The following is a 57,671-nucleotide window of genomic DNA, read 5'->3' as shown; positions in this document are numbered from 1 at the left end:
TGATGACATTATGTTGGGGCGCGGCGCGTTGGCGATGCCAAACCTAGCTAATGTGATCAAACTGGGTCACCAGCCGATGCCTTGGTCCGAAGTGGTAAACTTATTACTGCAGTACTCAGGATTAGAATGCAGTGGTGATAAGCATTTATATTTTGGTAACCGTATTAAGCAGTGGCTAAAGTACGTTGTTTGTAGTTATTCTCAGGCGCAGGCCTTGTTTGATGAAATTCGTCCGTGTCGCAAAACCGATGAAATTTTGTCGATTTTGCAACGCCATCACGCCCTAGCGCAGCCGCCTGTTTAATCGGGGTTGCTGGAGGTTAAGTCAGTTATGCTGAAACGGCCCTTTTATTTCACCTGCGGTTGCCTTGCATTTTTATTGGGCCTCATTGGCATTCCATTGCCGGTGTTACCGACAACGCCGTTTATATTATTGGCTGCGTTTTGTTTTGCGAAAAGCTCTACTCGGTTTCATCAAGCGCTGCTGCGACACCCTTGGTTTGGCCCTATGATCCACGATTGGCAAGCCAAGCGGGCCATTGCTAAGAAAACCAAAATCAGGGCGTTGGTATTAATGAGCCTAACCTTTGCCATTTCTATTTATTGGGTGCCACTGATTTGGATAAAGCTATTACTATTGGTGTGTTTTTTGTGCTTATTTACCTGGATGTATCAGTTAAAGGAAACATAAACCTCAATTTACTTGGCTATCCCTTGAAAGCAACAGGTCAAGTGAATAAGCTTACCCCTTTAATCTCGACGACACTTCAAAATAGGACCCTCTGATGGATTCGGCCACGCAAAAATTACTAACAGACAGTATTAAATCGATTGTAGATTACCCAAAAGCAGGGATTGTTTTTCGTGATATCACCAGCTTGATCGAAAATGCCGAGGCGTTTGCCAAGTCGATTGAGTTACTTGCCGCCCATTATCGCGACAAAGGCATCACTAAGGTGGTCGGCACTGAAGCGCGCGGTTTTATTTTTGGCGCCCCTGTGGCCGCTGCTATTGGCGCGGGGTTTGTGCCTGCGCGTAAGCCGGGTAAATTACCCCGTGCGACGGTGGTGCAAGTTTATGATCTAGAATACGGCACTGATATGCTGCAAATTCATAAAGATGCCATTGAACCCGGTGATAAAGTGGTGGTGATCGATGATCTACTGGCCACAGGCGGTACCTTAGAAGCCACCATTAAATTGATCAAAGAGTTACAAGGCGATGTGGTCGGTGCAGGTGTGGTGATTGAGTTACCTGACTTAAAAGGGAAAGCAAAGTTAGATGCTCAGGAAGTTGAACTGTTCAGCTTGATCCAATTTGAAGGTGAGTAAAAACCAATGAGTTATCAGGTGTTAGCGCGTAAATGGCGTCCGCATAATTTTAGTCAAGTCGTTGGGCAACAGCACGTGCTGACGGCCTTGATCAACGCCCTTGATCAAAACCGCTTACACCATGCTTACTTATTCAGTGGCACGCGAGGCGTAGGTAAAACCAGTATTGCGCGTATATTGGCTAAAAGTTTGAATTGTGAGCAAGGAGTGACGTCAACGCCATGTGGCGTTTGTCATCATTGCCAAGCTATCGATGAAGGCCGTTTTGTCGATTTGCTTGAAATCGATGCTGCTTCGCGTACTAAGGTAGAAGATACCCGCGAGCTATTGGATAATGTGCAATACAAACCAGCACAAGGCCGTTATAAGGTATATCTGATTGACGAAGTGCACATGCTGTCGAAAAGCAGCTTTAATGCGCTACTGAAAACCTTGGAAGAGCCTCCCGAGTACGTTAAGTTTTTGCTGGCGACAACGGATCCGCAAAAACTGCCGATCACCATTTTATCGCGTTGTTTGCAATTTCATTTAAAAAGTTTGGGCAGTGACGCTATCCAGCAGCAGCTCGCTTATATTCTTGACCAAGAGCAGCACAGCTATGAGCAAGGTGCGCTGCAAGCCCTGGCGAAAGCGGCTCAGGGGAGTATGCGTGACGCGTTAAGTTTAACGGATCAAGCCATTGCTTTTGGTAATGGTGTGGTGAACTATCAGCCTGTGCTGGCCATGTTGGGGACGCTCGATCATCATCAAGTGATCCAACTGCTGCATTTTGTAGCGGCAGGTGATGCGGCTAACTGTTTGCAAAAAGTGGCGGAATTGGTCAGTTTAGGGCCCGATTTTGCCCTTGTTCACAATGAGTTAGCGGCGACCTTGCATCAAGTCGCCCTTGCGCACATGTTGCCATCCACCTTAAATGGCTTAGAAGACAGCGAGTCTATTCGGTTACTGAGTGAACAGTTATCGCCTGAACAAGTTCAGTTGTTTTACCAGATCGCACTCAAAGGCAAACAAGACTTGCCCCTTGCTCCTGAGCCTCGCATTGGTTTGGAAATGACCTTGTTGCGCATGCTCGCGTTTCATCCAGTAACGGCGTCGGCTCATGCTGCCCAGTTAGCGACGACGCAACATAACCTGCAACCCGCAGCAGCGCGCGCTGCAAAGCTTGACGCGACAGCACCGGTCGCGCCAGTGAACCCTAAGGTGCAAGATAAGGTATTGACAGCTGCGCTAGCGGATAATGCTGCGCGTAATGAAACAGCAAACCTAGCCCATTCCGAAACAAATGGGCCACTCACTCCCCCTGATGTGGGGCAACCAGAAAAGGCGCAGTCGGCCACAGAACAACCAATCACAAATCAACCAGCTACAAAACCAGCCACAGTGCAGCCAGCCACAGCGCACAGTGGCTCAGTTAGCCATCAAGATGTGTCTCATGCTTTGAATTCAGATCAAGATGTGTCTCATGCTTTGAATTCAGATCAAGATGCTCAGGTTGTGCCTGAAAAGACTGAGACAGCACCGCTCATTCAGCCTGAGGCCATTGCTGCGCAAGATCCGATGCCGAGTGCAGGGGCTAACGACCCCATCAGGCAAACGTCAACTCAAACTCAAGTCGCGCCAACGCCCGTTGCGTCATCTCAAGTAACAGGTTTAACTGGCGTACTCGAAAAGCGCAATATGCTAAGAAGCCGCAAACTGGCTTTGGAGTCGGGTAAGGCTAAAGCGAAACCCATCACCTCGGCGCCAATAGCCGAAAACAGTCAGGCTCAAGCGCCAGCACCGCAAGGCGCACCAACAGATGCGGTTCAAGCCCCGCAGGCAAAAGGGCCTGAAGTGGCGCCAATGTCGTTGCAGCCAAGCGCAATGTCTGGTTCAAGCCATCACAGTCAACCAAGCTCAGAGGTTGATTTACCCTGGGCGACGGACGCGAATGAATCGCAACAAGCTGGCTCGCCAATGCAAGTAGTGCCTAATGAGGTTGCACCTTCGACTCCTGTGGAGCAGGGGCCACCTGATTATGGCGATTTGCCGCCCATTGAGGCGTACGGTAACGATTACGGTCAGTATTTTGAAACGCCCGATTACAGCTTTAATCATGATGTAGGGTCGTATGTTGATGGTGACCCAAATGGGACCAACGTCCATACGCCTGCGGCAGATCTTGAGCAAGCGGCACATGCCCCAAGTCGTGATGGCGAGCAAAAGCCAGTGGTTGAGACAGACGCCGGAGCAAATCCGCAGGTTAATGCCGGACATCAAGAAGTGGCGTCTTCGGTTACCATCAATCCGCCTGATGCTACGCCTGAGCACGCGTTGAGCGTTGCGCCAGACGCTACTCGCTCATCAACGTCGGCTTTGCCAGCGATAACAGAGTTTGAAATTCCAAGCGGCTTTTCACCGCAAAACACAGATCCTTGGTGTCAGCTGATTGATGCCATGGCGCTGGGCGGTATTTTGCGTCAGCTGGCGTTAAACAGTGTGTTGCTAGACTCAAATTTGGCGAAGGCTAATCAGCTAAAATTACTGTTGCAGCCGTCAAGCGCACATTTAGATAACGAAAAGAATCATCAGCAATTGTTGCAAGCGGTACAACAGGTATTGCCGCAAATCCAAGAGGTTGACATCCAAATTGGCCAAGATGCTAATTTGGCAACCCCAGTAGAGATTGAGCAGCAAATTTATTTAGCTAGGCTAGCTCAAGCTAAAATAGATATACAGCAAGACGAAGCGGTTAACTTTTTTATTGCGCGTTTTGGTGCCACGGTTGATGAGGCATCAATCAAGCCAAAATAGGCAAGTAACGCTCAGCCAATGCCATTGACTGGGCACAACACCCTTGAAATATGTTGGTCTATCCCCAACATTACAATTAATAAACCTAAGTGAGAGAATAATATGTTTGGTAAAGGCGGAATGTCTGGCTTGATGAAGCAAGCCCAACAAATGCAAGATCGCATGCAGAAGGCACAAGATGATATTGCAAAAATGGAAGTGGTGGGTGAAGCCGGTGCAGGCATGGTTAAAGTGACCATGCTAGGTAACCACAATGTGCGCCGCATTGAAATTGATCCTAGCCTAATGGAAGACGACAAAGAAATGCTAGAGGATCTGATGGCTGCTGCAGTGAATGATGCTGTTCGCCGTGTTGAAGAAACCAGCAAAGAGAAAATGGCTGAAGTGACTGGCGGTATGCAGTTACCACCAGGCATGAAAATGCCATTTTAATCTTCTGATTATTCGAAATGTAAAAGCCAAGCTTAGCTTGGCTTTTTTTATGTCTGGTAAAACTCACCTAAGGTGAAGGCTAGGGAGCTAGTTAATAAATTTAGGGGCCATCAATTTAAATTCGCCAGGATCCCAAATAAAGTTACCCAGATTAAGCTTATCTTTGCCGCCATGGGCTGCACCATAACTGCACATAATAATGCGATCTGAAATACGGGATTTTAATTGAGTGATAAAGCGGATCAGATCCGCACGGGTCATTTGCTCAAGGGCCAGCGCAACCTGCTCGCGTTGATTGAAGTGCCAATCCTTATTGCCTATGCTGGCCCAAAAACGTTGACTGCGACTTTTCAAGTTGGCATCGGGCTGACGTATCTGACTGATTAAACCTTGTTTACTGACTTGCCATTGCGCTTGGCTTAATTCCATCAGTACTAAGGCAAAGCTATCAATAAACTCATCGATGCAAGTCAGTAAATATTGTGGCCCAGCCACGGGGCTTTGAATATAAAAGATGATGCCGGGATGGCGATTTAGCGGTAAGTTGCCGCTGCCGACCACATAACCTAGCTGCTTACGGGTTCGCAGCTCATGGAAGAAGGTGGTGGACATGATGTGATTGGCTAAGGTGTAGCGCGCTACATGGGTTGGCGTGGTATGCATGGATTGATAATAGACGATCATTGCCGAGTCATTGTGCTGACAATTGACTTCCCGTACCAAGGTACCCTTATTGGATATATCGACCAAGCGTCGTTTGGTTTCGGCGCTTGGGGTACTGTTGGGGGCAAGCTCTCGCAGTAAGTAGTCTGCGATGGTCTCAATTTCTTCTTTCAGCCAATCACCGTGAGCCAGTACCTCAATATGAACTTGTTTATAAAGCTGCTCAATAAAGCCGGGCATTTCATCGGCACAGACATCGTCTAACGCCTTAGCCATCAAGGCGGCCGGCGGGTTGGCGGGTTGCAATAATGACGTTAAGTGGCTAAACAGCTGCGAAATAGGCTTACCTTGCTTTTGGTTTTTCCAACTGCGGATCATGTTTTGTTTGATATGCTCAAAGCGCTCAGGATCAACATGACCAAATTTACGCGTCCCTAAAATAAGTTGCAGGAGTAAGTATTGTTTTGCGGTAAAACCGCTTAAGTTCACGGTGAAACCGCCTTGATGGGCATAGATACGATAGCCTAATCCGGCAATTTCGGCCGGGTAAGTGATTTCCGTAAGAATGTCGAGAAAAAGCTCCACGGCCAGCCGGGTCATGGCGATGTGACGAATGCTTTTTACTGCATGCTCAGAATCGACGGCTATGTATAAGCTACCTTTAGGAACATTGAATTCGCTGTCTTTTTTGTACCAAACCCGAAAGCCCGGTTGGTCGCGAATGATACAAGGATAAGGTGTCCCTGAGCCAGGCTGTGGTTTCATTTTCCCCATCACAATAAAAGGGTTGGGAGGGGGGAGTTTGAGCGCAGGGTTAATGTCTTGGTGGCGCCAATGGGCTAGCTGCTCTGGTGCGATAGGGTTGACTGCATAAGGGGTGTGATACCAGTCGGCTGTTTTGTTGGTGGGCAACCCTTTAGCACTGACCAAAATACGCATGTTTTCAGGGGTAAAAAAATTGAGAAAATAGCGTATTTCGTCACTATCAAAGCCGGCCATCATGTAGTCGCCATAGATAATATGCTCAGGCTGATAGTGATGCATATTGATGCTGAGGTGCGACACGATATCAAGGGCGCGACTGGTTTCTTGAAACTGATACGCTTGCTCGGTGATGGCTTGTTTTTCTTGGTAGCGCCATGGATTGAGCCCGGTTTGCTTGATTTGCCTTAGATAGGCAAACAATTCACTGATAATGGTATCACGCTGTGCTAAGCCTTTATCCGTTAAACCAAACGAGATATTAAAGTCTTTAAAATTGGAGCCGCTGACACCGCCACCCGCACTGAGGCTGTTGATCAAACCTTGGCTTTTCAAGTGAGAGAACAAACTGGCGGGGTATTCATTGCCTAAAATGTGGCTGATGTAGGTCAATGGTTTCGTTTGATAGTGGCTATCGACACAAGGGAGCGCAAAGGCAACAAACAGCTTTTTATGATCTTTGACAGGTTCAACAACAATTTCCAAGGCCATTTCATTCGGGGTATACAGAGGGGTATCAATCTGCCAAGGCGGCAACGCTTTATATAGAATGGCCCCGAAGTAATGCTCAGCCCATTGTGCTTGCTGCGATAATGGAGCTGCGCTTAACAGTACTAAGGTCATTTTTGATGCGCAATAATGCTGTTGATAAAACTGCAGTAAATCCTCACGGGCAAAACCGTGTTCGTTATCGGCTAAGGTTTGGCAATTGCCCACTGAAAACTTGGCAAACGGGTGGGCAGGGTTCACGGTTTCTTTGTGTACTTGGTATTGTCGCCTGATATCGTCATTGAGTTTTAACTGATACTCAGACTCGATGGCTTGGCGCTCCTTATCCACCAGCTCTGGGGTAAATAAAGGCGCGATAAAAAACTGGCTAAATCGGTCCAGCGCGGGCTCAAAAAATGGCCCTTCAATATCGAAAAAGAAGTTGGTGAACTCGGTGCCAGTCCAAGCGTTATTACTGCCCCCGTGTTGGTTAATGTAATGCTGGTATTCACCACTTTTGGGGAATTTTTCGGTGCCCAAAAACAGCATGTGCTCTAAAAAATGCGCCATGCCCTGACGTTCGACTGGGTCGTGAAAGTGCCCCACATTGACTGCCAACGACGCCGCGCTGCTACTGGCCTTGGCATCATGGATCAGCAATACCCGCAATTGGTTTGGCAAGGTAAGGTATTGATATTCTTTGCTGTCATTAGGGCTTTTTAGCAAGATAGGCTCCACGCAAGTGCCACTGAATTACCAAGGAGCCACTTTGGCCCAATCGATTTCGGTGTGTAAAAAGATAAAAAACAAGTTATTTCATTATTATGGTTCAACTTTCTAGTTGCAAACAAATCACACTTATTTTGCGTTAAAACCTTTTACCGAATTTGATTGCAACGTAAACTAGCCGACCAAATTCATTGAGCTCACATTAGGATTTAACATGTTGGTTTATATCATGCGTCACGGCCAAGCTGAAATGATGGCGGCGACAGATGCGCTGCGCCCATTGACCCAACAAGGTTGCACCGAGTCTGTTATGATGGCTCGCTGGTTAGCACCGCAAATCAGCAAGCTGGACTGTATTCTTTGTAGCCCTTATCTGCGAGCTCAACAAACACTGAAAGCCATTGAGCCCTACTTGCCTCAGGCTGAATATTTTGAAGAGCTTCCTTTGTTAACCCCTTCTGGAAATGTAACGGCCGTGGTGAATCACTTATTTCAGCTGGCGCAACAAGGCACTCGCCACGTGTTAATCGTGTCTCACTTGCCTCTAGTGGGTTATTTAGTGGGGGAACTTTGTCCCAGCGAAGGCGCACCGATTTTTGCCACCAGTGGCATCGCTTGCGTTGAAATTGACGATGAATACCAAGGACAACTTCATTATTTACATGCCCCTCACAGTTTGAATGCGCAATGATCCACTTAGCGTTTCATGGTTTTGACCACTAGTTGATATAAAACTGTCACAAATCGCCACTATTCTGCTCGTGTTTCTTAATAGTCACATCGAGCAGACAATGAAAGAGTTTAAAGTTTATAACCCAGTCAAAGTTGCAAAGTACGTTAAGAGTTATTTTACCGGCCAACTATTTATCCAAGGCATTGGCCGATTTGAATTTTGTCAGGGCAAGATGGCTTTTTCTGAGCATGCCCCTTTGCATTACAAACGCGTGGCTTCGGAAGTGAATAAACAAATTAAAGCCATGCGGCTGGCCGCGGTGGCTTAGGGCGAGACTTATCTTCGTAAATACTGCGCTTCAATTTCAATCAATACCAACAAGGCGCCATTGCCACCGTATTCAAGTGGCGCTTGATGAAACGCCACTACATCGGGGTGCTGCGCTAACCATAGCGGGGTTTTACGTTTAAGGATATGGGCGCCGATCCCGTGCATCACACAGCAAGTTTGATAATGGCGCTTTTTACATTCGTGGATCAGCGCAGCTAATTCTTGTTTGGCTTGCTGTTGTGTCAGGCCATGCAGGTCAAGAAATATCTCCGGCGCATAGTCGCCGCGGCGCAATTTTTTCAACTCAAACTTATCGGCATCTTGGCGAATATAGCGCGTCGGGCCTTGTTCATCGAGGTGCGGTTCGTATAAATCCGAAAAGTAATCTTTTTCTAGGGCTTCTTGTTTTATTTCATTGCGCTGAATTTTTTCCTTGATCCTAGGTTTATCCGGTTTTATGGTATCCTGCTTTATTTTACGGGTGCCCGAGATGGCTTGTTTAAACAAGGCGAAGTCATCACCTTCATCTAACATGGGATCTATCGACTGATTTTGCGATACTTCTTTGTTGCTCATATCGGCCCCTACAAACTGAATCAAAAACAAAGTCAGCAATACTAACCGAGTTGGAGTTAAATTTGGACAAGAATTTGCGAGCCGAAGCCGTTGCCGAGCTGCACACCATCGGCGATATGATCCGCTGGAGTGCCTCACAATTTAGTGCTAATGGCCTATTTTACGGTCATGGCAGTGATAATGCGTGGGATGAAGCGGTGCAATTAATTTTGCCAAGTTTACACTTGCCCCTTAACATGGGAGACGCTGTGTATCAGGCTAAGCTTTTAACCAGCGAGCGTGATGCCTTAGTGAGTTTGGTGGCTCGCCGCATTATCGAGCGGGTGCCTACGGCCTATTTAACCAATCGTGCTTGGTTTGCTGGGTTAGAGTTTTACGTTGATGAGCGGGTATTAGTACCGCGCTCCCCCTTTGCCGAGCTCATTGGTCAAGGGTTTGCTCCTTGGTTAACGAGTGAGCCACAGCGCGTACTCGATTTATGTACCGGAAGTGCCTGTATCGCCATCGCTTGTGCTTATGCGTTTCCAGCAGCGGAAGTGGACGCGGTTGACATTTCCATTGATGCATTAGATGTTGCGCAAATCAACATTTGTGATCATGGCCTTGAGCAGCAAGTCTTTCCAATTCAATCTGACTTATTTGATGAATTAAAAGGCCATAAGTACGATTTGATCGTATCTAATCCACCTTATGTGGATGCAGAAGACATGGCCAGCTTGCCAGATGAGTTTACTCACGAGCCAGAGCTTGGCTTAGCGGCAGGCTTTGATGGCTTAGATTTAGTGCGTCGTATGCTGGCGCAAGCAGCGGATATGCTAACTGACGATGGCATATTATTAGTAGAAGTGGGGAATTCGCAAATTCACCTAGAGCAGGCATACCCGCAAGTGCCGTTCACTTGGCTCGAGTTTGAGCACGGTGGACACGGGGTATTTATGTTGACACAAGCACAATTAAAGCAATATCAACAGGTGTTTTCCTCTTAATTATTTTGGGATGTAGAAGGTATGGCAGGGAACAGTTTCGGACAACTTTTTAAAATTTCAACCTTTGGTGAAAGCCACGGGGTGGCACTGGGCTGTGTGGTGGATGGCGTGCCACCGGGCTTGAGTATCACAGAAGAAGACTTACAAGCGGATTTAGATCGCCGTAAGCCGGGTACGTCGCGCTATACCACGCAGCGCCGTGAGCCGGATCAAGTGCGCATTTTATCGGGCGTGTTTGAAGGTAAAACCACAGGTTGTAGCATCGGCTTGTTGATTGAAAATACCGATCAACGCTCTAAGGACTATTCAGCCATTTCTGGTCTGTTTCGCCCGGGCCATGCCGATTACACCTACCATCAAAAATTTGGTCACAGAGATTACCGTGGCGGCGGTCGCTCCAGTGCCCGTGAAACCGCGATGCGTGTTGCTGCGGGTGCCATCGCGAAAAAGTACCTGTTTGAAAAACACGGCATTACCGTGCGTGCGTACATGAGCCAGTTGGCTGATATCAAGGCCGAGACCATAGATTGGGATCAGGTTGAACAAAACCCGTTCTTTTTCCCCGATGCCAGTAAATTAGATCAACTCGATCAATACATGCGCGACCTGAAAAAACAAGGCGACTCGATTGGCGCTAAGATCACTGTGGTCGCACAGCATGTGCCAGTTGGCTTAGGTGAGCCTGTATTTGACCGTCTTGATGCTGATATTGCCCATGCACTGATGAGCATCAATGCGGTTAAAGGCGTTGAAATCGGCGATGGTTTTGATGTGGTGAATCAAAAGGGCACCGAGCACCGTGATGAACTCACCCCAGAAGGCTTTACCTCTAATCACGCGGGTGGCGTATTGGGTGGTATCTCAACGGGCCAAGATATTGTTGCGCATATCGCACTTAAGCCGACGTCCAGTATTACCATTCCGGGTAAAACTATCACGGTTGACGGCGAGCCGACGGAAATGATCACTAAAGGGCGACACGACCCTTGTGTGGGCATTCGCGCCGTGCCGATTGCCGAGGCCATGATGGCCATCACCTTGATGGATCATTACTTGCGCAACCGTGCACAAAATAACGATGTAGTCACCCAAACGCCTAAAATATAAGGCGCAACAGGCACCCATCGCTATGAAATGCTGCTTTTGCAAAAAAGCAGCATTTTTTGTTTTTAAACAAGTTAAAACTGTGAGTTAAGCAGGATTTTTAAGGCTTTTTTGGTATAATCGGCCCACTATTTTTATGTGTGTATTACAGGGACAGTGAGCAGATGATCCCCATTCTTAGCCACCAAGAAAACATTGATTCAACCGCTTTATCATTTTTAGACGCATTAGCCCAAGCAGGCTTTGCCGGTGATATCGAAAAATCCTATGCCAGTCGCCTTGCTGTTGCGACCGATAACTCGGTTTATCAAAGCTTGCCGCAGGCTGTTGTGCTGCCAAAACATCAGCAAGACATAGTGATCATGACTCAGTTGGCCAGTCAGCCAGCCTATGCACAGGTGCGTTTTTCTCCGCGTGGCGGGGGGACCGGCACCAATGGCCAGTCCCTAACCCAAGATATCGTGGTGGATTTGTCGCGTTACATGAACCAAGTGCTTGAAGTCAATGCCGAAGAAGGCTGGGTTCGGGTACAAACTGGCGTGATCAAAGACCAACTTAATGATGCTTTGCGCCCACATGGCTTTTTCTTTTCCCCTGATCTATCAACCAGTAACCGTGCCACCGTGGGCGGGATGATCAATACCGATGCGTCGGGCCAAGGCTCGCTAAAATACGGTAAAACCAGCGATCATGTGCTTGAGTTAACCACGGTTCTCGTTGATGGCACTGTGCTTGAGTCAACGCCGCAAAGCAACCAAGCGGCTAAGCAACTGGCTGAGCAATCTGGCACCATCGGCAATATTTACCGCCAAGTGCTGGAAACCTGTGAAAACATGCAGCAAGAAATTGAGCAACGTTTTCCCAAGTTGAACCGCTTTTTAACCGGCTACGATTTAAAGCATGTTTATGATGTGGAAAGCGGGGCGGTTGATTTAAGCCGTATTTTATGTGGCTCTGAAGGATCCTTAGGCTTTATCACCGAAGCCAAACTTAACATCACCCCGATCCCTAAATATCGCGCCCTGATCAACGTAAAATACGACAGCTTTGAGTCTGCGCTACGCAATGCCCCATTTTTGGTCAAAGCCAATGCTTTAAGCGTAGAAACCGTTGACTCCAAAGTGCTTAATTTGGCCAAACAAGACATCGTTTGGCACAGCGTATCGGATTTAATTCAAGACGTGCCTAACAAAGAAATGGACGGCTTGAACATGGTGGAATACGCCGAACAAGATGAAGCGAAGCAACAGCAGAAGATTGCGAGCTTGTGTCAGCTCTTAGATGACAAAATCGCCAAGGGCGAAGATGGCATCATAGGTTATCAAGTGTGTGATGATCTAGCAGGCCTGAATCGCATCTACGCCATGCGCAAAAAAGCGGTTGGCCTTTTAGGCGCAGCCAAGGGCCGTGCTAAGCCGGTCGCCTTTGCCGAAGATACCTGTGTGCCACCTGAAAACTTGGCCGACTTTATTATGGAATTTCGTGCCTTGCTTGATAGCAAGGGACTCAATTACGGCATGTTTGGTCACGTTGACGCAGGGGTATTACACGTGCGTCCAGCCCTTGACATGTGCGATCCGCTACAAGAAACCTTGATGCGTGAAGTGTCTGATAAAGTCGTGGCATTAACCGCGAAGTACAAAGGCCTGATGTGGGGCGAGCACGGTAAAGGCTTTCGTTCTGAATATGGCCCTGAGTTTTTTGGCGAAACCTTGTTCAATGAGCTACGTAAAATTAAGGCGGCGTTTGATCCTTATAACCGCGTTAACCCGGGTAAGATTTGTACCCCGTTTGCGTCCACCGATCAGCTTGTTAGCGTGGATGCGGTAAAACGTGGCTTTTATGATCGCCAAATTCCAGTGCAAGTACGCGACAGCTTTACCGAAGCCCTAGACTGTAACGGTAATGGCTTGTGTTTTAACTATGATGCGTCATCGCCTATGTGTCCATCGAGTAAAATTACGCAAGATCGTCGTCATTCACCTAAGGGGCGTGCTGGCCTCATGCGTGAATGGCTGCGTCAATTGGTGAACAACAATGTTGATATCATCCAATTAGAGAAAGAGCTGTTAGCGGGTAAAAATGACGTCAGTTTAGTCAAACGGTTTGCTAATTCTTGGTCGAAAAAGCGTGGACAATATGACTTTTCGGCCGAAGTAATGGAAGCCATGGAAGGCTGTCTCGCCTGTAAGGCGTGCTCTAGCCAGTGTCCAATTAAAGTGGATGTGCCAACTTTCCGCTCGCGCTTTATGTTTTTGTACTACAGTCGTTACCAGCGCTCAATCAAAGACTACTTAGTTGGCTATTCTGAAGCGTACACGCCTTTGATGGCGAAAGCGCCGGGCCTGTTTAACGTATTCTTAAAACAAAATTGGGTTCAAAAGTTAGCAACCAAAGCCACTGGCATGGTCGATATTCCCGTATTGAGCCAGCCAACCTTAGCGCGCTCTTTAGCGGGGCACAGTGCCCTTAACTTTGATCTGGACGCGCTAAATGAAATGTCAGCCGAGCAGCGCAGTAAGACAGTGTTGATTGTGCAAGACCCCTTCACCAGTTATTACGATGCCGATGTGGTACGTGATCTTGTCTTACTGGCTGAGAAGTTAGGGTTTAATCCGGTGATTTTGCCGTTCAAACCCAATGGTAAACCGCAGCATATTAAAGGCTTTTTACAAGACTTTGCCAAAACGGCGAAGAATGCCGCAGATTTTTTGAACCAAATTGCACAGCTTAACATTCCGATGATAGGCACCGATCCTGCTTTGGTATTGTGTTATCGTGACGAATATAACAAGGCGTTAGGTGATGACCGAGGCCAGTTTAAGGTTGAACTGTTTCAAGAGTGGTTAACGCCTCGCTTAGCTGAACTTGAGCCATTTGCCGCTAGCAACATGACCTTTTATTTGTTTGGTCATTGTACCGAAAAAACTAATTTGCCTAATTCAACGGCGGATTGGCAGCAAATTTTCACGGCGTTTGGTGCACAATTAAAACCGGTTAGTGTCGGTTGTTGTGGTATGGCAGGCACCTACGGCCATGATGCCAAGCAATATGAAAACTCTAAAGGCATCTACAGCCTAAGCTGGCAACAAGAGCTAGCTAAGCACGACATGGCACAGTGTTTAGCCACGGGATATTCTTGTCGTAGCCAAGTTAAGCGTTTTGAAGGTGAAAAGCTTAAACACCCCGTTCAAGCTTTGCTTAGCCTGCTCTAACGAACACTTATTTGCATACACTACGCGATAACGGCAGTGACTTAGGTGACTGCCGTTTGTTTATTAAGGGAGCAATGATATGGCCTCGATCTGGCGTAAAACGGCTGATTTAACTCAGCTTAACAAGTTGAGTGACAATACCTTAGTTTCCCATTTAGAAATCAGCTATACCGAGTTGGGTGAGGATTATTTAATCGCGACTATGCCGGTTAAAGCCATCACCAAGCAACCCTATGGCTTGCTACACGGCGGGGCCAGTGTGGTGTTAGCCGAAACCTTAGGCAGTGTTGCTGGCAATTTGGCCGCGCCAATGGGCAAAGTGTGTGTTGGACAAGAGATCAATGCCAATCATTTACGCAGTGTTCGTAGCGGTGTGGTCACGGGCAAAGCCACGGCCGTTTATCTTGGTGGACGTAGCCAAGTTTGGGATATAAAGATCCAAGATGAACCAGGGCGATTAATCTGTTGTTCTCGGATCACCCTGGCTGTGATTGCCGCTCCAAGTCAGGGGTAACGGCACTGTCATCCAAGGTAAACGATTATTGTCTCGCTTTTGGGTTGAGTTTAGCTTAACTCTCGCTGCATTTCTAAGTATTGACGGTGTAGGTCTTGGCGCCAAATATCACCAATAATGCGTGCATGAATACTTTTGGGTGAGAGCTTAAAGTAGTTTAATAACGCCTCGTAAACCTGTTTAAACGCTTTATCAAAACCATTGCGCTCAATGCTTCTTGAGCAAGTGGTGGCTTTTTCGTTTATCGGGTTGACGATAAAACCAATCCGCCAGCCATTTTTGTTGTCTGGTGCTCTCACTTTAATGTGTTTGAATTGGCCTTCTTCATAGAAATGTTTAAGAAAGCTATCTTGATGTAATTCACCTTGCTCATCACGCCATTGCTCATCCAACTTTTTGGCTTCGTGTTTGGCGAGGGCAATCTCTTGTCTGCTCATCCCATCGATGTTGATAAAGCGCTGTTTTTGAACTTTGTTGACTTTACGACGAACGTGGATGTAGCTTCGACCTTCTAATTCTCTTAGAACTACTGACATAGTGTTTTCTTTTTTAAAAGTATAAGTAAATCGAAATAACCTTAGGTGTTACGTTGGACATCATGCTGACTATGGTTTTAGGCACAGTTTGGATGAGTCGCCTAGGAACATGTAATCAGGTTTTAATGATATCTTTATGGTGCAAGTGTAGTCGTTAACCGCCCATATATTGTGGGCTGGGAAGGTGATGAATTCAAGTCAATGGGCGAGTTAGCTAAGATTAGTTAGAAATAATTGATGTTGGTGATTGATGTGAGCGAATTTGCATTATTCGAAGCTTACTAAGGGGCGCGTTATCGCCAGTCTAGCCAATAGCGATAATCTATTTCCCGTTGCTGCTCTAGGGTAGCTTTGAAACGTTGACTGGGTTGATTGAGGCAAAAAGGGCCAATAAATTCAGGCTCAGACCAGCCGACATAACCGCCCATGTATGCACGTTCATAGCCCCATTGGCCACAACTCAATAAGCTATCAAATTGGTTATCTCGTTGGCAGACCACGCAGGTTTCAAATGTGACCGTGATGGGCTGGCCATCTTGCCCATGATAATCCGAGGCATAAGGGGTGTCATAAAGCGCTACCGTGGATGCGCGCATGGTTCTGGTCTGCCAGGGTTTATCGGCTAGGTCGATAGGGGTTAAATGCATGCCGCGGCCGTGCTCTAGCGGTGGATAGTCATAAAATGGCTCACTAAATTGTTTGGGTACGTCAATTTTGATGGCTGGCGCTTGCTGCGAGTGTTTGAGGTTCGATGAACGTATTTGTAACAACCGGTAACGATCACACTGAGCGAGATTGGTTTGCTGGATGTTACCTTGCTTATTGTTGAAAAAATGTATCTCGACGCCAACCCCAGTGGCATCGTCGAAGGCGATGTAAGAAGCTTGCTCGCGGGCATGATGGTACCAAGGTTGAGAAAACGTCAGGATGCCTATATCAGCACCCTGATAATTCACGTTACACACTTTGTTCAACAGCAGTTCATCAGCCAAGCCAGCAAAGCTCATCGTGAGCAGGGGGAGTGGCCAGAATTTCACTCTTGTCATTAAACTTACACAGAAGATGATTCAAGTGGTAGATGAAAGTATAGCGGGCATGTGAGATCCTAGCCAAAGCAAAGAATGCATCTTTACTTTGGCAAGAATGATAATGGTTAGCGCCTTTTCGAGTACAGGCACTGGATTAGCGCAGACGGAATTTACCTAGCATGGCTTCAAGGGACTGGACATTTTGGGTGAGCTCTCGGCTTTGCTCGGTGCTGCGGTTGCTTAAGGTGACACTTTGGGTGGCCACATCATTGACATGCACGATATCACTGGCTATCTCACGGGTTACCGAGGTTTGTTGCTCGGTCGCGGTGGCAATTGCCATGATCATGGCTTCCACTTGCTGCGCTTTAGTGACAATTTCTTCAAGGGCTTGACGAGACTCTTCACTTAAGGATGCGCCTTGCTCGACCAACTCACAGCTTTGTTGTGAATTGTTCACCGCAGTTTTGGTTTCACTTTGAATGGCACTGATAATTTCAGCTACCTCCTTAGTTGCTTGGGTGGTGCGCTCTGCAAGGTTGCGCACTTCTTCAGCGACAACGGAAAACCCTCGCCCCAGTTCACCAGCACGAGCGGCTTCAATGGCGGCATTTAAAGCGAGTAGGTTGGTCTGGTCTGCAATGTCTGTGATCACTCTGATCACATTCCCAATTTCATCACTGCGTTTGCCTAGCTCCAAAATTCCGTTGGACATCTCTTTGATCCTAACCACGGTGCTCTTAGAGCTCGTGACCATTTGATCCATCACTTTACTGCCATTATGTGCCAGTTCGCCTGCCGCTTTAGCTTCTTCACTGGCCAAAGCACTTTGTTGAGCAACTTCTTCGACGGTCACATTCATTTCTTCGGCCGAGGTGGCAATTTGCTCGGCTTTATCCGACTGTGCTTGACTGCCTTGTTGTACTTCTAAGCTGCCTTGCTCTAACTCAAGGCTGGTGATCTTGACGCGCTCGGACACATCGCTGATAGCGGTGATCAATTCCTTTAACGATTGCTGCATTTGGCAGATAGAGTTCGCCACCTGGCTGATTTCATCCTTTTTGTCACTGATGGTCAGTTGTTGAGATAGATTACCTGTTGCAATTTCATTGGCGACAGCCATCAATTGGGTTAAGCGTTGGCCAATTGAACGAGCGAGTAAAAAAGCAATTCCCATACCGATACAGACCGATATCAAGGTAGTCACTATCTGGCCTGTTTTCATTTCTGCCAAAGAATCAGATTGAGACGCCAACCCTTTAATGGCATCGGCGACCTCTTCATCTGTTGTTGTGTTGAGCATGGTCTCAAGGGGTTTAAAGTAGGTGTTTTCGATGGCATCTAACGCGAGATAACGTTGCGCGAGGGGCTGGTTAGTGTCGCTGAAAATATTGGCTTCTAACGCTTGGGTATATTGTTGCAGTAGTTGAGCCATCGAGGCCATTTTTTCTCTGTTGGCCGCAGAGTTTGATTCCAGTTGTTTAAGCTGTTCAAAAGTCGGTAAAAAACGGGTTTTGATTTGAAAATAAACATCACGCTCTTCCGTTTCCCCACTCAGGTACTCAAAGGCGGTCAGTTGCATTTGACTCAGCATATTGAGCAGTTGCAGCCCAGCAATGGCGCCCGGTACGTCATCTTGTGACACTTCATCGGCAATCTCAACGGCGTGATTGACTTTGAAGCTGGCAAGGGTACTCATGGCTACCATCAAAAACAGGATAGCGCCGAATGAGAGGTAGAGGGAGTGTGACATTTTTAGATTCATGGTTTTCTCGCTCAAATATGCTAATTAAAGGGGGTTATTTAGTTTTTACATTTATTTTATATCGGCAAGGAATGCCAGTCCTTAAGTCTTTTACTGAAAGAATAATGTCATATTTTTCGATATTGAGATGGGGATCATCTATGAAGGGAATAGGGCACGAAAGTGCCCTGAAACAGTGGGTTAGTCTTGATAAACCTTAGGGTTAAAGAAATCACGCAACCAGTCGCCAAGTAGATTGATCACCAAGATCAAACTCACTAATACAATGCCAGGAAAAACGGTGATCCACCAAGAGCCAGAAAAGATGTATTCAAAGCCGATGCTGATCAATGACCCTAATGAGGGTTGGGTGACCGGCATACCTAGGCCTAAGAAGGAAAGTGCTGCCTCGCTCATGATGGCGTTGGCTATTTGTACCGTTGAGATCACCAAAATAGGCGATAAACAATTAGGCAGAATGTGACGAAACATGATGCGGGGGGCTTTTAAGCCCATCACCAGCGATGCTTCGACGTATTCTTTTTTCTTCTCGGCTAAAACCGATGCCCTGATGGTGCGTGCATATTGTGGCCATTCGGCAATGCCAATGATGAGGACTAACATCAAAATGGCATATTGACTGTACATTTCCGAGCCCATTGCGCCTTGGAAAATTGCCGAGACAATAATGGCGACCATCATGGTGGAGAACGACAATTGCACATCGGCAATACGCATCAGAAAACTGTCAATTTTGCCGCCAAAATAGCCCGCACAAAGGCCGATGACGATGCCTAAGAACAGCTGTAAACCCACCGCCAAAATGCCGATAGTTAAGGATACGCGCATCCCATACATGATGGTGCTTAAAATATCCCGGCCTTGGTTATCGGTGCCAAGAAAAAAGCGATCGTCACCGTCCTCACTCAACATCACAGGGGGCAGCTCGGAGTCCATGATATCGATGCTTTCAAGGGCATAGGGATCGTGGGGAGCAATCCAAGGGGCCGTAAAGGCCACTATCAGGCAGGTTAAAAAAACCGCGAAACTGAGCATGGCAACCTTGTCGCGACTGAAATAGTAGATGAAGTCCGATTGTTTTATTTTTTGCCAGCGGCTAGGGCTAGCAGCAATATTGGTTGTCATGATGTTAGCCCTTTGCCGTTAAGTTGACGGTCGGATTGATGAGTCCGTACAGTAAATCCACTATGGTATTGGTGATCACAAATATCAGCCCAACCACAATCACATAAGCTGTGATCACAGGCGTGTCAGTACGTTGGATCGAGTCGAGGAATAAAAACCCAGTGCCCGGCCATTGAAATACCTTTTCCGTTAAAATGGTGTAGGCCACCATGGTACCGATTTGCACACCACCCACGGTTAACACGGGTAGCAGGGTGTTTTTTAACGCATGTAAATACCAAACACGGCGCTGTGGCAAGCCTTTGGCATACGCAAACTTGACGTATTCTGAGCTGAGTTGCTCGATCATCTCACTGCGTACCAAGCGAATAAAGAGTGGCAGCATAATTGAAGCAAGGGCAAACGCAGGTAATATCAAATGGGCTAAGCCATCGAGAGTGAAAAAGCCGGATTCCCAGCCAAGCCAGTTTGCGGTTTCACCGCGTCCATAAGCAGGCAACCAGCCCAGCTCAATAGAGAATACGTACATCAATAAGATAGCGGTTAGGAACACGGGGATCGAAATACCGATACTGGAAATGGCCATCACCAGTTTACTGAACCCATGTTTGGGGTTAATCGCGCAATACACCCCGAGCGGAATAGATAAGCCGATAATGATCAAGGTGGCCGCAAAAACCAGCTCTAACGTGGCCACTAAACGGTCTAATATCACCTCCAGCGCAGGGCGGTTAAAGGTGTAAGAGGTACCAAAATCACCTTGTACCGCATTGATTAAAAACCGCTTATATTGAACCACAAAGGGGTCATTTAAGCCCATCTCAGTGCGCATTTTTTGCCGCTCCGCTTCTGACACGGATTGGCCTGTTAACTCACGCAATGGATCGCCCAGGTTATCCTTAACCGCGAAGGCCACTAGGCTTATCACCAACATGACGATGGTGGCTTGCACTAACCTTTTCAATAAAAAGGTAAACATATTATTTCCTAACGACTAGTTGTAGCACGCCTAGCAATCAAACCTGATCCCTAATACGTCTACGAGAAGACACAACAATAAATGAAGGGGCCTACTTTCCTCGCCCCTAAACGACAGATTGCCAACCCCATCATGCTTGGGTTGGCTCTGGGTTTTATTCGGCAACCACCAGATCGCCAAGGTAAGGAAACTCCATTACGTTAATCACGGGTTTCATGTTGAGTTTCTTATTGGCACCCCAAGACAGGTTTTGCCAATGCAGGGGTACAAAAGCGGCCTCGTTGTGGAGGATGGTTTCTACCTCTTTTAGCATGGCAGCGCGCTTGGTTGTGTCGGTTTCAGTATTGGCATCATTGACCAATTTATCGACCTTCGCATTAGAGTAGTAACCACAGTTGTATTGGCCCATACCGGTTTTTTCATCTCGGGTCATGGTTAAAAACTCAGTGAAGTTTGCACTGTCTTCGGTGTCTGAGTGCCAGCCAATCATCAGCATGTCAGCAGCACACTTATCAAATTCAGGCCAGTATTGCGCTTTAGGCATGGTTTTAAGGTCAACTTTAATGCCGATTTTCGCTAGCATAGACGCGGTAGCTTGAGCAATTTTGGCATCATTGATGTAGCGATCGCTCGGCGCTATCATGGATAGCTTAAAGCCGTTTTCATAGCCGGCTTCTTTCATCAGTTGCTTAGCACGTTTCAGGTCGTAACGTACTTCCAGCTCTGGTGTATGGCCAAGGTAACCTTGCGGGCTTTGTTGAGAGGCAACGGTCGCAAAATCTTTCATGATTTTTTTCACTATGCCTTCGTTGTTAATGGCATGAACGATGGCTTGACGCACCCGCACATCTTGCAGTGCTGGATTGCTCTTTTGGTTCATTTGGAAAGTAATGATGCGGGTACCCGGTAGGGTAACTAGCTCTAACTTATTGTTTTGTTTTACACGCTTGTGATCGTTTGGTGCCACTGGTGAAATCATATCAACATCCCCAGAAAGCAGTGCAGCAACACGCGTCGCATCTTCTTTGATCGCGACTAAGGTCAGGTTATCAACATTACCCGGCGATTGTTTGTCCCAGTAACCATCAAAGCGTTCGAATTCCCATTTGATGCCTTGTTCACGGCTTTTCACTTTAAATGGGCCAGTACCTGACATGTTGTTTGATGCAAAGGTGTTACCAAACTTAATAATGGCTGACTTGTCTTTATTGTTTTCATCTACGCCAGTGTAAAACTTTGAATCCATGGCAAAAATATAAGTAGCCATAGGAAGTAGTAGTGGATACGGCTCGGTGGTCACCAGATCGATAGTGTAGTCATCAATCACTTTGGCGCTGGCAAAGGCTTCAAATAACCCTTTGTAGTCGGTACTGGTTTTTAAGCGATCTAAGGTCCAAGCAATATCGTTAGCAGTAAAGTCGTTACCTGAATGGAATTTAACCCCTTTACGCAGTGTAAAACGCACGGTTAACGGGTCGATACGCTCCCATTTTTCGGCTAAGCGGCCTTCAAATTGCAGATCTTGGGTCCAGCGCACCAAAGGATCAAAGGTCATGTGAGATAACTGCATCATGCCGCCCGATAGCTGCTCATGGATGTCCATGGAGATAGGATCCGATGGGTAAGCAATGGTGATATCTGCTGCTGCAGTATTAAATGCGAAACCGGCCGCCAGTAGCGCCCCTGCAATTTTTGTCAGTCCGTATTTCATTGTACGCTCCAATGTGGTTGTTGTTTTTGCATTGTGGTTTGTCTAGATCGCTATATTGCGATTTGTAAATTTTGTTTAATACTGACTCAGCTTTTATTGTTCTTTTGTCAGTCCGTATTTCATTGTCCACACCGAATGTGGTTGTTGTTTTTGCATTGTGGTTTGTCTAGATCGCTATATTGCGATTTGTAAATTTGCTTTAATACTGACTCAGCTTTTATTGTTCTTTTGTCAGTCCGTATTTCATTATCGCTACTTAGCGATTTGTAAATTTTGTTTGCTAAAGGCTGCGAACGACGGCATTAAGCTGATTAGGTTTTTGCTGTACTCGTGTTGGGGGGCGGTGAAAATTTGTTCACTATTGCCCACTTCCACTAAATGGCCGTGTTTCATCACGCCAATGCGATCACACATTTGCCTGATCACCGGCAAATCGTGGCTAATAAACAGCATAGTGAGGTTTAGCTCATCTTGTAGATCTTTAAGTAGGTTTAAGATTTGCGCTTGTACCGACACGTCAAGAGCCGACGTTGGCTCATCACAGATAAGTAACCGAGGGCGTGTAGCGAGGGCTCTGGCAATTGAAATGCGCTGACGCTGGCCACCGGAGAACTCATGGGGGTATTTCAAACCGGCTTTGCGGCCTAATCCGACATGATCTAATAGGTCAGAAACGATTTGATCCACTTGGTGTTTCTCGGCCAAGCGATGAAAGCGGATTGGCTCGGCAATAATGTCAGCCACCTTCATTCTTGGGTTCATCGAGGTATAGGGGTTTTGAAAGACCATTTGCATTTGTCTGCGAAGCGGCCTTCTGGCCTGCTCACTTTTAAGCTCGGTAAGCTCAACACCTTCAAAGGTAATATTGCCGGATTGCGGCGTATATAAGCCAGCTATGGCACGGGCGATGGTGGATTTGCCGCTGCCACTTTCACCCACTAAACCAAAGGTTTCCCCCTCATGGATTTCAAACGAGACGTTATTGGATGCTTGCACATATTCACGGCGGCTTGGGAAAATCGAATCCTTGGTGGTAAAGCGTAGGTTGACGTTCTCCACTTTTAACAATGGCCCTTGGTATTGCTTTTGATCTTGGGATTGGCCCAACCAGTGATTAGCGATATCAAGTTGATGTATCTCTTCGGCGGTTTCAATGTAGTTGACCAGAGGAAAACGCACCAGTTTAAGATCGCTGCGTGGTACCGCTGAGATAAGGCTTTTGGTGTATTCGTGGTTCGGTGCGCCGAGTACTTGCGCAGTGCTGCCCATTTCCACTAGTTGGCCGCGATACATGACGGCCACCTTGTCGGTGACACTGGCAACCACACCCATGTCGTGAGTGACCAACATGCAGCCCACTTGGCGCTCTTTACAGAGTTTCTTAATTAATTCTAAGATTTGATCTTGAATCGACACATCTAAGGCCGTGGTTGGCTCATCGGCAATAATCAGCTCGGGCTCACAGATCAAGGCGATGGCGATCACAACACGCTGGCGCATACCGCCAGAAAACTGATGAGGGTATTGTTTTATGCGCAGTTCTGGCTCAGGGATCCCCACGGCAGCAAGCATATCCAGCGAGCGCTGATAGGCTTGTTCACGACTAACATCCATATTGGCTAATACGGTTTCGACCATTTGTTGCTCTATAGTGAACAAGCTATTGAGGGAAGTCATGGGATCTTGGAAGATAAAACCTATCTTGGAGCCGCGCACTTGGCGCATTTGCTCGCGGCTTAAACCTGAAATTTTATTGCCATTAAGGTAAACCTCGCCTTGCGCAATGACACCGGGGGGACTGAGCAAGTCAATGATGGCGTTACCTATGGTGGATTTACCAGCCCCAGATTCACCCACTATGCCTACAATTTCACCCGCGGTAATCGAAAACGAGAGATCTTTAACGGCGACCATCACCCCATGGCGAGAGGGGTATTCGATTTGTAAGTGTTGCACTTCGAGAAGTGACATATTCTTATCTTGAGTCAAGACTAAGTCCTTTTTTGCTGTCTTTAGGGTGGAATCTAGTCAATAGTCCTATTAGGTTGTCGGCTAACTTAATGGCAATTGAATAATATGTAAAGCTGCTACATCACATTAATACAACATAAAAAACCGTCAAATATGTATAAAAAGTCGAAAATGTTAATGTATCTTGCTATTTATAGTCAAAATATAGCAGAGGATTATTCTGTATCGGCGGCATGTTTATGCTTTTTTGTAGCGTAAATATTTATGGCTTTGTGATTGCGCTACCTATATTCACCACTTCAAGCCTTAAATATAGATATAAAATCCTGCAAGCTGACAAATAATAGGTTTAAAAATCTTCACCTGGCTGTTTTTTGGCATTAAGCGTTAATTTGCATTTTTGTTAATGGCTGTTTTTTGGCCTAAGAGGCGATCTTTTTTCTAAATTTGAGAGATTTCCATGGTGTCTAAGTCAGTTTAGCTCTATTGTGCGAAATAGAGAGATAGAAACTGGAAGAAAACCCGTTGAGTCAGTACCAAGATTTTTTTGATTTATTGCGCGTTCTCATACGCCAACCTAGCGTTGTGGGTGCGGAGCATTCATTTTTTCGTGTGCTGCAGCGCGAACTAGAAGAGCGAGGGGCTAACGTCACCTGGTATGAAGGCTTACTGGTGGCGCAAGGTAACCAGCCTAACAGTGCGATGTTCTCAGCCCATATTGACCGTCATGGTTTAGTGTGCACCGGCCCCAATGAATTCCAATATGCGGCGTTTGTGACTGGCCATCGCTCTGATCTGTTGGGCAACTCAGTATCAGAAAAATTAATGACCAAGATAGTGGACAGATTTCGCCGTATTCCGGTAATGGCTTATGAGCCTTGGTCTGGCTCTTATCGTGGTTCGGGCATGATCAATAAGGCTTATATTTGTGAGTTTCGCAATAACTTGATTTTTGAAGTTGATGGTTTGGAGCATTTAGTGGCAGGCACGCCGGTGGCGTTTACCGATAGCTTAAAAGTAAAAGATGGCATGGTGACGGGCCAATTAGATAACGTGATGACAGCGGCTGCATTGGTGTATTTGTATGAGTGTGGTTTTCAAGGCACGGCCTTTTTTACCGCCGAAGAAGAGTCGGGCAGTAGTTGGCGCTATTTGCTGGAATGGTTCCGTCGTTTTAATGGCGCAACCGATAATTTGATTGTGGTGGATACCAGTCCTTTTCCCGACCGCGCTAGCTTAGCCCATCAGCAGGTGGTATTGCGTCGACGTGATGCCAACGCCAGCTTTAACGTTGTGTTAACCGACAAGCTTGAACAATTATGTCAAGAAACCGGCATCAGTTATGTGTTTAAAGATGCTTACATCGAACAGCAAAATAAATTAGCGGCAGCGCAAGGGCGTGATCCCGCATCCTTAGGCAGCACCGAGCTAGGGCGGATCACCGCGGCGTCCAATGGTTTTGTACAAGGCACCACTTTGCAAGTGCCTACCATGGGTTATCACACCATGGAGGAGTCTGCTTTGTTGTCGGCTAGCGATGCTTTTATCTCTTTGTTGCTCCAAATTGCCGGCTTAGAACCAAAGGCTGATCAAGCATCATGAAGATCCCATCATCATTGTTAAGCTTAGTTGACGACGGTGTGATAGACGCGGTTGTCAGTCAATTAATGAGCGGCAAAGAAGCTGCCGTTTATGTGGTGCGTTGTGGTGAGCAATTACGCTGCGCCAAGGTATATAAAGAAGCGGCTAAGCGCAGCTTTAAACAAGCCGCACAATATCGCGAAGGGCGTAACGTGCGTAATAGCCGCCGTGCCCGAGCCATGGCGAAAGGTTCAAACTTTGGCCGCAGCGAACAAGAAAAAATCTGGCAAAGCGCGGAAATTGACGCTTTATATGCCCTGCAAAATGCGGGCGTGCGCGTGCCTGAGCCTGATGGTTGTTTTGATGGCGTGTTATTGATGGAGCTTATTTGCGAAGACGACGGCACGGTTGCATCTCGGCTTAATGACGTCACTATGTCAGCTGAGCAGGCGATTGAAGATCATCAAGTGATGCTGCAATACATCCAGCGTATGCTTTGTATTGGTATCGTTCACGGTGATTTATCTGAATTCAACGTACTGGTGGATGACTATGGTCCTGTGATCATCGACCTACCGCAAGCGGTGAACGCGGCGGCAAATAACAATGCCAAATGGATGTTTGAGCGTGATGTGAACAATATGCGCGCTTATTATGGTCAATTTGCTCCTGATCTGTTGAGTTCACAATACGCCAAAGAAATGTGGGCCTTGTATGTCGCAGGTGAATTAACCCCAGAAACCGTGTTAACGGGCCTTTATAAAGAGCCGGAGCAAGCGGCGAATGTGGCTGCGGTATTAGATGAAATCTTTGCCGCGCAACTGGAAGCCGAAACTCGCCAGTTACGCTTTGAGCAGGATATTTAGGTTAGACCAGATAGAGGTAGCCTGCGTTAAACCAATCCAACAACGGCTGATAGTGACGCCCGGCTAAGATTTTTTGGATCAGCATTTGATTGCAACCGGGCTGGGTGAGCTGCTGATAATCACTGTAGGCTTCACTTGGGATGGTCACGGCTTCGCCATGAATGAACAGGGTATTGGTGAGTTCTTCAAGGTATAAAAACTTCAGCCCGGCCACCTTATCGGCATATTCTCCTGCTTCAAGGGCAGCCAATAGGTCTGCTTGATGCCACTGTTGGTCTGGCTCAAGGGGCAAAATATCTAATTCGTGATTTGAGTTGGAGAAGTGCTGACCAAGAAACGGCAAAAACACGTCTGGGTCGCGGATCAAATCAGTTAATAACTGACTCAGTTTGTTGGTTTCATGTCGTGATATTTCACCGTAATGAGCGTCGCTGGTTAGCTCTGGATCGCTATAGCGCGTAAAACTCATCTGCTGTTGCAATAAATGGTCGGTAAAGTCGTTGAGTAGCTCTTTTTGATCCGGCGCTCGAAAACCCACTGAGTAGTTAAGTGCAGGCTCAACGGCATAACCTTCGTGTGGGCAACCTGGCGGAATATAAAGGACATCGCCGGGCTCCATGATCACATCAATGCAGGCCTCAAATGGGCCGCAATGGCGCAATGCTTGGCCAGAGGTAAATTCCTTTAGCTCTTGTTTCTCACCCACTCGCCAATGCCGTTTACCTTGGCCTTGAATAATAAACACGCAGTATTGATCTATGTGTGGGCCAACACCGCCTTCAGGGGTGGAATAGCTGATCATTAAGTCGTCAAAGCGCCAGTTAGGAATAAAATGAAACAGCTTGACCAAATCCGCACAGGCAGGGTGCCAATGGTTTACCGCTTGGTTGAGTAAGGTGGCGCCATTGTTGGAGAGGGCACTAAAGTCGCTAAATGGGCCACAGCTTGCTTGCCACTGATCTTGATTGCGCAATACCATGCGTGATTGCACTTCGTTTTCCATTGCCAATCCCGCCATCTCTTCTGGGCTGATGGGATCGCAAAAATGGGCAATACCTTGTTTAATAAACAAAGGTTTGCGCTGCCAATAGGTGGCTAAAAAGTGGTTAATATCAAGTTGCAGTTGCATCGACATAATGAAAACGTTCTTATTAAATGTAAAAAAAGCCGCAATCACTAAGGCTTATTGCCAGTCTTGATTACGGCTTAGTTAGCTAATCTAAGTAACCTCAACTTTGTTAAGCGAAATTTATCGCTGCATGACTGCAGCTCCCACAGAAGAGCTGCCACCCACAGTTAACCAGGCTGAGGTAATGTAGATTATAGCTGGTCGGTTAGTTTAACCGCGATACCTATATAGTTAGCCGGCGTTAGCTGTTTTAGCTCGGCTTTAACAGTCTCAGGCAGCTCTAGGGTATCGATGAAGTCAGCAATGCCTTGAGCATCAACACGTTTACCGCGGGTTAGCTCTTTTAGCTTCTCGTAAGGCTTCTCGATACCGTATCGGCGCATAACCGTTTGGATAGGCTCGGCCAGTACTTCCCAGTTGTTGTTTAGGTCATCGGCGAGGTTTTGCTCGTTGGCTTCTAGCTTGCTGATGCCTTTTAAGCTGGCTTCATACGCAATCACAGAGTAACCGATAGCGACACCTAGGTTACGCAGTACGGTTGAGTCGGTTAGGTCACGCTGCCAGCGAGACACAGGCAGTTTTGCCGCTAGGTGATCAAAAATCGCGTTGGCTAGGCCTAAGTTACCTTCTGAGTTTTCAAAGTCGATTGGGTTTACTTTGTGCGGCATGGTTGAAGAGCCAATTTCACCGGCGATGGTTTTTTGCTTAAAGTGGCCTAAACAGATGTAACCCCAGATGTCGCGGTCAAAGTCTAACAAAATGGTGTTAAAACGTGCGATGGCATCAAAAAATTCCGCAATGTAATCGTGCGGCTCAATTTGGGTGGTGTAAGGGTTAAAGGTGAGTCCTAGACCCGTTACAAACTCCTGCGCAAATTGTTCCCAGTTTACTTCAGGGTAAGCGCTAAGATGAGCGTTGTAGTTACCCACGGCGCCGTTGGTTTTACCTAAAAATTCAACCGCTTTAATTTGCTTCACTTGGCGCTCTAAACGAGCAACCACGTTGGCCATTTCTTTACCTAAGGTAGTTGGAGAAGCTGGCTGGCCGTGAGTGCGAGATAGCATTGGCGTGTCACGGTAAGCTGTTGCTAGACCACGGATGGCTTGAACGATTTTTTCGCAGTAAGGCACAACCACTTGTTCACGCGCTTCGGTTAGCATTAAACCATGAGAAGTGTTGTTAATGTCTTCAGAGGTACAAGCAAAGTGAATGAATTCAGAAACCGCTTCTAACTCAGCGTTTTGCGCTACTTTTTCTTTTAAGAAATACTCAACCGCTTTCACGTCGTGGTTAGTGGTAGCCTCGATGGTTTTAACGCGCTGTGCGTCTTGCTCAGAGAACTCAGCGACGATGCTATCAAGAAGGGCATTGGCTTGTTCGCTAAATGCAGGCACTTCGTCAATGCCTTGGGTAGCAGCTAATTTTTGTAACCAGCGAACTTCTACCTGCACTCGGTATTTAATTAAACCAAACTCACTGAAAATTGAGCGTAATAGTGCAGTTTTACTGCCGTAACGGCCATCGACCGGAGAAACAGCCGTTAGTGCTGAAAGTTCCATTGCTTACTCCTGTGTGCAAATGTCAGTCAAGCTGACAGGATTGTTATGTTTAGTGTTAAATATTGGCTAAGTTAATTTTGGCTTGTTCGACCATTTTCTTACGCGAGAATATAATGTGACGACGTTTACCACCGACTTGACGCCACAACACACTGCTGCGGATCCCTGCGAGCAACAAGGCGCGGATCGTTTGCTGAACGCGAGGCTGACGTAATTGATCTGGGCTACCTTGCACTTGAATTCTTGGCCCTAGGGGGCTGATGATATCGCTATAGATATCGGCAAGATTACCTAATATTTGCTCGTCGGTCAGTTCAAAGTGCGCGGTTTGACGTTTTACTTGAGAGATGCGTTCAGCTAAGGCATTCATGGCATCATGGCGTTTAGCCAGTTTCTTTTCGAGTGCTAGCAAACCAATCACATAGCGGGTAATGGCAATATTTTTCGGGTCCGCTTGTTTATCAAGCTGGTCGATGAGTACCTTGAAGCCTCGCTCGAGATTGGCCAGCTCACCAAAGACAGCCAAAGTGGAGCTGGGTTCGGTGACCAGTAATGCGTTTAAAGTTTGCCCTAGCTGCTCTTGGTTACATTGACCGGTGCGCGCGATTTCTTCAACGAGTGACGCGGCTTGCCAAATACCAGCAAAAGCTAATGTGCGGTCATATAATTCTTTACTCATCGTTGTTTGGTTTCTCACGATATTGATGGTCGATCACCGCCCCACCTAAACAGACTTCGCCAAGATAGAACACGGCGGATTGGCCCGGTGTAACGGCTTTTTCGGGTTGGTCAAAGATAACCGATAAGGTGTCGTCGCCAGTTTGGGTAACGACACAAGGGACATCTTGCTGACGGTAGCGAGTTTTCACTGTACATGTTAAAGGCGCAGTAAGAGGCTGGCGGTTTACCCAGTGCACTTGAGTGGCGTCAAACCCGTAAGAAAAGAGTGCCGGGTGATCCGCACCTTGGCCAACCACTAACACATTGCGTTTAAGATCTTTTTCGACCACATACCAAGGCTCACCACTGCCATCTTGTAGGCCACCTATGTGCAATCCTTTACGCTGGCCTAGGGTGTGATACATCAAGCCTTGATGCTGGCCAATGACGTCGCCTTCATAGGTTTCGATATTACCTGGCTGTGCGGGTAGGTATTGCTGTAGAAAGTCGGTGAATTTGCGTTCACCGATAAAACAGATACCGGTACTGTCTTTTTTATTATGGGTAACTAAACCTTGTTGCTCGGCTATCTCGCGAACGCGCGGTTTTTCGATGTCGCCAACGGGGAACAAGGTTTTACCGACTTGTTCAGCACTTAATGTGTATAAAAAGTAGCTTTGGTCTTTGTTGTTATCTAAGCCGCGCAGCATTTGCCATTGCCCATCGACACAGCGATTGCGGACGTAATGGCCCATGGCGATGTAATCAGCACCGAGCTCTTCACAGGTGAATTCTAAAAAGGCTTTAAATTTGATTTCTTTGTTACAGAGAATATCGGGATTAGGGGTGCGTCCAGCCTTGTATTCAGCTAGGAAGTGCTCGAATACGTTGTCCCAGTATTCTGCGGCAAAGTTAATGGTATGCAGGTGGATGCCTAGTTTGTCACACACGGCTTGGGCATCTTTTAAATCTTCGGCTGCGGCGCAGTATTCTTCGTTGTCGTCTTCTTCCCAGTTTTTCATGAACAAGCCTTCTACTTGGTAGCCTTGTTCAAGCAGTAAATACGCAGAAACGGAAGAATCGACGCCGCCGGACATGCCTACGATCACTTTAGTTTGACTATTATCTGTCATCTTAATTTATTCTCTGGGCAAAAACGGGCGTGATTCTAGCAGAATTTAGCGGCCTAAAACAGCTTTGTGAGTTAGACCACAGTTATTTCTTTAATTCGTTTCGATAGGAAAGTTAAACCGTTGCCAGTGGGTAGTGTTTTATTTGGGATAGATCGGCAAGTTGACCGGCTTGAGCGTCTTCAATCACTTCTAGTACGAGGGCGCTACGCAGCTTAGTTTGCTGTTGCTTTAATTCTTCTAAGGTAAACCAGTGACAGTTGATAATATCGGGATCTTGCGGTTTACAAGGTGCTGGGGCTTGGTCAAATTGGTAGAAAAAACAAAAACGCAAATAGGTCACCCCATTTACCGGACTGGTAAACAGATAACTGCCAACAAAATTGGTTGGGGTAATGATTAAACCTGTCTCTTCAGCGATTTCACGGCTGGCCGCTTCAATGAGGGATTCATTGGCTTCTAGGTGACCGGCAGGTTGATTATAAACAATGCGACCATTGTCTTGCTCTTCCACCACTAAATATTTTTGCTTGTATTTAACCACGCAAGCCACGGTAACATGTGGGCTAAACATCCGTTGAGATCTCCTGATACTGTCCTGATGGAATATTGTCTAGGGTCCAGTTGCCGATTCGATAGCGAACTAAACGCAGTGTAGGGTGGCCAATGTGAGCCGTCATTCTTCTTACTTGGCGATTGCGTCCTTCGCGGATAGAAAGACTCAGCCAAGTGGTGGGTATATTTTTACGCTCACGAATGGGCGGGGTACGCGGCCAAATATCGGGCTCTGCCATGATGGTGACCTCTGCGGGCAAGGTCATGCCGTCTTTTAATTCAACGCCTTGGCGTAATTGCGCTAAAGCGGCTTCGGTGGGTTCACCTTCTACCTGTACCCAGTAAGTTTTACTGGTATTGGCTTTGGGGGAGGTGATTTTGGCTTGCAGTTTACCGTTGTTGGTTAATACCAGTAGTCCTTCACTGTCTCGGTCTAAGCGCCCCGCAGCGTAAACATCCTTAATGTCGATATAATCTTTTAAAGTCGCTCGATTGCCGCCATCAGTAAACTGGCTGAGCACATCAAAAGGCTTGTTAAATAAGATCACTCTGGTTTTGTCAGGCGTACGGTGATTGGCACGTCTGACCGTGCTTGGTTTATTGAAATCGTTCGCGCCAGCCTTGCGCTTGCGACTCGGCTTAACGGGGCGGCGGTTGTTAGGAGTATTGGGCGCGGCCTTCATTGACTCGGTGTTCTCTGGGCAAATTTGAGGAACAATCATATCAGACTGAAGATGATTAAAAAGTGAAAATCATGGGAAGGATAGATCCAGCGGTGGCTACTTTTTTTTACTCAAACAACGTAAAATAAAAAGCAGGTTAATGGGGCTAACCTGCTTTATGTTGAGAAGCCTTATTTTTGCTCTAGTGGGCAAATTTCGGTGGCGTGTGAGCCTTTGGGACCTGAGTGCGTTTCAAATTGCACTTGCTGTCCGGCTTTGAGTGTGCGATAGCCTTCCATTTGTATGGTTGAATAATGAGCAAAAATGTCCTCACCGCCTTCTTCAGCACAAATGAAACCAAAACCTTTTGCGTTGTTGAACCATTTAACCGTACCGGTTGCCATACATCTGCATCCTTATTGTTGATTGAAATTAACCCTAAATTTGTCAGTTACGCTGTGTTGATATCAACGTATAATGATAAATATCATCAATAAGTCAATTTAGTAAATATTCGCGCAGAGTCAAGGTATTCGATGAAAACATTAGGCCTGTTTGTGATGTGTATCGTGACAAAAAACTATTTAGCATTCGGCCAGCAGAGATACTAGTATTTTAATATGAGTAAATTAAACGAACCAAACTACGATAATCAGTTACTTGACGAGGTTAAAACCAAAATACAACCGCCGTCGTTATATAAAGTAATTTTGAACAATGACGATTACACACCGATGGATTTTGTGATAGAAGTGTTACAACGGTTTTTTAATGCTGACATTGATAAGGCCACACAAATAATGTTGAGCGTTCATCATCAAGGGAAGGGAATTTGTGGCATATATACTGCAGAGATTGCAGAAACGAAAGTAGTTCAAGTCAACACCTATGCACGAGACAATGAACATCCTTTGTTGTGCACCATGGAAAAGGATTGATTTAACGTTTGTCTTTACGTCGTAGTATTTTTGGGAGTGTTATATGTTAAACAAAGAGCTAGAGCACACACTTAACGACGCGTTTAAAAGAGCCAGATTAAACCGCCACGAATTTATGACGGTGGAGCATTTGTTATTGGCCTTATTAGACAACCCTTCGGCCAGTGAAGCATTTAAAGCCTGCAATGCAGATATAGATGCATTACGCAAAGAAATCACCGAGTTTATCGAGCAAACCACACCACTCATCCCTGTTGATGATATTGATCGTGAAACCCAGCCAACTCTAGGCTTTCAGCGTGTGCTACAACGCGCGGTGTTTCATGTGCAATCGTCAGGCAACACCGAAGTGTCGGGTGCCAATGTGCTGGTGGCCATTTTTAGCGAGCAAGAGTCGCAAGCCGTTTACTTTTTGAAAAAAGCGGATATGTCCCGTCTTGATGTGGTCAATTATCTGTCTCACGGTATTCGTAAAAATGATAACGAAGAGCATAATTCAGGGCCTGACTCACCCATGATGGATGAGGGTGAAGAGGGCAGTGTCAAACTGGAAAACTATGCTACTAACCTCAACCAGTTGGTTTTAGAGGGGCGGATTGATCCCTTAATCGGTCGAGATGAAGAGCTCAATCGTTGTATTCAAGTCTTGTGTCGTCGCCGTAAAAACAACCCTTTACTAGTGGGTGAAGCGGGAGTGGGTAAAACCGCTATCGCTGAAGGTCTTGCCTATCGGATTGTGCATGCAGAGGTGCCCGATGTCATTGCGCAAAGTACGATTTATTCGTTAGACATGGGGGCTTTGTTAGCCGGAACTAAGTACCGTGGCGACTTTGAAAAACGCTTTAAAAATTTGCTTAAACAAATTGAGAAGAAAGACAACGCGATTTTATTCATTGACGAAATTCATACCATTATTGGCGCGGGCGCTGCGTCTGGTGGGCAAATGGATGCCGCTAATTTGATTAAGCCTTTGCTAAGCAATGGCCTGCTGCGTTGTATTGGCTCAACGACCTATCAAGAGTACAACCAAATATTTGAAAAAGATCGCGCCTTAGCACGTCGTTTCCAAAAGGTGGATATTGTGGAGCCGTCTGTGGACGATACCACCCGCATCTTGATGGGATTGAAACCGCGCTACGAGCAACATCATGATGTGCGCTACACCGCTAAGGCATTACGTGCAGCAGCAGAATTAAGTGCTAAATACATTAATGAACGTCATTTACCCGATAAAGCCATTGATGTCATTGATGAAGCCGGTGCCAGTGTGCGTCTATTGCCTGCCAGCAAACGTCGTAAGACCATTAATGTTGGTGATATCGAGGCCATCGTGTCAAAAATGGCACGGATCCCGAAAAAATCCGTTTCGGCATCGGATAAAGACATTTTGAAAAACCTATCTCGCAATTTAAAAATGGTGGTATTTGGTCAAGATCAGGCGATTGAAGCCTTAACCGATGCCATTAGATTAAGCCGGTCTGGCCTAGGCAATGAGGTGAAACCCGTTGGCTCATTTTTGTTTGCAGGCCCAACGGGGGTAGGTAAAACTGAGGTAACACAACAAATTGCTAAGGTGATGGGCGTTGAGTTAATTCGTTTTGACATGTCAGAGTACATGGAGCGCCATGCGGTGTCTCGCTTAATTGGTGCGCCTCCGGGTTACGTTGGCTACGATCAAGGCGGTATGCTCACCGATGCGGTTATCAAGCATCCTCACAGTGTGGTGTTGCTCGATGAGATTGAAAAAGCCCATTCGGATGTATTTAACTTACTGCTTCAGGTGATGGATCACGGCACTTTAACCGATAATAATGGCCGCAAGGCGGATTTCAGAAACGTTATCTTAGTCATGACCACTAATGCAGGCGTAAAAGAAACGGTTCGCAATAGCATTGGCTTTAAAGCACAAGATCAAAGCTACGATGCATTTGATGAAATCAACCGCACTTTCTCACCGGAGTTTCGTAACCGTCTCGATAATATTATTTGGTTTAACCACTTAGATATGGATGTGATATACCAAGTGGTGGACAAATTTATTGTTGAGCTACAAGCGCAACTGGATGGCAAGGGGGTTTCACTCATTGTTGAGCAAGAGGCAAGAGAATGGTTAGCCAATAAAGGTTACGACAAGGCCATGGGCGCAAGACCTATGTCCCGTGTGATCCAAGAGCATTTGAAAAAACCATTGGCTAATGAAATCTTGTTTGGTGGGTTAACATCAGGCGGGGATGTCACAGTGACAATGAAAGATGATGAATTGAAATTCAATTTCTCTGAAGTAGGCGAGCCGGTGGCATAAACCATCTGTGCAATAAGGTAGGGCGTGGATGACGCCTTACGCTAGACCAAAAAAAACCAGCCTAAGCTGGTTTTTTTTTGGCGAAGATTATCTTGCGCGGAACACAATGCGTCCTTTGGATAGGTCATAAGGTGTTAAAGCAACAGTCACCTTATCTCCAGTTAAAATACGGATGTAGTTTTTACGCATTTTTCCTGAAATATGTGCTGTCACAACATGACCATTTTCAAGCTCTACGCGAAACATGGTGTTTGGTAGTGTGTCTAACACAGTTCCCTGCATTTCAATATTGTCTTCTTTCGCCATTGAATCCTCGGTTTGCAATTTAAGCTATTTTTTGACCGCCGAATAATGCCAGATTTGCAGGTAAGGGTAAAGCTGCCTAATGCATTTAATTCGAGAAAATCTGCCATTCACCTCGGATCAAGCGTTGATAAGGACGAAATCGTGTTTTGTAATTCATTTTTTTGCATTGATCGACTTGATAGCCTAAGTAGAGCCAGGGCAGGCCGATTGATTGAGCATATTGAATTTGTTGCAAAATGGCAAAAGTGCCCAAGGAGCGTTGTTCATATGCGGGATCATAAAATGTGTACATTGCACTTAAACTCGCACTGCCTACATCGGTGACGGCAACGGCAATGAGGGTCTGTCCAGAGTAGATTTCGATAAAATGTGGGGTTAACCAAGGCGCCAAAATAAAGTGTTGGTACTGCTCTAAACTAGCGGGGTACATCGAGCCCTGTTGATGCTTGCTGTTAATATAAGTCTGATAAAGGCGGAAATATTCAGGCTTATCTTGATGACCTATTATGACTGTCAAATCGGCATTTTTGGCTAGGATCCGCTTTTGACTTTTACTCAATTCGACGTCGTTAACGGCCAAACGAATGGACTGGCAAGCTTGGCACTGAGCGCAGTGTGGCCGATAAATGTCTTTACCACTGCGGCGAAAACCTAGGCTAAGTAATCGTTCGTAATCCTTGGCGTTGAACATGCCAGGATCCATCATCACTAACAATTGCTCTTTTTGTTCAGGCAAGTAACTACAAGGATGTTCAGGCGTGAGGCCAACCTTGAGGATCACTTCCTGTTGAGGCTTATGTTTTGACGTGTCCAACAGCCTGCTCCTATTGCTTGTTCACTTAATTTTTTGGCTTGCGCTAAAAACTCAGCACGGGGTTGTGAGCCTACCCCCAGAGAAGTTAAATGTGGATTAGGAATTTGTGCATCAATTAAGGCGCCGCCATGCTTTGCAAAATGCTGACATAAGGCGATAAAGGCAATCTTTGATGCATTGGTAACACGATGAAACATAGACTCTCCGCAAAAAAGTTGACCTAGTCCAATACCGTATATGCCTCCAACAAGGTTACCTTGTTGCCATACTTCAACCGAGTGTGCATGGCCTAATCTATGTAGCTCGCAATAAGCACTTTGCATACCATAGGTTATCCAAGTTCCTGTGCTAGCACGCTCATCAGCGCAGGCGGCTATAACCTGATTAAAGGCAAGATTAACCGTAATTTCAAATTTATCTTGGCGGATCACCCGCTGCATCGTGCGACCAATATGTACTTGTTGGGGAGGCAGGGTGGCTCGGGTGCTTGGGCTCCACCACATAATAGGCTCATCTTGGCTAAACCAGGGAAAAATACCCTGTCGATAAGCCATGATTAGCCGCTGTGGGCTGAGATCCCCGCCCACGGCCAGCAATCCATCAGGGTTAGTCAATGCGTGCGAAGGCGAAGGAAAAGCTTGATGTTGTGACATGAGATAAGTGAGCACAGTCAAAACTACCTGTTTGTTTCAAAATATAGGGAAAATTTAAACTATTACCCAATCTACTTGAAGATGCATGTTTCAGAGCGCCACCGTGCTTTGAATACTAGGCACGCTAATGCAGGAGTGTAGGTACCTTCTAAATTAGCGTAACAACGTTGTTGAAGTAAGGTGGCGCTCTAAGGGCATGTTTTACAGGTGTTTATGCCGCGTTATTGATTTTGAAAAGGGAACAACCATTACCTGCAATCAATGCTTTGCTTAAACACCTGTAAATTCTTGCTGAAATCAAGCATCTCCAGGTTGATTGGGTATATTAACTAAAAGTTTGCGTCACTGTCGTTGTAAACGCGGTTTCGACCGTCATTTTTGGCTTCATATAACAATTTATCGGCGCGATTGATTTGTGAGTCCAAGGAATCACCGATAAAATTGCTAACACCAAAGCTGGCGGTGACCCAAATTTCATCTTCTGCAGCGGTAATCGGGCTTTGGGCGAGGCGTTCACGGAATTTATTAAGCCGATAACTGGCTTGTTCATTGTCGGTCTCTTGCATCAAGATGCAAAATTCTTCCCCACCTAACCGAGCTACAAGGGACTTGGGAAAACAGGTCGCCAACATATTGGCAAAGTGCTTGAGCACAATATCACCTGCCTCATGGCCATAAGTGTCATTGACCTCTTTAAAGTGGTCAATGTCCATGATAGTGACGGCAAGACTGATATCACCTTGTTTTGCTCTTGCATGAAGCTCACTGCCATAATTGAACAGGTATCGACGATTGTAGAGCTTGGTCATGTAATCGCGATTCGCTGCATCTTGGATTTCAGCAATCAGCTCCATGTGATCTAGGGTTTGATTGACGCGGCAATAAAGTTCTTCATGGATAAATGGTTTCGTTAAAAAATCATTGGCACCATGCTTGATAAACCGCGCCGAGAGTGAAGTATCATCGGCTGATGAGAGTCCAATAATGGCTAACTGGTTTTTATCGTAATGTTTGCGCAGTTGTTGGACTAGCTGAAAGCCATCCACATTGGGCATGTTGTAATCGGTCAACAGCAACTTAATGTGAGGGTGCTGAGCCAAGACTTGCAGGGCCTCATGACCGTCATTGGCCGTGTAAACTTGAAACAGGTGCTGCTTAAGCAAGCCCTCAAGGTAACTTCGGGCGACGGAAGAGTCTTCGACGACCAGTACTTCAATACGCTGATTTTTATGTAATCGTTGTAATAAGCTAATGGCGTAATTAAACGAATAGGTGCTGTCTTTGATGACGTAATCAACCACCCCCATATTGAGTAGTTTGTTACGCATGGTCTCGTTGTAATCCCCCGTGAGTACGATAGAGGGGATTTGGTGTGCCAAGGTATAGGCAACGGCTTCACCAGAGGCGGCGTCAGGCAAATTTAAATCGACCATGGCAGCGAAATACGCTTCACTGCCATGCTCTTTGATCAATGCACGGCATTGGGCCATGCTTTCGGCGGTATCGACCGGGACGTTAAGTTTTTTTTCGATGACTTGTAATAGGATATTTCTAACGGTAGAGCTATCTTCAATCACCAGTATTTTCTTCATCCCGACCTCTTTTATTATTTGGCTATATTATCAAGATAGCGCTCAGCATCTAATGCCGCCATACAACCACTGCCTGCAGAGGTGATGGCTTGGCGATAAATGTGATCTGCAACATCACCGGCTGCATATACGCCCTCAACGCTGGTTTGCGTTGCATTGCCTTGGGTACCCGATTGTACGGTCAGGTAACCATCTTTCATCTCAAGTTGGCCTTTGAATATCTCGGTATTTGGGCTGTGACCAATGGCAACAAACACCCCCATAACGTCAACATTTTCAGTGGCGTCGGATTGAGTATCCTTAATACGCATGCCAGTGACACCCATGTCGTCACCAAGTACTTCATCTAAAGTACGGTTGGTATGCAGTACAATATTACCGTTGGCCACTTTATCCATTAGGCGGTCAAGTAGGATTTTTTCCGAACGGAATGTTTCACGGCGATGCACTAAATGAACTTCAGAAGCGATGTTAGATAGATACAAGGCTTCTTCAACAGCCGTGTTACCCCCACCGATCACCGCCACTTTTTGGTTGCGATAGAAGAAGCCGTCACAGGTAGCACAAGCAGAAACGCCGCGACCTTTAAAGGCTTCTTCAGAAGGCAAGCCAAGGTAGCGGGCTGAGGCGCCTGTGGCAATGATCAAGGCATCACATGTGTACACGCCGCTGTCACCGGTCAACGTAAATGGACGGTTTTGCACATCGACAGTGTGGATATGGTCAAAAATGATGTCAGTTTCGAAACGCTCGGCATGTTCTTTCATGCGATCCATCAAGGCAGGGCCGGTCAGGCCATGAGCATCGCCAGGCCAGTTTTCTACTTCAGTGGTCGTCGTTAGCTGGCCACCTTGTTGCATACCTGTTACTAGTACAGGGTTTAAGTTAGCACGCGCGGCATAAACGGCGGCCGTGTAGCCAGCTGGACCAGAGCCTAAAATTAATAATTTACAGTGTTTTGGTTCGCTCATTTTTCATCTCTTTTGATAATGCTTGGCCAGATTGTATGGAAATATTGATATGGGGTAAAGCCGTGATCCGATGGCTCAGAATAAAATTCGCCAACCGAGCTAAAATGGCAGTTTTAGCTCAGTTGTACAGAATAAATAGTTATAATTTATAATAAAAAAAGCTGAAAATATTAGCCTGATTTGAGCTTTTTTATTATTTCAATGCCAATTCAGGGGCAATCCAAGGTTTATTTTGGCTGATTGCAACGCCTTGGTTGGTCAGTTGACCTTGAAAAACATTAAGTCCAGCCAATAGTCCCGCATCTTGTGCCATGGCTTCTTTTACGCCGAGGGAAGCGAGCTTAATGACGTAAGGCAAGGTGGCGTGGTTAAGGGCAAATGTAGCCGTGCGGGCAACCGCGCCAGGCATATTGGCGACGCAATAATGGACCACGTCATCAATGATAAAAATGGGATCCTCGTGACTGGTTGGGCGAGATGTTTCACAGCAGCCGCCTTGGTCGATAGCGACATCGACAATGACAGATCCTGCCTTCATCTGTTTTAACATCGCCCGAGTAATGAGTTTCGGTGCGGCTGCGCCGGGTAACAATACTGCGGTAATCACTAAATCCGCCTTTAACACGCTCTGCTCAAGGTTTTCGGCGTTGGAGTATAGGGTGGTGATGGTGTTGCCATAGGCTTGATCAAGGCTGGCTAACATACTGATATTTTTATCTAAAATGGTAACGTTTGCCGCCATGCCTACAGCAATTTTTAAGGCGTTTTGGCCAACTTTACCGGCACCAATAATGACGACGTTCGCCGGCGCCACTCCTGGCACGCCAGCCAATAATAAGCCTCGTCCTCCCCAAGATTTTTCCAGTGCCATGGCGCCCGCTTGAATCGACATTCTGCCTGCCACTTCTGACATAGGGGCCAGCAAAGGCAACCCGCCATTTTTATCTGTAACAGTTTCATATGCTATACATGTGGCCTGACTCTTGATAAGATCCTCAGTTTGAGGCAGATCAGGCGCTAAATGTAAATAGGTAAAAAGCACATGTTCAGGCGTTAGCAATGCTCGCTCTGGTGCGAGAGGTTCTTTTACCTTGACTATCATCTCAGATTTTGAGAATAGTGCACTGGCACTGGGCAAAATGTTAGCACCAGCTGCTTCAAACTCGGTATCGGTGAGATCGATGCCCGCACCGGCGTTAGTTTCGATGTTGACAGTGTGACCTAACTTAACCAGTTCTTTTACACTCGATGGAACTAAGCCAACGCGGTACTCGTGATTTTTGATTTCTTTGGGTACGCCAATGATCATATTTCACCTCATGGATACAATATGGTTAGAAAACATATAAAAATAATAGGCTATCACGCTAGTGTAGGCGTACTTTTACTGCTTATGCACCTATAATAACTTTTAATGCGTGATATTATTTTGCTGGGATGTAATTGAATGGAATATAATAATGATGGATGTTAATACTAGACCGCTTAAAGACCTTGACCGTATCGATCGCAATATCCTTAATGAATTGCAAAAAGATGGTCGTATTTCAAACGTTGAGCTCTCAAAACGAGTGGGCTTAAGCCCAACACCCTGTTTAGAACGTGTACGTCGCCTTGAGCGCCAAGGTTACATCAAAGGTTACACGGCTATCCTTAATCCACTTTACCTTGATGCTTCATTACTGGTATTTGTTGAGATCACCCTGAATCGCGGTGCACCCGATGTGTTTGAGCAGTTTAATGGGGCGGTACAAGAGCTTGAAGAAATTCAAGAATGTCACTTAGTGTCGGGTGATTTCGATTACCTATTAAAAACCCGCGTATGTGACATGTCAGCCTACCGTAAACTTCTAGGCGAAACGTTATTGCGTTTACCAGGTGTAAATGACACGCGAACTTATGTGGTCATGGAAGAAGTTAAGCAGTCTAATTCTTTAGTGATTAAGACCCGCTAAGCTTTACCTTAGCAATGAAATAGATACAATAAAGAGCGGCTTAGAGCCGCTTTTTTTTTCTCATCAGGCGTTTGAAATGAACAAGGAACTCAGCTTGAACCAAGCAAAACCTATGTCTTCGTTATCGGGTGTGGCGCGTATTCTTGAAGTCAGTCTGGTCATCTGCCATGCCTTTGCCATTTTTATGATGCTGGCATTGATCACTTTCCATCCATCCGATCCGAGTTGGACCCAAACGGCTTGGGAAGGGGAGATTCATAACTCAGCAGGGGCTGCGGGTGCTTGGTTAGCGGATATTCTTTTGTTTGCTTTTGGCATTGCTGCTTATTTAATGCCTTTTGTTACCGTTGCGTTGGCTTGGCTGCTGTTCTGGAAGCCCAAAGGGCTATTGTCGTTAGATTATCTTGCACTTGGCTTGCGGGTCATCGGTTTTATTTTTATTGTGCTCGGTGTGACAGCCTTAGCTGCCCTTAATTTTGATGATATTTATTACTTCTCAAGTGGCGGTGTAGTCGGCGATATCTTATCTAAGGCCATGGTCAGCTATTTTGGCTTACTGGGCTCAACGCTGATCTTACTTTGCTTTATTGCTACCGGTTTTACCTTGTTCACGGGGATTTCGTTACTCATGTTCGTGGACAAACTCGGTGAGTACAGTATTAGAGCCAGCCGAGCACTGCTCCATATACCTAGCACTTGGCGTCAGTATAAGAGTGAACGAGCGGCGAAAAGTGCTCAACAAGATGGTGATAGTGTCTTGTTTGCTAAGGAATTACCAAAAAAACCAGCCGAGCCGACTAATCCAAACGATCCGCCGTTACCGAGTCTGGATAAAATATTGCCTGAGTTTGAATCGGCCATGGCCGCAGAGCCCGTTGGGCATGATCGACTTCAAACAAGCCAAATTCAGGCTAACAGTGACGCTAACGTGGCGCCTGTCATTCAGCATGATATTGATGAACCTAAGCTAGGTGAAGAGGAGGTTGCTCCTGCATTTGCACCTGACCCTTGCCGTGATGATGATTTGAATATGCCTTGGATGCCTGATCCAGACGAAGAAGCGTTGCCTGCTATTTTTGCCGACGACGTAAATCATCCCCCAGTTGAGCAACAGACAGCCGTCGCCGCTAAGCAGCATGATCATGATCCCGCTTTAGCCGATGCGCTCGTCCAATTGCAACAAAAGAAGGCGATGAAAGCAAACCTAGCGCCGTTGCCTTCAATCGATTTATTGGATCGCCCTAACAAAGCCCAAAACCCAATTACTCAAGAAGATATTGAACAAGTTTCACGTTTAGTTGAAGCTAAATTACTCGACTTTAACGTTCAAGCTAAGGTGATGGAAGTGTACCCTGGGCCGGTGATCACCCAATTCCAGCTTGAATTGGCCCCAGGCATAAAAGTCAGCAAAATAACTGGCCTAGCGAAAGACTTAGCCCGTGCCTTGTCGGCCATGAGTGTTAGGGTGGTCGAGGTAATACCTAATAAAACCTACATAGGGTTAGAACTGCCGAATAAATACCGCGAAACCGTGTATTTAAGAGAAGTGCTCGACTGCCAGCAATTTAAAGAAAATGCGTCGCCACTGACCATGGTGCTTGGCAGTGATATCGCGGGTAAACCTGTGGTTGTCGATCTGGCAAAAATGCCCCATTTATTAGTTGCAGGTACCACCGGCTCGGGTAAATCAGTGGGTGTGAACTGCATGATAGTGAGCTTACTTTACAAGTCGTCGCCTGAAGATGTTCGCTTGATCATGATTGACCCGAAAATGTTAGAGCTGTCGGTTTATGAAGGGATCCCACATTTGTTGGCCGAAGTGGTGACCGACATGAAAGATGCCTCTAACGCGCTGCGTTGGTGTGTGGGTGAAATGGAGCGACGTTATAAATTGATGTCTGCCGTTGGCGTACGCAACCTCAAGGGTTATAACGCTAAAGTGAAAGCGGCGATTGACTCTGGCAACCCGATGGTTGATCCCCTGTGGAAGCCGGGCGATAGCATGGACGAAATGGCTCCAGAATTAACTAAATTGCCTAGCATCGTCGTGGTGGTCGATGAATTTGCCGATATGATGATGATCGTTGGCAAAAAAGTAGAAGAGTTGATCGCCCGTATTGCGCAAAAGGCGCGTGCGGCGGGTATTCATTTGATCCTTGCTACTCAGCGCCCCTCGGTGGATGTGATCACTGGTTTGATAAAAGCTAACGTTCCCACACGAATGGCTTTCCAAGTATCAAGTAAGATCGATTCTCGCACCATCTTAGACCAACAAGGTGCGGAATCCTTATTAGGCATGGGTGATATGCTGTATTTACCACCAGGTACATCCGTGCCAGAACGAGTTCACGGCGCCTTTGTTGATGATCATGAAGTACATAAGGTTGTTGCCGACTGGAAATTACGTGGTGAGCCTGACTACATAGATGATATTCTATCGGGCGATACCACGGCCGATAATATGTTGCCGGGTGAAGTGGCCGAAGCCGAAGATGATGTCGATGCGCTCTACGATGAGGCGGTGGCATTTGTGACAGAAACCCGACGAGGCTCAGTTTCGGGCGTTCAACGTAAATTTAAAATAGGTTATAACCGAGCGGCACGTATTGTTGAGCAAATGGAACAACAAGGCATTGTCAGTGCGCCCGGCCATAACGGTAATCGCGAAGTATTAGCTCCGCCTCCACCAAGGAATTAACATGAATAAACTTTCTCAACTCGTTGTCTCTGCAGTAGCATCTTTGACTTTATTTTCCGGGGCAAGTTGGGCCGATGCAGCCACTGACCTGCAAACTAAGTTACAAAAAGTGGCTAAGTTTTCTGCCAGCTTCTCACAACAGGTGTTGGATATTGATGGTACCGTGATCCAACAAGCCAGTGGCGAGATGAAATTGGCGCAACCGGATCAATTTCGCTGGCAAGTTAAACAACCCGATGAAGAGTTGGTGGTCTCTAATGGCAGTACGGTGTGGATCTACAGCCCTTTTGTAGAGCAAGTTACCTTACTTGATCAAGCGGATGCAGTGGCGGGCACGCCATTTCTACTGCTTGCTTCAACGGATGCGAGCGTTTGGCAACAATACGACGTATCTCAAGCCGATACCCGTTATATCGTTAAGCCCAAGGATGATGAAGCAAACATTGCCGAGTTTAGTCTCAACTTTGATGCTCAAGACCAGCTAGTGGGTTTCAGCATCAAAGAGCGCCAAGGTCAAACCAGTGAGTTTGAATTAAGTAACCTAAACCTTGCGCCAACCTTAGCAAACTCCGACTTTGAGTTTGTTATTCCAGCCGGTGTTGAGGTTGACGATCAACGTTAATGGACAACCTCAGCCTTGATTTTTCACCAGACTTTCGCCCTTTGGCCGCCCGTATGCGGCCAACTAGCCTTGCTGAGTACGTTGGCCAACAGCATATAATCGGCCCTGACCAACCATTGCGTAAGGCGTTGGAAGCCGGGTTTTGCCACTCTATGATTTTATGGGGCCCCCCTGGCACAGGCAAAACCACCTTGGCTGAGTTAGCTGCTAAATACTGTGATGCTAAGGTTGAGCGTCTTTCAGCGGTCACCTCTGGGGTGAAAGATATTCGCGCCGCGATTGAACGGGCCCAGCAAAATGCCCAACAAGGACAGCGCACCTTATTATTTGTCGACGAAGTACATCGTTTTAATAAAAGCCAGCAAGATGGCTTTTTGCCCTTTATTGAAGATGGCACAATTATCTTCATTGGCGCAACCACGGAAAACCCCTCTTTTGAGCTCAATAATGCTTTGCTGTCGCGTACCCGGGTGTATGTTTTAAAGTCCCTTGAGGCGAATGATTTAACCAGTTTAATTGAGCGGGCCATTGACACTGGGTTCAGCGGCTTTCGTATCCAACTCGATGCGGGATTAACCGAGAAAGTCATTGCCCTTGCATCGGGTGATGGCCGTAAGGTGCTTAACTTTCTGGAGTTGATGGTTGATCTCGCACCTGAGCAAGACGGTCAAAAGCAACTGACAAAAGACTTACTGGCTGCTGTCGCTGGGCGTAGCGTGAGTAGCATAGATAAACAAGGCGATATCTTTTATGACTTAATTTCGGCCTTGCATAAATCGATTCGAGGCTCAGCGCCCGATGCTGCGTTGTATTGGTATGCCAGAATGTTAACAGCGGGTTGCGATCCTTTATATATTGCGCGCCGCTGTCTTGCCATTGCTTCAGAAGATGTGGGCAACGCCGACCCGAGAGCCATGCAGGTGGCGATTGCAGCTTGGGATTGCTTTAGCCGTGTAGGGCCCGCTGAAGGTGAGCGCGCCATTGCCCAAGCCATTGTCTACCTTGCTTGTGCGCCGAAAAGCAATGCGGTGTACACGGCATTTAAAGCCGCCCTGCGTGATGCCAAAGAACACGGTGATGCCAGCGTGCCGCTGCATTTACGTAATGCCCCGACGAGCTTGCTGGCCGAAATGGGCCATGGTGCCCAGTATCGTTATGCCCACGATGAGCCCAATGCTTATGCCGCGGGTGAAAATTACTTTCCCACAGAGCTGGCTAACCAGCGATATTATTTCCCGACCGAGCGTGGCCTGGAAAAACAAATCTCAGAAAAACTCAATTGGCTTCGCAGCCAAGACAACTTAAGTGAACAAAAGCGATATGACTAACTTAACCACCTTGCTATTTGTTGCTTGCGGCGGCGCAACAGGTGCTTGCATGCGATTTCTTATTAGTAATTGGGCGCTTTCTGCTTTTGGAAAAGGCTTTCCTTTTGGTACACTCATGGTCAATGTGATTGGCTCACTGATCATGGGGATAATGTTTGCATTACTGGAGCAAAACGTCATCAGCTCCAGCTTTTGGAAACCATTAATAAGCGTGGGCTTTTTAGGTGCTTTGACCACGTTCTCAACGTTTTCTATGGACAGCTTATTGCTGATCCAACAAGGTGAGTTAATTAAAGCCGTATTCAATGTTGCCTGTAATGTCGTGATTTGTATTGTCGCGGCTTGGCTAGGCACTCAGTTAATATTTAAAAGTTAAAGGTTAAGCATGTTAGATCCGAAATATTTGCGTGGTGATTTAAACGAAGTTGCTGCGCGACTAGCAACCCGAGGTTTTGAACTTGATGTAGCGAAACTGACCGAACTGGAAAATCAACGTAAAGAAATCCAAGTTCGTACCGAGAATCTACAAGCTGAACGTAATAGTCGATCTAAATCCATCGGCGCAGCAGCCAAACGCGGCGAAGATATTGCACCGCTTCGTGCTGAAATGGCACAGCTAGGTGAAGACCTTGATGCCGCAAAAGAGCAACTAAACCAATTGATGGCTGAGCTGAATGACCTTGCTTTAAGCATTCCTAACTTGCCTGATGAATCGGCGCCTATCGGTAAAGATGAAAACGAAAACGTAGAAATTCGCCGCTGGGGTGAGCCTAAATCTTATGATTTTGAAGTAAAAGATCATGTTGATTTAGGTGAAGCCCTAGGCGGGTTAGATTTCCCTGCCGCGGTTAAAATCACCGGCTCGCGTTTTATTGTGATGCAAGGTCAGATTGCGCGTATGCACCGTGCGTTGGCGCAGTTTATGTTGGATTTGCACACTACAGAGCATGGCTATACGGAAATGTATGTGCCATATCTGGTGAACGCTGACAGCTTATACGGCACAGGCCAGTTGCCTAAATTTGGTGGCGATCTGTTCCATACCCAGCCGGCAACAGAAGAAGGTCAAGGCCTATCCCTGATCCCAACGGCGGAAGTCCCCTTGACTAACCTGTCTCGTGATACGATTTATGCTGAGTCGGATTTACCGATCAAGATGACCGCACACACGCCTTGTTTTAGAAGTGAAGCAGGCTCTTACGGCCGTGATACGCGCGGTTTAATTCGCCAGCACCAATTTGACAAAGTTGAAATGGTGCAATTGGTACACCCAGAACAAAGTGATACAGCGCTTGAAGAATTAACCAGTCACGCAGAAACCGTGTTACAAAAACTGGGCTTACCTTATCGTGTGATGGCGCTATGTACCGGTGATATGGGCTTTGGTGCAGCTAAGACATACGATCTTGAGGTTTGGTTACCCGCGCAAAATACGTATCGAGAAATTTCTTCTTGTTCAAATGTACGTGATTTCCAAGCGCGACGCCTGCAAGCGCGTTTTCGTGCAGAAGGAGCGAAAAAGCCTGAGCTTATCCATACCTTAAACGGCTCTGGTTTAGCGGTAGGTCGCACACTCGTAGCGGTATTAGAAAACAACCAGCTAGCCGATGGCCGTATTGCCGTGCCAGAGGCCTTGGTGCCTTACATGGGTGGTTTAACCCACTTAGGTTAATTTCTATCTAAGCAAACAAAAAAGCAGCGAATTATCGCTGCTTTTTTTTTGCGTTAACATTAACCGCGAGATGGATTAACCATGTTGATAGATGTGAACATCGCGTTGTGGGAAGGGGATTGAAATGCCTTCTTCATCGAAACGGAGCTTAACAGCCCGGGTGACATCCCAATACACCGTCCAGTAATCGGCATTTTCCACCCAAGGCCTTACGGCAAAGTCCACTGAAGATTCACCCAGTGCGTGCACTTTAATGACATACTCATGGTCCTTGTCTTTAAGCACTAAAGGATGCGTCTCAAGGATGTCTTGCAATACTTGTTCGGCTTTACGAATATCATCCCCGTAGCCAATGCCAAATAGCATATCGACACGGCGATAGTTTTCTGCAGAGATATTATTGATGGTGTCGCCCCAGATTTTGTTGTTTGGGATGATCAGGCGCTGGTGGTCGAATGTTTTAATGGTCGTTGACACTAAGCTCATATGGCTGACTTTACCACGTACACCTCCTGCCACATCGACAAAATCACCCACATCAAATGGGCGATAAATTAAGATCATCATGCCTGAAGCAAAGTTTGATAGGGTGTCTTGCAGGGCCAGGCCAATAACAATTCCGGCAACACCAAAACCGGCCAATAAAGGACCAAGATTAATGCCCAATTGGCTAATGGCGATCAGCAACCCTAAAACGAAGGTGATTTTACCCGACAAGCCAATGAAGAATTCTTGCATCAATTTACTGAGCTTCATACTTGGGCGGCTGACGCTCTTTTTCACTGCGCGTTTGACCAGCTTTGACACACTGCGCGTGCCAATAATGATGGCAACGAACAATAAAAGGCGCATGATTAAAGTTGGGGTTTCAACCAAGGCCCACTCTTTGAAGCTCGTTAGCCATTGAGTCGCGAGGCCAGATACAACATTAAAATTCAATACATCAACGGTGATCTCACCTGTGATGCTGAATATCAGTTGCTTATACTCTGCTGTGTCGAGTTTGTAGCGGTCAAGCAACAGGACGGTATTTTCAAGATTGGCAACCAATAGTTTGGACACTTCTGCCAGCTGGCGCGCTGTTTTGGTTAATTCGGCTTTTTCCTCATCCGTGGTCACCAGCATTCTGTCTTGAAGGTCATTCTCGCGTTTATGGTAAAAGCGCAACATGTTGCTCAGCATATCTGCACGCGAAACGAGAGCCCTTTTGAATTTAGAGACTGAGCTTGATACGTCGAGGTTCATTTTTTCGCATAGGGTGAAGGTATCGGCAAGGGCAAAGTAATGTTGATCCAGCGTTATCATATTTTCATAAGCATAATTTGATAGCTCAATTTTCTTGGCATCAGCCGCTTGCTCTGCTGCATCTAGTAAACGATTTATCTCGGCCTTGGTGGTTTTGATTGCGGTTTCTAGGTACTTAACTTGCTCCATCAGTACAGGGCCAAGCTCGGTTTCATGGTCATCACCATAGGTATTAACCAGTAGAGTGACCTTGTCGCGCACTTGTTTGTTTTGACGGGATAAAACGTCTTCAAAATATAAGCGTTCCTCATCTGCGGTGGTGATGAGCTTGTTGTGTTCGACCACCATGTTTTGCTGCTGAACGTTAATCTCTGCTAGCGCTTGCTCAAACGCATCTGAATTTGCGTTTGTTAGTGAACTCACAAAAAAGAGGGCGAAGAAAATTAAATACTTGCGCATGCTTAACCTCGTCTGTTGGCGATGTACTCGTGTCAAGTTAAAGGCATTTTGCTGGCTTTGGCAAGCCAGCAAGCTTGGTCGCTTGTTTTGCGGGGCCTTGAGGAAATAATTTAAACAAGTAACGGCTGTTCCCTTTTTCAGGGCCAAACTTGTTAGCCATGGCCTTAACTAAGGCGCGTACTGCAGGTGAAGTGTTGTATTCGACATAAAATTCGCGAACAAACATAATCACCTCCCAATGGGCCGGGCTAAGCTCAATTTTCTCTTGTTCGGCGATGAGCTCAGCCAGTTCTGGCGTCCATTGATTGAGGTCGAGTAAATACCCTTGCTTGTCTGTTGCAATGGTTTGATTGTTTATCGAATACATGTTTAAGGAGCCTATTTTACCTTGCCGATGTGACACGCCAGCGCTTGAATGTCCGTTGCCGTATTGGCAATTAACTGTAGCTGCTGCACGATAGCCAGCTGTTCGGGCGTTAATTCAGTAATTTTTAATGGCGGTAATTGTGCCTCGATTTGTGTATTTTCACAATCCGGTGTGGTTATACTTTGTAATGCCTTGTTTAAGGCCTTTCGAGTGAGGGCTAAGATGGGGGCTAAATCGGGCCTTGTTTCTAATTCACTAAATTGTGAACGGTGTGCAGCCAAGGCAGAAATATAAGCCAGCAATGCATTGTTACGATTGGTTAGGGCATAACTTTCCTTAACCAGTTTTCGTTTAGAGCCAGGATCAATCAGCATATTCTGCCAGGCACTGGCCAGATTGATATCGGCAATATGGGCTTCTCGCCTCGCGACGCGATAGGGCAAGGACTCTTGCTTACCTTCTCGGTATTGCTCTATGACGTGCTCAAAGTAATTTAAATTCGCTTGTAATGATAGCGCCAGCAGTTTCGGCACTCGTTTATATTGCCATTCAGGCAAAATGAAACTGACCGTTAAGACGGCCAATAAACAACCCAGTAAGGTTTCTTGGATCCTTGGTAATACCACCTCAAGCCCGGTACCGGAGAGTAAGTTAAACACCATCATGACAAACAAGGTAATGAAGGTGACGGCCACGCTGTAATTGGTTTTCAAATAGGTGAAAAAGAAGAAGGCCGAGAGTGCCAATATAAAAAACTGTCCATAAAGGCTTGGCAGCCAGTAAAGCAAAGGAAAGCCAATCGCGACACCAATTAAGGTGCCGACTACACGTTGTATCAGTCGCTTACGGGTTTCGCTGAAGCTGGGTTGGCAAACAAATAAACAAGTAAGCAGCACCCAATAGCCCTTATCTAAAGTTAAATATTGTAGCAAGCCATAACCGATAACAAAGCACAGGCTCATGCGCACTGCATGGCGAAAAACCACAGACCGACTCTTTATGTGATGGTTGAATTTATCCCAGGCTTTAACCCTTGGCTCGGTTGCAAGCAAAGCATCACCGGTTAATTTGCTGCCAGTATGGCTGATTTCACTTGCTTCAATTAACAACTGGTGGATACCGGTTAGGTTTTTTAATACAAATGAAAGGGGCGTAAACACTGATTTTTCAAAATGGTGCTTACTGTCTAAATAAGCTAGCTGATCATGTAACGCTTTTACTGTCCAACGCAGTGAGGTCGGTACATTGTATGGCTTGCGCATTTGAATGGCTTTTCCCAACTGCTGGCTGGCTTGTGCTAGTTGACTGATGAGCTGATGAAAGCCCTGGGTCAACTCGGTATCGGCAAACGCGTGTTCGAGTTGACTGTATTGATAGTGGGTTGCGGTGATCCGTTCATGGATTTGCTGTGCAATTAAATAGTATTGTAGCAACAGATCAAGTCGTTCTTTTTTACCTGAGCCGTGGAGTCGATTATTCAGTGTGTCTTTGCAAGTGTTTAAGCTGTTAACCACGCTGATGTTTTGAATCACTAAGTTTTGTCTTACCGCAAGCCAATCCGTTTGCTGATTACCAAAAAAGCGGGATTTCTCTTGTTGATATCGACCAAGATTAAAATAGAGTTGTGCAAGTTGTTCGTGTAACGAGCGATAAGGAGAAATCCATGCCCAGACTAAGGAAAATAGGCCAAACCACAGTGCTCCCGCGGTGAGCTGTAAAGGTTGTACGTAAAAGGGCTGGTCCGGTTGAAAGCCAATCATGGTATAGATGGCAAGGAGCAACGCGCCGAAGGCAATTTGTCCGTATCGTTGACCAAAGCAGCCTAGCATGACAAATAAGAAGGTTGAGCTGGCTAGCCCCAAAGCAAATAACCAAGGTGTTTGGTAAAGTAACTCAACCGAAAAAGAGGCGACTAAGAAGCAGATTAATGTAATGGTTAAGCTTTTGAGCTTATTGCTGTTAGCGTCATCGGTTTCAGCAATGGCACAAGCCACTACCCCGAGGGCTAAGGTTAATGAAAGGGCCGTTTGTTGCCACAGGAGTGCTGGCAGTACAGTAAAGCTGATAGCACATAATACACGTGTGCCAGCATGAAAATACGTGTGAGTGATGAGGGTTCGAAACTGCTCATGAAGTAAAGATAATATGGCTTGCATGGAATAGAAAAAGATCAACTGGAGGTTATTAAAGCTACCAGCAGTGTAATTCATTAGAAAAGCAAAAGCCCCTACAATCAGGGGCTTTTTAACGTTTTAATGATTTAGATTAATTCCGGTAATCGAGGAGACTTAGGCTCGCGGAAATGAAAGCGGCCCTGCGCCGAAAAAGCGATTAATCGTCTCCGCCTATGCCTAGAATGCTAAGTAGGCTTACAAAAATGTTGTAGATAGAGACGTATAAGGTCACCGTTGCTGAGATGTAGTTCGTCTCACCACCGCGAACAATGTTTTGTGTGGTTAACATGATCACGGCAGAAGAAAACAGGATAAACATGCAGCTTAGGGCCAATGAAAGGGCAGGCATCTGCAGGAAGATGTTCGCTATCATGGCAACAATCAGTACCACAAAGCCAGTCACTATCATGCCATTAAGGAAAGACAAATCACGTTTTGTGGTCAGGGCGTAGGCTGATGTCGCGAAGAAAGCAAGGGCAGTACCACCTAGCGCAGTCATCACAGTTTCACCTGCACCTGCAGCTAAAAACATACCTATCATCGGGGCGAGGGTATATCCCATGAAGCCGGTGAATAGGAAAACAAAAACCAAGCCTAGACTTGAATTACGGTTTTTCTCCGTTAAAAACATCAGACCGTAAGCACCGATTAAAAACACCGCCCAGTGGACAGGTGGGGCCATAAAAGCCACAGAAAGGGCTGTCACGATAGCAGAAAAGGCTAAGGTCATGCCTAATAGAAAATACGTATTACGTAAGACTTTGTTGGTTTCACTGACATGTTCAACCGACTGAGTGTGACTAAATTGGTTCATTGCTGAATCCTCTACGTTAAGTTACAAATATTCTTTGCATCATATCAGTTAGGCTTACACCTGCTCGTCTGCACGAAACAGCAAGTGTCCAATGCCTATGTTCGTACGCACCATCATGCGCTTTCGATCTATCCAATACTATATCTATATGTAGTTATATAACTTCTTTTCAAGTCGTAAACAAAGACCGAGATAGATTAACACAATTTGATGGCCAAAGTGTATGTCTTCGCTTGCTTCGCACATACTCATGACTGATTGCCATTATCCACTGAGTTTATACACAAAGTAGGCAAAAAAGTCACCTAAAGATGAAGTTTGGGTTATGCACGGTTTTTTTTAGTAAAAACACGTAAAAAACCGCACTTTGGAGTTGCAATCGGCGCGGCAATTCCATTACTATGCGCCCCACTGCGGAGGGGTGGCAGAGTGGCCGAATGCACCGGTCTTGAAAACCGGCGAGGGTTAATAGCTCTCCGAGAGTTCAAATCTCTCCTCCTCCGCCACTTCTTGCTTGACTCCTGATTTCCACATCGATTAAATATCAATCCCAACAAAGCCTTAGCAAACTTTTATCAGTATTTCTTTGCGTTATGTAGCAAAAACGTAATTATATTCTGGATCTGCCGTAATAGAGTTTTTTAATTGAGTCAGTTTGGTTATTATCAAGAAAAGTCTGGCTCAATTCCGATCTAGGCGACTAGTTTTTGCGGAGTAACTCTCTTGATTAACGTATTTCTTGTTGATGACCATGAGTTGGTACGGACAGGGATCCGACGTATTCTTGAAGACATTCGTGGTATCAAAGTGGTGGGCGAAGCCCAAAGTGGTGAAGCTGCGGTGCAATGGTGTCGGGATAATAATCCAGATGTGATCTTAATGGATATGAATATGCCGGGCATAGGTGGTTTAGAAGCCACGCGTAAAATCTTAAGGTATAACCCTGACGTTAAAATTGTGGTGCTGACGATTCATACGGAAAACCCGTTTCCAACCAAAGTGATGCAAGCAGGAGCTGCTGGTTATTTAACCAAGGGTGCAGCGCCTGATGAAGTGCTCAATGCTATCCGAGTAGTTAACGCGGGACAGCGTTACTTATCTCCAGAAATTGCGCAACAGATGGCGTTATCTCATTTTACACCCGATGAAGAAAACCCATTCAAGAACTTATCTGAGCGTGAACTGCAGATAATGCTGATGATCACTAAAGGACAAAAGGTGAATGAAATTTCAGAGCAATTAAGCTTAAGTCCGAAAACCGTTAACAGTTATCGATACCGCCTTTTCAATAAACTCGATATCAGTGGTGATGTTGAGCTTACTCACCTTGCCATACGCCATGGTATGTTAGATGCGGATACCCTATAGCAGCATTCGCTGTGTCATATTAAACAGGTGCCAATGGGCACCTTTTTTTTGGTTTGATGTATGAGCCAGTTATTTGATCCTAAAGCTTTTTTAAAAACGGTCACGAGCGAGCCCGGTGTCTATCGGATGTATGATAGTCAGCAAACCGTGATTTACGTGGGTAAAGCAAAAAACCTAAAGAATCGCCTGAGTAGCTATTTTCGTAGTCAATTGGATAACGAAAAAACGCGGGTACTCGTTAAAAACATCGCTTCGATTGATGTCACCGTCACTCATACAGAAACCGAAGCTTTGATCCTCGAGCATAACTACATTAAAAAATACATGCCGAGATACAATGTGTTATTACGTGATGATAAGTCGTACCCATACATCAAGATTTCTGATCATAAGCATCCACGTATTAGCGTTCATCGCGGTAGTAAAAAAGGCAAGGGACAATTTTTTGGTCCGTACCCGAGTGGGGGGGCGGTGCGAGAAAGTTTGCATTTAATGCAAAAGCTATTTCCTGTACGCCAATGTGAGGACAGCTATTACAAGAATCGCTCGCGGCCGTGTTTACAATATCAACTTAAACGTTGTCTTGGGCCATGCACTAACATGGTCAGTGACGATGAATATCGGCAGCAGGTTGAGTTAGCAACGCTGTTTTTGCAAGGGAAAAGTCAGGCTGTGATTGGTCAAATGGTAGAGAAAATGCAACAGGCCAGTGATCAACTGCTGTTTGAGCAAGCGGCGCGTTATCGTGATCAAATTCAGGCTTTACGTAAGGTTTCTGAGCAACAAAGTGTCACTGGCGTGGGTGAAGAGTTGGATGCCATTGGTTTTGCCTATCAAAATGGCTTAGCCTGCATCCATGTATTGTTTATACGCCAAGGACAAGTATTAGGAAGCCGCAGTTATTTTCCTAAGGTCCCTAATGCGAGCTCTGCCGATGAGGTATTAGGTGCATTTGTCAGCCAGTTTTATTTCTCGGGTGCCAATGGTCGTATTGTGCCAAAGCAGATTTTAATTAGTCACGCTTTTGAGGGGCAGCAGGCGTTGAGCTCTGCGCTGTCTGAGTATGCTCGCTTTAAGGTGAGCTTAACCGATAAAGTGCGAAGTGACCGCGCTGGTTTTTTACGTTTAGCCTGCACTAATGCTCAATCAGCTTTAACGACCAAACTCAGTCATAAAAGTACAATGCAACAACGTTTTTACTTGCTGCAAGAGGCGCTTGATTTTGAACAACCCATTAAGCGTATGGAATGTTTCGACATTTCTCATACCATGGGGGAGAAAACCGTGGCATCGTGTGTGGTGTTTGACCGTGATGGACCACAGAAATCACAATATCGCCTGTTTAACATCAGTGGTATCACCGGCGGTGATGATTATGCCGCGATGAAACAAGCGTTAACTCGACGATACAAAGAGCGTCAAGAAGAGGATAAGATACCGGATATCATCTTTATAGATGGTGGCTTGGGCCAATTAGCGCAAGCCGAAGCGGTTCTTGAGCAGTTAAGCGACAATTTTTCAGTCAAAATGCCCATTTTGATCGGAATTGCAAAAGGGGTAACCCGCAAACCAGGTCTCGAAACGTTGATCATGGGACAAAGCCACGAGGAGCTTGAAATGTCGGGCGATTCGCCCGCTCTGCATTTGATCCAGCATATTCGTGATGAATCCCATCGTTTTGCTGTTGCGGGTCATCGTTATCGTCGTGATAAAGCCAGAAAGCAAAGCAGCTTAGAGTCGATAGCAGGGGTAGGGCCTAAGCGCCGCCAAGCGCTGTTGACCTATTTAGGCGGATTACAAGAGGTTAAAAATGCATCGGTTGATGATCTTGCTCGTGTCCCGGGCATAAGTCATGAGCTTGCACAAAAAATCTATGATACATTGCACCATTAATTGACCAAGCATGCGCTAACATACGTTGTAACAATAATGATTAATATTCCCAATATCTTAACGGCATTTCGTGTTTTTCTGATCCCTGTTTTTGTTGTTTGCTACTATTTACCGATCAATCATGCTGCATTTTGGGCCGCCTTTTTCTTTTGCTTGGCTGCCGTGACTGACTATTTTGATGGTTATTTAGCTCGAAAATTAGAGCAACAAACGCCCTTTGGTGCTTTCTTGGATCCGGTGGCCGACAAGTTAATGGTAGCGGTGGCCTTAGTTGTGATTGTTGAGCACTATAATTCGCTCTGGGTTACGATTCCTGCAATGACCATGATAGGGCGGGAGATTATTATTTCGGCCCTTAGAGAATGGATGGCCGAGTTAGGCAAACGTGCCAATGTGGCTGTTTCTTCACTGGGTAAGTGGAAAACAACGGCGCAAATGCTTGCTCTGGTTGCGTTAATCTGGCAGCAAGCACCTTGGATGGAATATGCAGGGTTAACCTTATTGTATGTGGCAACGGCACTGACATTCTGGTCCATGTTCAATTATTTATCGGCGGCATGGGGAGATTTGCGCGCTTAATTCAGCTGGTTTGCTTATTTAATATTCGCTTTGCGTATTTTATAAGCGAGTAGTCAAAAACTTTAAAAAAGTCTGTTGACTGGCTCAGATTATTCATTAGAATGCGCAGCACATTCAGCGACAGCGATACAAGTTATCCGTCGTCTAAGCTAAGAACAAAAAGCTTTCTATGAAGCGGTACTAGCTAAGCTACGTTGTAAAGAGACGCAACCTTTGCATCAGAATTAGTAAAGCAAAAGAAAGATTCAAAGCGGTACTAGCTCAGCTGGTAGAGCGCAACCTTGCCAAGGTTGAGGTCACGAGTTCGAACCTCGTGTACCGCTCCAAATTTGTGTCGCCCGGGTGGTGAAATTGGTAGACACAAGGGATTTAAAATCCCTCGCTGGTAACAGCGTGCCGGTTCAAGTCCGGCCCCGGGCACCATTCTAGTTGAACTAGAAAATAGCGAAAACATTTAAATGAAGCGGTACTGGCTCATCTGCGTTAAATGAGACGCGACCTTTTGAAGCTGAGTTAGTAAAGTAAAAAAGTTATATGAAGCGGTACTAGCTCAGCTGGTAGAGCGCGACCTTGCCAAGGTCGAGGTCACGAGTTCGAACCTCGTGTACCGCTCCAAATTGAAAAGAATCTCGTAAGAGAATGGCGGAATGGCAGAGTGGCCATGCAGCTGATTGCAAATCAGTCCACCTCGGTTCGACTCCGGGTTCCGCCTCCATTGTTCGTGTCGCCCGGGTGGTGAAATTGGTAGACACAAGGGATTTAAAATCCCTCGCTGGTAACAGCGTGCCGGTTCAAGTCCGGCCCCGGGCACCATTCTAGTTGAACTAGAAAATAGCGAAAACATTTAA

The 57,671-nt window shown here is 46.2% G+C and carries 50 protein-coding genes and 6 tRNA genes (1 of these 56 only partly in view); 30 read left to right on the top strand and 26 right to left on the bottom strand.

Annotated elements, in window-relative coordinates:
- The 5 genes from dusC to K6Y21_RS17400 all read left to right on the top strand — a co-directional run.
- On the top strand, positions 1-304 hold the final stretch of the coding sequence (gene dusC / locus K6Y21_RS17420; RefSeq protein WP_233073160.1) for a tRNA dihydrouridine(16) synthase DusC. Its footprint begins 650 nt before the window's first position; 304 of the gene's 954 nt are visible here — the last part of the coding sequence; its start codon lies beyond the left edge, outside the window; the stop codon is at positions 302-304.
- 27 nt (positions 305-331) lie between these two features.
- Entirely contained in the window at positions 332-691 is a 360-nt protein-coding gene (locus tag K6Y21_RS17415; protein WP_233073159.1) for a YbaN family protein, read from the top strand.
- Positions 692-785: 94 nt separating this feature from the next.
- The gene (gene apt, locus K6Y21_RS17410; RefSeq protein ID WP_233073158.1) at positions 786-1,331 is read left to right on the top strand and encodes an adenine phosphoribosyltransferase; all 546 of its coding nucleotides are present in this window, start codon (positions 786-788) and stop codon (positions 1,329-1,331) included.
- A 6-nt stretch (positions 1,332-1,337) separates the two neighbouring features.
- Complete coding sequence (gene dnaX, locus K6Y21_RS17405) at positions 1,338-4,124, top strand: DNA polymerase III subunit gamma/tau (RefSeq protein WP_233073157.1); 2,787 nt, start codon at positions 1,338-1,340, stop codon at positions 4,122-4,124.
- Positions 4,125-4,226: 102 nt separating this feature from the next.
- Positions 4,227-4,556, top strand: coding sequence for a YbaB/EbfC family nucleoid-associated protein (locus tag K6Y21_RS17400; RefSeq protein ID WP_233073156.1), 330 nt, complete (start codon positions 4,227-4,229; stop codon positions 4,554-4,556).
- An 87-nt stretch (positions 4,557-4,643) separates the two neighbouring features.
- Here the strand turns inward: K6Y21_RS17400 and K6Y21_RS17395 are convergent, their stop codons facing one another.
- On the bottom strand, positions 4,644-7,415 hold the full coding sequence (locus tag K6Y21_RS17395; RefSeq protein WP_233073155.1) for an insulinase family protein: 2,772 nt from the start codon (positions 7,413-7,415) through the stop codon (positions 4,644-4,646).
- A 217-nt stretch (positions 7,416-7,632) separates the two neighbouring features.
- Between K6Y21_RS17395 and sixA the strand changes: the two genes are divergently transcribed.
- Both sixA and K6Y21_RS17385 read left to right on the top strand, forming a co-directional pair.
- Positions 7,633-8,109, top strand: a complete 477-nt coding sequence (sixA, locus tag K6Y21_RS17390) for a phosphohistidine phosphatase SixA (RefSeq protein WP_233073154.1) — start codon at positions 7,633-7,635, stop codon at positions 8,107-8,109.
- Positions 8,110-8,209: 100 nt separating this feature from the next.
- Positions 8,210-8,419 carry a DUF1107 family protein gene (locus K6Y21_RS17385; RefSeq protein ID WP_233073153.1) on the top strand — a complete coding sequence of 70 codons (210 nt, stop codon included), beginning with the start codon at positions 8,210-8,212 and terminating at the stop codon, positions 8,417-8,419.
- Between the two features lie 8 nt (positions 8,420-8,427).
- Here the strand turns inward: K6Y21_RS17385 and smrB are convergent, their stop codons facing one another.
- The gene (gene smrB, locus K6Y21_RS17380; protein ID WP_233073152.1) at positions 8,428-8,997 is read right to left on the bottom strand and encodes an endonuclease SmrB; all 570 of its coding nucleotides are present in this window, start codon (positions 8,995-8,997) and stop codon (positions 8,428-8,430) included.
- A gap of 62 nt (positions 8,998-9,059) precedes the next feature.
- Between smrB and prmB the strand changes: the two genes are divergently transcribed.
- The 4 genes from prmB (at position 9,060) to K6Y21_RS17360 (ending at position 14,816) form a co-directional block, all read left to right on the top strand.
- Complete coding sequence (gene prmB / locus K6Y21_RS17375) at positions 9,060-9,983, top strand: 50S ribosomal protein L3 N(5)-glutamine methyltransferase (RefSeq protein ID WP_285229759.1); 924 nt, start codon at positions 9,060-9,062, stop codon at positions 9,981-9,983.
- A gap of 21 nt (positions 9,984-10,004) precedes the next feature.
- A complete protein-coding gene (aroC, locus tag K6Y21_RS17370; protein ID WP_233073151.1) occupies positions 10,005-11,090 on the top strand; it encodes a chorismate synthase in 1,086 nt (361 codons plus the stop codon).
- Positions 11,091-11,251: 161 nt separating this feature from the next.
- On the top strand, positions 11,252-14,302 hold the full coding sequence (gene ydiJ / locus K6Y21_RS17365) for a D-2-hydroxyglutarate dehydrogenase YdiJ (RefSeq protein ID WP_233073150.1): 3,051 nt from the start codon (positions 11,252-11,254) through the stop codon (positions 14,300-14,302).
- Between the two features lie 79 nt (positions 14,303-14,381).
- On the top strand, positions 14,382-14,816 hold the full coding sequence (locus K6Y21_RS17360; protein WP_233073149.1) for a hotdog fold thioesterase: 435 nt from the start codon (positions 14,382-14,384) through the stop codon (positions 14,814-14,816).
- Between the two features lie 50 nt (positions 14,817-14,866).
- Here K6Y21_RS17360 and K6Y21_RS17355 read toward each other — a convergent pair whose 3' ends face one another.
- The 7 genes from K6Y21_RS17355 to K6Y21_RS17325 form a co-directional block, all read right to left on the bottom strand.
- A complete protein-coding gene (locus tag K6Y21_RS17355; RefSeq protein ID WP_233073148.1) occupies positions 14,867-15,352 on the bottom strand; it encodes a hypothetical protein in 486 nt (161 codons plus the stop codon).
- A gap of 293 nt (positions 15,353-15,645) precedes the next feature.
- Complete coding sequence (locus tag K6Y21_RS17350; RefSeq protein WP_233073147.1) at positions 15,646-16,398, bottom strand: hypothetical protein; 753 nt, start codon at positions 16,396-16,398, stop codon at positions 15,646-15,648.
- 136 nt (positions 16,399-16,534) lie between these two features.
- Positions 16,535-18,145, bottom strand: a complete 1,611-nt coding sequence (locus K6Y21_RS17345) for a methyl-accepting chemotaxis protein (protein ID WP_233073146.1) — start codon at positions 18,143-18,145, stop codon at positions 16,535-16,537.
- A 180-nt stretch (positions 18,146-18,325) separates the two neighbouring features.
- Positions 18,326-19,270 (bottom strand): ABC transporter permease, encoded by a 945-nt coding sequence (locus K6Y21_RS17340; protein WP_233073145.1) that lies wholly within the window; start codon positions 19,268-19,270, stop codon positions 18,326-18,328.
- 4 nt (positions 19,271-19,274) lie between these two features.
- Positions 19,275-20,249 (bottom strand): ABC transporter permease, encoded by a 975-nt coding sequence (locus K6Y21_RS17335; protein WP_233073144.1) that lies wholly within the window; start codon positions 20,247-20,249, stop codon positions 19,275-19,277.
- A 154-nt stretch (positions 20,250-20,403) separates the two neighbouring features.
- The gene (locus K6Y21_RS17330; protein WP_233073143.1) at positions 20,404-21,960 is read right to left on the bottom strand and encodes an ABC transporter substrate-binding protein; all 1,557 of its coding nucleotides are present in this window, start codon (positions 21,958-21,960) and stop codon (positions 20,404-20,406) included.
- A gap of 252 nt (positions 21,961-22,212) precedes the next feature.
- On the bottom strand, positions 22,213-23,949 hold the full coding sequence (locus tag K6Y21_RS17325) for a dipeptide ABC transporter ATP-binding protein (RefSeq protein WP_233073142.1): 1,737 nt from the start codon (positions 23,947-23,949) through the stop codon (positions 22,213-22,215).
- A 507-nt stretch (positions 23,950-24,456) separates the two neighbouring features.
- On the opposite strand from K6Y21_RS17325, the gene K6Y21_RS17320 reads away from it, so the two are divergent.
- Positions 24,457-25,533: a peptidase M42 gene (locus K6Y21_RS17320; protein ID WP_233073141.1), complete on the top strand. Its 1,077-nt coding sequence runs from the start codon at positions 24,457-24,459 to the stop codon at positions 25,531-25,533.
- Positions 25,530-26,378 carry a PA4780 family RIO1-like protein kinase gene (locus tag K6Y21_RS17315; RefSeq protein WP_233073140.1) on the top strand — a complete coding sequence of 283 codons (849 nt, stop codon included), beginning with the start codon at positions 25,530-25,532 and terminating at the stop codon, positions 26,376-26,378. The genes K6Y21_RS17320 and K6Y21_RS17315 overlap by 4 nt, the downstream gene beginning before the upstream one ends.
- Position 26,379: 1 nt before the next feature.
- Here K6Y21_RS17315 and K6Y21_RS17310 read toward each other — a convergent pair whose 3' ends face one another.
- The 7 genes from K6Y21_RS17310 to cspD form a co-directional block, all read right to left on the bottom strand.
- Positions 26,380-27,513, bottom strand: a complete 1,134-nt coding sequence (locus tag K6Y21_RS17310) for a cupin domain-containing protein (RefSeq protein ID WP_233073139.1) — start codon at positions 27,511-27,513, stop codon at positions 26,380-26,382.
- Positions 27,514-27,698: 185 nt separating this feature from the next.
- Positions 27,699-29,066: an adenylosuccinate lyase gene (gene purB, locus K6Y21_RS17305; RefSeq protein ID WP_233073138.1), complete on the bottom strand. Its 1,368-nt coding sequence runs from the start codon at positions 29,064-29,066 to the stop codon at positions 27,699-27,701.
- Between the two features lie 55 nt (positions 29,067-29,121).
- Positions 29,122-29,745 carry a high frequency lysogenization protein HflD gene (hflD, locus tag K6Y21_RS17300; protein WP_233073137.1) on the bottom strand — a complete coding sequence of 208 codons (624 nt, stop codon included), beginning with the start codon at positions 29,743-29,745 and terminating at the stop codon, positions 29,122-29,124.
- A complete protein-coding gene (gene mnmA / locus K6Y21_RS17295; protein ID WP_233073136.1) occupies positions 29,738-30,859 on the bottom strand; it encodes a tRNA 2-thiouridine(34) synthase MnmA in 1,122 nt (373 codons plus the stop codon). Before mnmA ends, hflD begins: the two co-directional genes overlap by 8 nt.
- 112 nt (positions 30,860-30,971) lie before the next feature.
- On the bottom strand, positions 30,972-31,430 hold the full coding sequence (locus K6Y21_RS17290; RefSeq protein WP_233073135.1) for an NUDIX hydrolase: 459 nt from the start codon (positions 31,428-31,430) through the stop codon (positions 30,972-30,974).
- The gene (locus K6Y21_RS17285; protein ID WP_233073134.1) at positions 31,423-32,133 is read right to left on the bottom strand and encodes a pseudouridine synthase; all 711 of its coding nucleotides are present in this window, start codon (positions 32,131-32,133) and stop codon (positions 31,423-31,425) included. Before K6Y21_RS17285 ends, K6Y21_RS17290 begins: the two co-directional genes overlap by 8 nt.
- 131 nt (positions 32,134-32,264) lie before the next feature.
- The gene (cspD, locus tag K6Y21_RS17280; RefSeq protein ID WP_233073133.1) at positions 32,265-32,477 is read right to left on the bottom strand and encodes a cold shock domain-containing protein CspD; all 213 of its coding nucleotides are present in this window, start codon (positions 32,475-32,477) and stop codon (positions 32,265-32,267) included.
- 216 nt (positions 32,478-32,693) lie between these two features.
- Between cspD and clpS the strand changes: the two genes are divergently transcribed.
- Entirely contained in the window at positions 32,694-33,011 is a 318-nt protein-coding gene (gene clpS, locus K6Y21_RS17275) for an ATP-dependent Clp protease adapter ClpS (RefSeq protein ID WP_233073132.1), read from the top strand.
- A 43-nt stretch (positions 33,012-33,054) separates the two neighbouring features.
- Complete coding sequence (gene clpA / locus K6Y21_RS17270; protein ID WP_233073131.1) at positions 33,055-35,313, top strand: ATP-dependent Clp protease ATP-binding subunit ClpA; 2,259 nt, start codon at positions 33,055-33,057, stop codon at positions 35,311-35,313.
- A gap of 87 nt (positions 35,314-35,400) precedes the next feature.
- Here clpA and infA read toward each other — a convergent pair whose 3' ends face one another.
- The 6 genes from infA to ald form a co-directional block, all read right to left on the bottom strand.
- Positions 35,401-35,619, bottom strand: a complete 219-nt coding sequence (infA, locus tag K6Y21_RS17265) for a translation initiation factor IF-1 (RefSeq protein ID WP_119910160.1) — start codon at positions 35,617-35,619, stop codon at positions 35,401-35,403.
- Positions 35,620-35,704: 85 nt separating this feature from the next.
- Positions 35,705-36,433: an arginyltransferase gene (locus K6Y21_RS17260; RefSeq protein ID WP_233073130.1), complete on the bottom strand. Its 729-nt coding sequence runs from the start codon at positions 36,431-36,433 to the stop codon at positions 35,705-35,707.
- On the bottom strand, positions 36,397-37,086 hold the full coding sequence (gene aat / locus K6Y21_RS17255; protein WP_238486451.1) for a leucyl/phenylalanyl-tRNA--protein transferase: 690 nt from the start codon (positions 37,084-37,086) through the stop codon (positions 36,397-36,399). Before aat ends, K6Y21_RS17260 begins: the two co-directional genes overlap by 37 nt.
- A 329-nt stretch (positions 37,087-37,415) precedes the next feature.
- On the bottom strand, positions 37,416-38,678 hold the full coding sequence (locus K6Y21_RS17250) for a diguanylate cyclase (protein WP_233073128.1): 1,263 nt from the start codon (positions 38,676-38,678) through the stop codon (positions 37,416-37,418).
- A 14-nt stretch (positions 38,679-38,692) separates the two neighbouring features.
- The gene (gene trxB, locus K6Y21_RS17245; protein ID WP_233073127.1) at positions 38,693-39,649 is read right to left on the bottom strand and encodes a thioredoxin-disulfide reductase; all 957 of its coding nucleotides are present in this window, start codon (positions 39,647-39,649) and stop codon (positions 38,693-38,695) included.
- Positions 39,650-39,842: 193 nt separating this feature from the next.
- Complete coding sequence (gene ald / locus K6Y21_RS17240) at positions 39,843-40,958, bottom strand: alanine dehydrogenase (protein WP_233073126.1); 1,116 nt, start codon at positions 40,956-40,958, stop codon at positions 39,843-39,845.
- A gap of 151 nt (positions 40,959-41,109) precedes the next feature.
- Between ald and lrp the strand changes: the two genes are divergently transcribed.
- The 6 genes from lrp to serS all read left to right on the top strand — a co-directional run bounded on the left by lrp (position 41,110) and on the right by serS (position 47,924).
- On the top strand, positions 41,110-41,604 hold the full coding sequence (lrp, locus tag K6Y21_RS17235; protein ID WP_233073125.1) for a leucine-responsive transcriptional regulator Lrp: 495 nt from the start codon (positions 41,110-41,112) through the stop codon (positions 41,602-41,604).
- A gap of 76 nt (positions 41,605-41,680) precedes the next feature.
- Complete coding sequence (locus K6Y21_RS17230) at positions 41,681-44,302, top strand: DNA translocase FtsK (protein ID WP_233073124.1); 2,622 nt, start codon at positions 41,681-41,683, stop codon at positions 44,300-44,302.
- 1 nt (position 44,303) lies between these two features.
- The gene (gene lolA, locus K6Y21_RS17225; RefSeq protein WP_233073123.1) at positions 44,304-44,924 is read left to right on the top strand and encodes an outer membrane lipoprotein periplasmic chaperone LolA; all 621 of its coding nucleotides are present in this window, start codon (positions 44,304-44,306) and stop codon (positions 44,922-44,924) included.
- Positions 44,924-46,252, top strand: coding sequence for a replication-associated recombination protein A (locus K6Y21_RS17220; protein WP_233073122.1), 1,329 nt, complete (start codon positions 44,924-44,926; stop codon positions 46,250-46,252). Before lolA ends, K6Y21_RS17220 begins: the two co-directional genes overlap by 1 nt.
- Positions 46,245-46,628: a fluoride efflux transporter CrcB gene (gene crcB / locus K6Y21_RS17215; protein WP_233073121.1), complete on the top strand. Its 384-nt coding sequence runs from the start codon at positions 46,245-46,247 to the stop codon at positions 46,626-46,628. Before K6Y21_RS17220 ends, crcB begins: the two co-directional genes overlap by 8 nt.
- A 9-nt stretch (positions 46,629-46,637) precedes the next feature.
- Positions 46,638-47,924, top strand: coding sequence for a serine--tRNA ligase (serS, locus tag K6Y21_RS17210; protein ID WP_233073120.1), 1,287 nt, complete (start codon positions 46,638-46,640; stop codon positions 47,922-47,924).
- Between the two features lie 75 nt (positions 47,925-47,999).
- Here the strand turns inward: serS and K6Y21_RS17205 are convergent, their stop codons facing one another.
- From K6Y21_RS17205 to K6Y21_RS17190, 4 genes are all read right to left on the bottom strand, one after another.
- Positions 48,000-49,628 carry a mechanosensitive ion channel family protein gene (locus tag K6Y21_RS17205; RefSeq protein ID WP_233073119.1) on the bottom strand — a complete coding sequence of 543 codons (1,629 nt, stop codon included), beginning with the start codon at positions 49,626-49,628 and terminating at the stop codon, positions 48,000-48,002.
- A gap of 37 nt (positions 49,629-49,665) precedes the next feature.
- Positions 49,666-49,995, bottom strand: coding sequence for a TusE/DsrC/DsvC family sulfur relay protein (locus tag K6Y21_RS17200; protein ID WP_233073118.1), 330 nt, complete (start codon positions 49,993-49,995; stop codon positions 49,666-49,668).
- A gap of 11 nt (positions 49,996-50,006) precedes the next feature.
- Positions 50,007-52,205 (bottom strand): YccS family putative transporter, encoded by a 2,199-nt coding sequence (yccS, locus tag K6Y21_RS17195; RefSeq protein WP_233073117.1) that lies wholly within the window; start codon positions 52,203-52,205, stop codon positions 50,007-50,009.
- 121 nt (positions 52,206-52,326) lie between these two features.
- Entirely contained in the window at positions 52,327-52,983 is a 657-nt protein-coding gene (locus tag K6Y21_RS17190; RefSeq protein WP_233073116.1) for a Bax inhibitor-1/YccA family protein, read from the bottom strand.
- Between the two features lie 415 nt (positions 52,984-53,398).
- Here K6Y21_RS17190 and K6Y21_RS17185 point away from each other — a divergent pair.
- The 9 genes from K6Y21_RS17185 (at position 53,399) to K6Y21_RS17145 (ending at position 57,636) form a co-directional block, all read left to right on the top strand.
- Positions 53,399-53,489: transfer RNA gene (locus tag K6Y21_RS17185), tRNA-Ser, on the top strand.
- Between the two features lie 217 nt (positions 53,490-53,706).
- The gene (gene uvrY, locus K6Y21_RS17180; RefSeq protein ID WP_233073115.1) at positions 53,707-54,351 is read left to right on the top strand and encodes a UvrY/SirA/GacA family response regulator transcription factor; all 645 of its coding nucleotides are present in this window, start codon (positions 53,707-53,709) and stop codon (positions 54,349-54,351) included.
- A 60-nt stretch (positions 54,352-54,411) separates the two neighbouring features.
- Positions 54,412-56,244, top strand: coding sequence for an excinuclease ABC subunit UvrC (gene uvrC, locus K6Y21_RS17175; RefSeq protein WP_233073114.1), 1,833 nt, complete (start codon positions 54,412-54,414; stop codon positions 56,242-56,244).
- A gap of 36 nt (positions 56,245-56,280) precedes the next feature.
- Entirely contained in the window at positions 56,281-56,823 is a 543-nt protein-coding gene (gene pgsA, locus K6Y21_RS17170; protein ID WP_233073113.1) for a CDP-diacylglycerol--glycerol-3-phosphate 3-phosphatidyltransferase, read from the top strand.
- 250 nt (positions 56,824-57,073) lie between these two features.
- Positions 57,074-57,149 (top strand) — tRNA-Gly (locus K6Y21_RS17165).
- 10 nt (positions 57,150-57,159) lie between these two features.
- Positions 57,160-57,246 (top strand) — tRNA-Leu (locus K6Y21_RS17160).
- 116 nt (positions 57,247-57,362) lie between these two features.
- A tRNA-Gly gene (locus K6Y21_RS17155) sits at positions 57,363-57,438 on the top strand.
- A 26-nt stretch (positions 57,439-57,464) separates the two neighbouring features.
- A tRNA-Cys gene (locus tag K6Y21_RS17150) sits at positions 57,465-57,538 on the top strand.
- Positions 57,539-57,549: 11 nt separating this feature from the next.
- Positions 57,550-57,636: transfer RNA gene (locus K6Y21_RS17145), tRNA-Leu, on the top strand.
- Positions 57,637-57,671: the final 35 nt, after the last annotated feature.

Source organism: Motilimonas eburnea, from assembly GCF_021295345.1.
Classification (GTDB): Bacteria; Pseudomonadota; Gammaproteobacteria; order Enterobacterales; family CBDFNC01; genus Motilimonas; species Motilimonas eburnea.
The sequence above is the reverse complement of the archived record's forward strand: the minus strand, read 5'-3'. Positions and strand labels throughout refer to the sequence as shown.

Excerpts from the sequence above, each read along its gene's own strand:
- serS (WP_233073120.1), top strand. The coding sequence starts at position 46,638 with ATGTTAGATCCGAAATATTTGCGTGGTGATTTAAACGAAGTTGCTGCG.
- K6Y21_RS17360 (WP_233073149.1), top strand. The coding sequence starts at position 14,382 with ATGGCCTCGATCTGGCGTAAAACGGCTGATTTAACTCAGCTTAACAAG.
- K6Y21_RS17345 (WP_233073146.1), bottom strand. The coding sequence starts at position 18,145 with ATGAATCTAAAAATGTCACACTCCCTCTACCTCTCATTCGGCGCTATC.
- clpA (WP_233073131.1), top strand. The coding sequence starts at position 33,055 with ATGTTAAACAAAGAGCTAGAGCACACACTTAACGACGCGTTTAAAAGA.
- aat (WP_238486451.1), bottom strand. The coding sequence starts at position 37,086 with ATGTCACAACATCAAGCTTTTCCTTCGCCTTCGCACGCATTGACTAAC.
- K6Y21_RS17310 (WP_233073139.1), bottom strand. The coding sequence starts at position 27,513 with ATGTCGATGCAACTGCAACTTGATATTAACCACTTTTTAGCCACCTAT.
- K6Y21_RS17200 (WP_233073118.1), bottom strand. The coding sequence starts at position 49,995 with ATGTATTCGATAAACAATCAAACCATTGCAACAGACAAGCAAGGGTAT.
- clpS (WP_233073132.1), top strand. The coding sequence starts at position 32,694 with ATGAGTAAATTAAACGAACCAAACTACGATAATCAGTTACTTGACGAG.
- uvrC (WP_233073114.1), top strand. The coding sequence starts at position 54,412 with ATGAGCCAGTTATTTGATCCTAAAGCTTTTTTAAAAACGGTCACGAGC.
- K6Y21_RS17290 (WP_233073135.1), bottom strand. The coding sequence starts at position 31,430 with ATGTTTAGCCCACATGTTACCGTGGCTTGCGTGGTTAAATACAAGCAA.
- lolA (WP_233073123.1), top strand. The coding sequence starts at position 44,304 with ATGAATAAACTTTCTCAACTCGTTGTCTCTGCAGTAGCATCTTTGACT.
- K6Y21_RS17315 (WP_233073140.1), top strand. The coding sequence starts at position 25,530 with ATGAAGATCCCATCATCATTGTTAAGCTTAGTTGACGACGGTGTGATA.
- crcB (WP_233073121.1), top strand. The coding sequence starts at position 46,245 with ATGACTAACTTAACCACCTTGCTATTTGTTGCTTGCGGCGGCGCAACA.
- cspD (WP_233073133.1), bottom strand. The coding sequence starts at position 32,477 with ATGGCAACCGGTACGGTTAAATGGTTCAACAACGCAAAAGGTTTTGGT.
- K6Y21_RS17220 (WP_233073122.1), top strand. The coding sequence starts at position 44,924 with ATGGACAACCTCAGCCTTGATTTTTCACCAGACTTTCGCCCTTTGGCC.
- hflD (WP_233073137.1), bottom strand. The coding sequence starts at position 29,745 with ATGAGTAAAGAATTATATGACCGCACATTAGCTTTTGCTGGTATTTGG.
- sixA (WP_233073154.1), top strand. The coding sequence starts at position 7,633 with ATGTTGGTTTATATCATGCGTCACGGCCAAGCTGAAATGATGGCGGCG.
- K6Y21_RS17415 (WP_233073159.1), top strand. The coding sequence starts at position 332 with ATGCTGAAACGGCCCTTTTATTTCACCTGCGGTTGCCTTGCATTTTTA.
- pgsA (WP_233073113.1), top strand. The coding sequence starts at position 56,281 with ATGATTAATATTCCCAATATCTTAACGGCATTTCGTGTTTTTCTGATC.
- purB (WP_233073138.1), bottom strand. The coding sequence starts at position 29,066 with ATGGAACTTTCAGCACTAACGGCTGTTTCTCCGGTCGATGGCCGTTAC.
- apt (WP_233073158.1), top strand. The coding sequence starts at position 786 with ATGGATTCGGCCACGCAAAAATTACTAACAGACAGTATTAAATCGATT.
- K6Y21_RS17335 (WP_233073144.1), bottom strand. The coding sequence starts at position 20,249 with ATGTTTACCTTTTTATTGAAAAGGTTAGTGCAAGCCACCATCGTCATG.
- lrp (WP_233073125.1), top strand. The coding sequence starts at position 41,110 with ATGATGGATGTTAATACTAGACCGCTTAAAGACCTTGACCGTATCGAT.
- ald (WP_233073126.1), bottom strand. The coding sequence starts at position 40,958 with ATGATCATTGGCGTACCCAAAGAAATCAAAAATCACGAGTACCGCGTT.
- smrB (WP_233073152.1), bottom strand. The coding sequence starts at position 8,997 with ATGAGCAACAAAGAAGTATCGCAAAATCAGTCGATAGATCCCATGTTA.
- trxB (WP_233073127.1), bottom strand. The coding sequence starts at position 39,649 with ATGAGCGAACCAAAACACTGTAAATTATTAATTTTAGGCTCTGGTCCA.
- yccS (WP_233073117.1), bottom strand. The coding sequence starts at position 52,205 with ATGAATTACACTGCTGGTAGCTTTAATAACCTCCAGTTGATCTTTTTC.
- K6Y21_RS17340 (WP_233073145.1), bottom strand. The coding sequence starts at position 19,270 with ATGACAACCAATATTGCTGCTAGCCCTAGCCGCTGGCAAAAAATAAAA.
- dnaX (WP_233073157.1), top strand. The coding sequence starts at position 1,338 with ATGAGTTATCAGGTGTTAGCGCGTAAATGGCGTCCGCATAATTTTAGT.
- K6Y21_RS17350 (WP_233073147.1), bottom strand. The coding sequence starts at position 16,398 with ATGACAAGAGTGAAATTCTGGCCACTCCCCCTGCTCACGATGAGCTTT.
- infA (WP_119910160.1), bottom strand. The coding sequence starts at position 35,619 with ATGGCGAAAGAAGACAATATTGAAATGCAGGGAACTGTGTTAGACACA.
- K6Y21_RS17230 (WP_233073124.1), top strand. The coding sequence starts at position 41,681 with ATGAACAAGGAACTCAGCTTGAACCAAGCAAAACCTATGTCTTCGTTA.
- mnmA (WP_233073136.1), bottom strand. The coding sequence starts at position 30,859 with ATGACAGATAATAGTCAAACTAAAGTGATCGTAGGCATGTCCGGCGGC.
- K6Y21_RS17330 (WP_233073143.1), bottom strand. The coding sequence starts at position 21,960 with ATGAAATACGGACTGACAAAAATTGCAGGGGCGCTACTGGCGGCCGGT.
- K6Y21_RS17385 (WP_233073153.1), top strand. The coding sequence starts at position 8,210 with ATGAAAGAGTTTAAAGTTTATAACCCAGTCAAAGTTGCAAAGTACGTT.
- K6Y21_RS17285 (WP_233073134.1), bottom strand. The coding sequence starts at position 32,133 with ATGATTGTTCCTCAAATTTGCCCAGAGAACACCGAGTCAATGAAGGCC.
- K6Y21_RS17400 (WP_233073156.1), top strand. The coding sequence starts at position 4,227 with ATGTTTGGTAAAGGCGGAATGTCTGGCTTGATGAAGCAAGCCCAACAA.
- aroC (WP_233073151.1), top strand. The coding sequence starts at position 10,005 with ATGGCAGGGAACAGTTTCGGACAACTTTTTAAAATTTCAACCTTTGGT.
- K6Y21_RS17205 (WP_233073119.1), bottom strand. The coding sequence starts at position 49,628 with ATGCGCAAGTATTTAATTTTCTTCGCCCTCTTTTTTGTGAGTTCACTA.
- K6Y21_RS17250 (WP_233073128.1), bottom strand. The coding sequence starts at position 38,678 with ATGAAGAAAATACTGGTGATTGAAGATAGCTCTACCGTTAGAAATATC.
- ydiJ (WP_233073150.1), top strand. The coding sequence starts at position 11,252 with ATGATCCCCATTCTTAGCCACCAAGAAAACATTGATTCAACCGCTTTA.
- K6Y21_RS17190 (WP_233073116.1), bottom strand. The coding sequence starts at position 52,983 with ATGAACCAATTTAGTCACACTCAGTCGGTTGAACATGTCAGTGAAACC.
- K6Y21_RS17355 (WP_233073148.1), bottom strand. The coding sequence starts at position 15,352 with ATGTCAGTAGTTCTAAGAGAATTAGAAGGTCGAAGCTACATCCACGTT.